This is a genomic window from Bradyrhizobium sp. 26S5 (assembly GCF_036923295.1).
GTDB lineage: Bacteria > Pseudomonadota > Alphaproteobacteria > Rhizobiales > Xanthobacteraceae > Bradyrhizobium > Bradyrhizobium septentrionale.
The window spans coordinates 398,350-454,387 of the sequence record NZ_CP145948.1; the positions used below are offsets into that span (position 1 = coordinate 398,350).

General features: G+C 64.9%; 53 protein-coding genes and 2 pseudogenes (2 of these 55 running past the window's edge). 29 read left to right on the forward strand and 26 right to left on the reverse strand.

All coding sequences use genetic code 11. The features are described from left to right. On the reverse strand, positions 1–160 hold the 5' portion of the coding sequence (locus V5279_RS01835; protein ID WP_338694578.1) for a polyprenyl synthetase family protein. The gene continues 761 nt to the left of window position 1, outside the view; only the first 160 of its 921 coding nucleotides appear in the window; it begins with the start codon at positions 158–160; its stop codon lies beyond the left edge, outside the window. Between the two features lie 199 nt (positions 161–359). Between V5279_RS01835 and mtgA the strand changes: the two genes are divergently transcribed. The 3 genes from mtgA (at position 360) to V5279_RS01850 (ending at position 2,203) form a co-directional block, all read left to right on the forward strand. Next, on the forward strand, positions 360–1,031 hold the full coding sequence (mtgA, locus tag V5279_RS01840) for a monofunctional biosynthetic peptidoglycan transglycosylase (protein WP_338694580.1): 672 nt from the start codon (positions 360–362) through the stop codon (positions 1,029–1,031). A 160-nt stretch (positions 1,032–1,191) separates the two neighbouring features. After that, the gene (rpmF, locus tag V5279_RS01845) at positions 1,192–1,377 is read left to right on the forward strand and encodes a 50S ribosomal protein L32 (RefSeq protein WP_021077536.1); all 186 of its coding nucleotides are present in this window, start codon (positions 1,192–1,194) and stop codon (positions 1,375–1,377) included. Positions 1,378–1,570: 193 nt separating this feature from the next. Next, the gene (locus tag V5279_RS01850; RefSeq protein WP_166301311.1) at positions 1,571–2,203 is read left to right on the forward strand and encodes a hypothetical protein; all 633 of its coding nucleotides are present in this window, start codon (positions 1,571–1,573) and stop codon (positions 2,201–2,203) included. 14 nt (positions 2,204–2,217) lie between these two features. On the opposite strand, the gene V5279_RS01855 is transcribed toward V5279_RS01850, so the two are convergent. After that, positions 2,218–2,502: a hypothetical protein gene (locus V5279_RS01855; RefSeq protein WP_338694602.1), complete on the reverse strand. Its 285-nt coding sequence runs from the start codon at positions 2,500–2,502 to the stop codon at positions 2,218–2,220. 219 nt (positions 2,503–2,721) lie between these two features. Between V5279_RS01855 and V5279_RS01860 the strand changes: the two genes are divergently transcribed. The 6 genes from V5279_RS01860 to V5279_RS01885 all read left to right on the forward strand — a co-directional run bounded on the left by V5279_RS01860 (position 2,722) and on the right by V5279_RS01885 (position 11,272). After that, positions 2,722–4,413 carry a bifunctional diguanylate cyclase/phosphodiesterase gene (locus tag V5279_RS01860; protein ID WP_338694604.1) on the forward strand — a complete coding sequence of 564 codons (1,692 nt, stop codon included), beginning with the start codon at positions 2,722–2,724 and terminating at the stop codon, positions 4,411–4,413. A 204-nt stretch (positions 4,414–4,617) separates the two neighbouring features. Further along, positions 4,618–5,511 carry an ABC transporter substrate-binding protein gene (locus V5279_RS01865; RefSeq protein ID WP_414645889.1) on the forward strand — a complete coding sequence of 298 codons (894 nt, stop codon included), beginning with the start codon at positions 4,618–4,620 and terminating at the stop codon, positions 5,509–5,511. A gap of 31 nt (positions 5,512–5,542) precedes the next feature. After that, a complete protein-coding gene (locus V5279_RS01870; RefSeq protein WP_338694606.1) occupies positions 5,543–7,153 on the forward strand; it encodes an amino acid ABC transporter permease/ATP-binding protein in 1,611 nt (536 codons plus the stop codon). Positions 7,154–7,193: 40 nt separating this feature from the next. Continuing rightward, entirely contained in the window at positions 7,194–8,435 is a 1,242-nt protein-coding gene (locus V5279_RS01875; protein WP_338694608.1) for an acetamidase/formamidase family protein, read from the forward strand. Positions 8,436–8,517: 82 nt separating this feature from the next. Then, positions 8,518–10,857 carry an acetamidase/formamidase family protein gene (locus tag V5279_RS01880; protein ID WP_338694610.1) on the forward strand — a complete coding sequence of 780 codons (2,340 nt, stop codon included), beginning with the start codon at positions 8,518–8,520 and terminating at the stop codon, positions 10,855–10,857. Positions 10,858–10,885: 28 nt separating this feature from the next. After that, positions 10,886–11,272, forward strand: a complete 387-nt coding sequence (locus tag V5279_RS01885; protein ID WP_338694612.1) for a RidA family protein — start codon at positions 10,886–10,888, stop codon at positions 11,270–11,272. Positions 11,273–11,378: 106 nt separating this feature from the next. Here V5279_RS01885 and phaR read toward each other — a convergent pair whose 3' ends face one another. Continuing rightward, on the reverse strand, positions 11,379–11,966 hold the full coding sequence (phaR, locus tag V5279_RS01890) for a polyhydroxyalkanoate synthesis repressor PhaR (RefSeq protein ID WP_166301327.1): 588 nt from the start codon (positions 11,964–11,966) through the stop codon (positions 11,379–11,381). 314 nt (positions 11,967–12,280) lie between these two features. On the opposite strand from phaR, the gene V5279_RS01895 reads away from it, so the two are divergent. From V5279_RS01895 to V5279_RS01905, 3 genes are all read left to right on the forward strand, one after another. Beyond that, positions 12,281–13,459, forward strand: a complete 1,179-nt coding sequence (locus V5279_RS01895; RefSeq protein ID WP_166301330.1) for an acetyl-CoA C-acetyltransferase — start codon at positions 12,281–12,283, stop codon at positions 13,457–13,459. 268 nt (positions 13,460–13,727) lie between these two features. Further along, positions 13,728–14,453 carry an acetoacetyl-CoA reductase gene (phbB, locus tag V5279_RS01900; protein WP_166301333.1) on the forward strand — a complete coding sequence of 242 codons (726 nt, stop codon included), beginning with the start codon at positions 13,728–13,730 and terminating at the stop codon, positions 14,451–14,453. A gap of 187 nt (positions 14,454–14,640) precedes the next feature. Further along, positions 14,641–15,513, forward strand: coding sequence for a DMT family transporter (locus V5279_RS01905; protein ID WP_338694618.1), 873 nt, complete (start codon positions 14,641–14,643; stop codon positions 15,511–15,513). 38 nt (positions 15,514–15,551) lie between these two features. On the opposite strand, the gene V5279_RS01910 is transcribed toward V5279_RS01905, so the two are convergent. Both V5279_RS01910 and gloB read right to left on the reverse strand, forming a co-directional pair. Next, on the reverse strand, positions 15,552–15,986 hold the full coding sequence (locus V5279_RS01910; protein WP_338694620.1) for a cupin domain-containing protein: 435 nt from the start codon (positions 15,984–15,986) through the stop codon (positions 15,552–15,554). 12 nt (positions 15,987–15,998) lie between these two features. Next, on the reverse strand, positions 15,999–16,766 hold the full coding sequence (gene gloB, locus V5279_RS01915) for a hydroxyacylglutathione hydrolase (protein ID WP_338694622.1): 768 nt from the start codon (positions 16,764–16,766) through the stop codon (positions 15,999–16,001). A 183-nt stretch (positions 16,767–16,949) separates the two neighbouring features. Here gloB and V5279_RS01920 point away from each other — a divergent pair, with 183 nt between their 5' ends. Further along, on the forward strand, positions 16,950–17,699 hold the full coding sequence (locus tag V5279_RS01920; RefSeq protein WP_338694624.1) for a class I SAM-dependent methyltransferase: 750 nt from the start codon (positions 16,950–16,952) through the stop codon (positions 17,697–17,699). A gap of 152 nt (positions 17,700–17,851) precedes the next feature. Here the strand turns inward: V5279_RS01920 and V5279_RS01925 are convergent, their stop codons facing one another. Both V5279_RS01925 and prmC read right to left on the reverse strand, forming a co-directional pair. Next, positions 17,852–18,601 carry a DUF4167 domain-containing protein gene (locus tag V5279_RS01925; protein ID WP_338694626.1) on the reverse strand — a complete coding sequence of 250 codons (750 nt, stop codon included), beginning with the start codon at positions 18,599–18,601 and terminating at the stop codon, positions 17,852–17,854. A gap of 469 nt (positions 18,602–19,070) precedes the next feature. Continuing rightward, positions 19,071–19,961 (reverse strand): peptide chain release factor N(5)-glutamine methyltransferase, encoded by an 891-nt coding sequence (gene prmC, locus V5279_RS01930; protein WP_338694628.1) that lies wholly within the window; start codon positions 19,959–19,961, stop codon positions 19,071–19,073. Between the two features lie 101 nt (positions 19,962–20,062). Here prmC and V5279_RS01935 point away from each other — a divergent pair, with 101 nt between their 5' ends. Beyond that, entirely contained in the window at positions 20,063–20,488 is a 426-nt protein-coding gene (locus tag V5279_RS01935) for an HIT family protein (protein ID WP_338694630.1), read from the forward strand. A gap of 10 nt (positions 20,489–20,498) precedes the next feature. Here V5279_RS01935 and V5279_RS01940 read toward each other — a convergent pair whose 3' ends face one another. The 4 genes from V5279_RS01940 to V5279_RS01955 all read right to left on the reverse strand — a co-directional run bounded on the left by V5279_RS01940 (position 20,499) and on the right by V5279_RS01955 (position 25,398). Further along, complete coding sequence (locus V5279_RS01940; protein WP_166212151.1) at positions 20,499–21,197, reverse strand: ABC transporter ATP-binding protein; 699 nt, start codon at positions 21,195–21,197, stop codon at positions 20,499–20,501. Beyond that, a complete protein-coding gene (locus tag V5279_RS01945; RefSeq protein ID WP_338694636.1) occupies positions 21,194–23,050 on the reverse strand; it encodes a branched-chain amino acid ABC transporter ATP-binding protein/permease in 1,857 nt (618 codons plus the stop codon). The genes V5279_RS01940 and V5279_RS01945 overlap by 4 nt, the downstream gene beginning before the upstream one ends. Before the next feature lie 14 nt (positions 23,051–23,064). Further along, a complete protein-coding gene (locus V5279_RS01950; RefSeq protein WP_029079556.1) occupies positions 23,065–23,940 on the reverse strand; it encodes a branched-chain amino acid ABC transporter permease in 876 nt (291 codons plus the stop codon). Positions 23,941–24,042: 102 nt separating this feature from the next. Further along, complete coding sequence (locus tag V5279_RS01955; protein WP_338694639.1) at positions 24,043–25,398, reverse strand: substrate-binding protein; 1,356 nt, start codon at positions 25,396–25,398, stop codon at positions 24,043–24,045. Between the two features lie 288 nt (positions 25,399–25,686). Between V5279_RS01955 and V5279_RS01960 the strand changes: the two genes are divergently transcribed. Both V5279_RS01960 and V5279_RS01965 read left to right on the forward strand, forming a co-directional pair. Beyond that, complete coding sequence (locus V5279_RS01960) at positions 25,687–26,127, forward strand: hypothetical protein (protein WP_338694641.1); 441 nt, start codon at positions 25,687–25,689, stop codon at positions 26,125–26,127. Between the two features lie 145 nt (positions 26,128–26,272). Continuing rightward, positions 26,273–26,740: a helix-turn-helix domain-containing protein gene (locus tag V5279_RS01965; protein ID WP_338694643.1), complete on the forward strand. Its 468-nt coding sequence runs from the start codon at positions 26,273–26,275 to the stop codon at positions 26,738–26,740. A 103-nt stretch (positions 26,741–26,843) separates the two neighbouring features. Here V5279_RS01965 and prfA read toward each other — a convergent pair whose 3' ends face one another. The 3 genes from prfA to V5279_RS01980 form a co-directional block, all read right to left on the reverse strand. After that, positions 26,844–27,923 (reverse strand): peptide chain release factor 1, encoded by a 1,080-nt coding sequence (gene prfA / locus V5279_RS01970; RefSeq protein WP_338694645.1) that lies wholly within the window; start codon positions 27,921–27,923, stop codon positions 26,844–26,846. Between the two features lie 57 nt (positions 27,924–27,980). Then, on the reverse strand, positions 27,981–30,248 hold the full coding sequence (ptsP, locus tag V5279_RS01975) for a phosphoenolpyruvate--protein phosphotransferase (protein WP_338694647.1): 2,268 nt from the start codon (positions 30,246–30,248) through the stop codon (positions 27,981–27,983). 479 nt (positions 30,249–30,727) lie between these two features. Continuing rightward, positions 30,728–31,984 carry an aspartate kinase gene (locus V5279_RS01980; protein WP_338694649.1) on the reverse strand — a complete coding sequence of 419 codons (1,257 nt, stop codon included), beginning with the start codon at positions 31,982–31,984 and terminating at the stop codon, positions 30,728–30,730. A 220-nt stretch (positions 31,985–32,204) separates the two neighbouring features. Between V5279_RS01980 and V5279_RS01985 the strand changes: the two genes are divergently transcribed. From V5279_RS01985 to V5279_RS01995, 3 genes are all read left to right on the forward strand, one after another. Next, positions 32,205–32,672, forward strand: a complete 468-nt coding sequence (locus V5279_RS01985) for a PH domain-containing protein (protein ID WP_166212122.1) — start codon at positions 32,205–32,207, stop codon at positions 32,670–32,672. A 14-nt stretch (positions 32,673–32,686) separates the two neighbouring features. Continuing rightward, on the forward strand, positions 32,687–33,439 hold the full coding sequence (gene ubiG / locus V5279_RS01990) for a bifunctional 2-polyprenyl-6-hydroxyphenol methylase/3-demethylubiquinol 3-O-methyltransferase UbiG (RefSeq protein ID WP_166301363.1): 753 nt from the start codon (positions 32,687–32,689) through the stop codon (positions 33,437–33,439). Between the two features lie 272 nt (positions 33,440–33,711). Then, entirely contained in the window at positions 33,712–34,611 is a 900-nt protein-coding gene (locus tag V5279_RS01995) for a DMT family transporter (RefSeq protein WP_166301366.1), read from the forward strand. Positions 34,612–34,675: 64 nt separating this feature from the next. Here the strand turns inward: V5279_RS01995 and V5279_RS02000 are convergent, their stop codons facing one another. From V5279_RS02000 to V5279_RS02020, 5 genes are read right to left on the reverse strand one after another with little or no spacing between them, the layout of a single operon-like run. After that, positions 34,676–35,104: an EamA family transporter gene (locus V5279_RS02000; protein WP_338694653.1), complete on the reverse strand. Its 429-nt coding sequence runs from the start codon at positions 35,102–35,104 to the stop codon at positions 34,676–34,678. Next, positions 35,101–35,580: a DUF1178 family protein gene (locus V5279_RS02005; protein WP_338694655.1), complete on the reverse strand. Its 480-nt coding sequence runs from the start codon at positions 35,578–35,580 to the stop codon at positions 35,101–35,103. The genes V5279_RS02000 and V5279_RS02005 overlap by 4 nt, the downstream gene beginning before the upstream one ends. After that, complete coding sequence (locus V5279_RS02010; RefSeq protein ID WP_338694657.1) at positions 35,577–36,455, reverse strand: carbon-nitrogen hydrolase family protein; 879 nt, start codon at positions 36,453–36,455, stop codon at positions 35,577–35,579. Before V5279_RS02010 ends, V5279_RS02005 begins: the two co-directional genes overlap by 4 nt. After that, positions 36,455–36,727: a glutaredoxin 3 gene (gene grxC / locus V5279_RS02015; protein WP_029079567.1), complete on the reverse strand. Its 273-nt coding sequence runs from the start codon at positions 36,725–36,727 to the stop codon at positions 36,455–36,457. Before grxC ends, V5279_RS02010 begins: the two co-directional genes overlap by 1 nt. A gap of 29 nt (positions 36,728–36,756) precedes the next feature. Further along, complete coding sequence (locus V5279_RS02020) at positions 36,757–37,566, reverse strand: ComF family protein (protein WP_338694659.1); 810 nt, start codon at positions 37,564–37,566, stop codon at positions 36,757–36,759. A 78-nt stretch (positions 37,567–37,644) separates the two neighbouring features. Here V5279_RS02020 and V5279_RS02025 point away from each other — a divergent pair, with 78 nt between their 5' ends. Continuing rightward, positions 37,645–38,490 (forward strand): methyltransferase domain-containing protein, encoded by an 846-nt coding sequence (locus tag V5279_RS02025; RefSeq protein WP_338694661.1) that lies wholly within the window; start codon positions 37,645–37,647, stop codon positions 38,488–38,490. Positions 38,491–38,614: 124 nt separating this feature from the next. On the opposite strand, the gene V5279_RS02030 is transcribed toward V5279_RS02025, so the two are convergent. The 4 genes and pseudogenes from V5279_RS02030 to V5279_RS02045 all read right to left on the reverse strand — a co-directional run bounded on the left by V5279_RS02030 (position 38,615) and on the right by V5279_RS02045 (position 42,557). Beyond that, positions 38,615–39,025, reverse strand: a complete 411-nt coding sequence (locus tag V5279_RS02030) for a (deoxy)nucleoside triphosphate pyrophosphohydrolase (RefSeq protein ID WP_029079570.1) — start codon at positions 39,023–39,025, stop codon at positions 38,615–38,617. A 192-nt stretch (positions 39,026–39,217) separates the two neighbouring features. Then, on the reverse strand, positions 39,218–40,459 hold the full coding sequence (argJ, locus tag V5279_RS02035) for a bifunctional glutamate N-acetyltransferase/amino-acid acetyltransferase ArgJ (protein ID WP_338694664.1): 1,242 nt from the start codon (positions 40,457–40,459) through the stop codon (positions 39,218–39,220). A gap of 225 nt (positions 40,460–40,684) precedes the next feature. Then, positions 40,685–41,460: pseudogene (locus V5279_RS02040) on the reverse strand (IS5 family transposase). A 167-nt stretch (positions 41,461–41,627) separates the two neighbouring features. Beyond that, the gene (locus V5279_RS02045; RefSeq protein WP_166212088.1) at positions 41,628–42,557 is read right to left on the reverse strand and encodes a peptidylprolyl isomerase; all 930 of its coding nucleotides are present in this window, start codon (positions 42,555–42,557) and stop codon (positions 41,628–41,630) included. Between the two features lie 367 nt (positions 42,558–42,924). On the opposite strand from V5279_RS02045, the pseudogene secA reads away from it, so the two are divergent. Beyond that, positions 42,925–45,788, forward strand: a pseudogene (secA, locus tag V5279_RS02050) (preprotein translocase subunit SecA). 48 nt (positions 45,789–45,836) lie between these two features. Here secA and V5279_RS02055 read toward each other — a convergent pair. From V5279_RS02055 to V5279_RS02065, 3 genes are all read right to left on the reverse strand, one after another. Continuing rightward, the gene (locus V5279_RS02055) at positions 45,837–46,253 is read right to left on the reverse strand and encodes a cupin domain-containing protein (RefSeq protein WP_338694671.1); all 417 of its coding nucleotides are present in this window, start codon (positions 46,251–46,253) and stop codon (positions 45,837–45,839) included. A 199-nt stretch (positions 46,254–46,452) separates the two neighbouring features. After that, complete coding sequence (locus tag V5279_RS02060; RefSeq protein WP_338694673.1) at positions 46,453–46,887, reverse strand: VOC family protein; 435 nt, start codon at positions 46,885–46,887, stop codon at positions 46,453–46,455. Between the two features lie 177 nt (positions 46,888–47,064). Then, positions 47,065–47,508 carry a MarR family winged helix-turn-helix transcriptional regulator gene (locus V5279_RS02065; RefSeq protein WP_016847408.1) on the reverse strand — a complete coding sequence of 148 codons (444 nt, stop codon included), beginning with the start codon at positions 47,506–47,508 and terminating at the stop codon, positions 47,065–47,067. A 178-nt stretch (positions 47,509–47,686) separates the two neighbouring features. Between V5279_RS02065 and V5279_RS02070 the strand changes: the two genes are divergently transcribed. The 8 genes from V5279_RS02070 to V5279_RS02105 form a co-directional block, all read left to right on the forward strand. After that, on the forward strand, positions 47,687–48,868 hold the full coding sequence (locus V5279_RS02070; RefSeq protein WP_338694681.1) for a substrate-binding domain-containing protein: 1,182 nt from the start codon (positions 47,687–47,689) through the stop codon (positions 48,866–48,868). Between the two features lie 90 nt (positions 48,869–48,958). Continuing rightward, positions 48,959–50,140, forward strand: a complete 1,182-nt coding sequence (locus V5279_RS02075) for a substrate-binding domain-containing protein (RefSeq protein ID WP_338694683.1) — start codon at positions 48,959–48,961, stop codon at positions 50,138–50,140. A 160-nt stretch (positions 50,141–50,300) separates the two neighbouring features. Further along, positions 50,301–51,815 (forward strand): amidase, encoded by a 1,515-nt coding sequence (locus tag V5279_RS02080; protein WP_338694685.1) that lies wholly within the window; start codon positions 50,301–50,303, stop codon positions 51,813–51,815. 42 nt (positions 51,816–51,857) lie between these two features. Continuing rightward, positions 51,858–52,715, forward strand: coding sequence for a branched-chain amino acid ABC transporter permease (locus tag V5279_RS02085; RefSeq protein WP_029079578.1), 858 nt, complete (start codon positions 51,858–51,860; stop codon positions 52,713–52,715). Between the two features lie 4 nt (positions 52,716–52,719). After that, positions 52,720–53,940: a substrate-binding protein gene (locus V5279_RS02090; RefSeq protein WP_338694688.1), complete on the forward strand. Its 1,221-nt coding sequence runs from the start codon at positions 52,720–52,722 to the stop codon at positions 53,938–53,940. Positions 53,941–53,947: 7 nt separating this feature from the next. After that, a complete protein-coding gene (locus V5279_RS02095) occupies positions 53,948–55,066 on the forward strand; it encodes a branched-chain amino acid ABC transporter permease (protein ID WP_338694690.1) in 1,119 nt (372 codons plus the stop codon). Continuing rightward, entirely contained in the window at positions 55,053–55,787 is a 735-nt protein-coding gene (locus V5279_RS02100) for an ABC transporter ATP-binding protein (protein ID WP_338694692.1), read from the forward strand. Before V5279_RS02095 ends, V5279_RS02100 begins: the two co-directional genes overlap by 14 nt. Next, positions 55,780–56,038 carry the beginning of an ABC transporter ATP-binding protein gene (locus V5279_RS02105; RefSeq protein ID WP_338694694.1) on the forward strand. Its footprint extends 443 nt past the window's final position, so only the first 259 of its 702 coding nucleotides appear in the window; it begins with the start codon at positions 55,780–55,782; its stop codon lies off the right edge, out of view. Before V5279_RS02100 ends, V5279_RS02105 begins: the two co-directional genes overlap by 8 nt.

Below are 56,038 nucleotides of genomic sequence, written 5' to 3' on the forward strand. Positions count from 1 at the left end.
CGCCACCGAGGCTCGAATAGCGCATCGCCTCGATCAGCCGCTTCGGGCGCACGATTTCGTCGGTTTCGGTCGCGTCGGACAAAAGTCTCGCGAGCAGGGCTTCGGTATCCTCCGCGGTCTGGTCCAGCCGCTTGGAAAACTCTGCAGTACCGGTCGTCATTAAGAATTGCTCCAGATCGATTTTCGGCCGGACAATCGTTGATGGCATCGGCTTCGTCAATTCCACCCTGCGACGGATTCGCGCCTTAAAAGTGCTGGAAAAACCGTGAATTATCCCACAGACGTCTGACAGCGCCGGCCGTTCCTGGCGGGCGGGGCCCAAATCCTTCCTGGAGAGGTTCTCCCCGGAAACCCTCGTTTTGCGCATCGTCCGAATTTTATTGCTGCTTTTGCTGGCTCTGCTGGTGCTGCCGTATCTGGTGACGCCGTTCTACCGCACCGGCCACCCGGTCTCGGCCCTGATGGCGTGGCGGACCCTGCGAGGGGCCCCGGTGACGCGGCATTGGATCGATTTCGGCGCCATGTCGCCGTATCTGCCGCGGTCCGTGGTCGGCGCGGAAGACGCCCATTTCTGCAAGCACCGGGGCGTCGACTGGGGCGCGCTGCGCGAGGTGATCGACGATGCCGGGGATGGTGAGGCGGCGCGCGGCGGCTCGACCATCACCCAGCAGGTGGCCAAGAACCTGTTCCTGTGGCCCGGCCGCAGCATGATCCGGAAGGGGTTGGAACTGCCGCTGGCGCTCTGGATCGATTTCGTGCTGCCCAAGCAGCGAATCCTCGAAATCTACCTCAACATCGCCGAAATGGGCCCATCCGGGCAGTTTGGCGCCGAGGCCGGGGCCCAATATGCCTTCGGCCGGTCGGCAGCCGGGCTGTCAACTCGCGAGGCCGCGCTTTTGGCTTCGATCCTGCCCAATCCGGTCAAACGGAGCGCCCGGAACCCGGGTCCGGGGGTGCGCAGGCTGTCCGGGACCTATATGGCGAGGGGCAATGCGGTGGAGCGCTGCTGGCGCGAAAATCGCGGCTCCTGAGGCTGATTTCGGGCGGATTTTACCGTGTCGGACCCTAGATTTACGCAGTGCCTTCCTCTATAAGCGCGGCCTTACCGGCATCGCAGCTGGCGCTTTGAAGCGCTGTGCGCTCGTCCCCATTTCGGACGATGCCTCCGCAACACCCCTAGAGGACACCGTTATGGCCGTTCCCAGAAGAAAAACCTCGCCGTCGCGCCGTGGCATGCGTCGTTCGGCTGACGCGATCAAGACCCCGACCTATGTCGAGGACAAGGACTCCGGCGAACTGCGCCGCCCGCACCACCTCGACCTGAAGACCGGCATGTACAAGGGCCGCCAGGTCCTGAAGGCCAAGAAAGAGTCCTGATCGGACATTCGGCTGTCGCGCCGCAGAGCATGATCCGGAAAAGCGTCTAGCGGTTTTCCGATAAGATCATGCTCCGAACAAAACGGCGCTGCGCCCGAATTCGGCCAACGAGGCCGGTCAAAACGGGCGCGTCCGCGGCGAAGCGTAGGCATCGCCGCATGCTGGTTCTCCCTGGAATAAGGCGCAAGCCCCGATGGTCGGTTTTCCGCTGCTGCTGGTTCCGCTCGCGGTCTACAACATCATCGCCTTCCTGATGCCTGGCGTGTCCTTCACGGACCCGCTGATCAGGCTGACATTGCTCTCGGGCGAGCAGTGGCAGATCACGCTCAGCGACATGCTGCTCGCCGCCGGCGTGCTGCTGTTGCTGCTCGAGGTCATCAAGGGCGCTCGGCCCGGCGCGAAATTTCTCACCGACCATCTGCTGTCGCTGATCGTGTTCGGCGCGGCCGCCGCCGAATTCGTGCTCTGGCCGAAATTCGGCAATTCGACCTATGGCCTGCTCACGCTGCTGGCGCTGGTCGATTTCATTTCCGGAATTGCGCTGCGCACCCGCCGCCGTGCGGTGGTCGCGGCACCGGCGCAGAGCGTCAGCAAGTCGCAGCCCGAGGTGCCGCAGCCCGCGCCTGTCGCGCAACCCGCCGCGCGGCCCGAGCCCGCACCTGTCGTTACGCCGGCGCCCGCCGCGCCGCCGCCGGCCGCAACCGTTCCTCCGGCGACGTCGGTTGCGGAATCCGTGCTGCTCGATCAGTCCGCGCCAAAGCCGACGGTGACCTCGCCGGATTTGCAGCCGGGCGGCCAGCCGCCGTCGGACGCGCCGCAGCGCTGATACTCTTCTGAAATCTAGATGATCTGCCGCGTACGCCGCGCGACGCTGCGGCGTTCGTCGATGTGCGGGCCGTAGGCGCTTTGCGCGTCGGCCAATGACCCACGCCGCAGCTCGCACGTCTGCGGTTCGTGGGCGGCGGTTGCGATCAGCTGGGCAACGAACGACGGATCGGCGTGGGGTAGCGGGATCTTGGGCGCCCAACGGGTGGTCGTGGCCAGCGGCACCAAGGCGGTGCAGGGGGCTGCAGGTTCGCCTGTAACCTCGCCGTCCAGGATTTCCGATTGATCGATATCAGGCATCGCACGCAGACCCGTTGACCGTCATACTTTGGGACGTTGCGTCCCTCCGCAACACCCCCGTGGCAAGGGTCATGCCCGCCATCCCCAGTTCGTTCCCCGGCAGTCGCAAACGTGGTTTCCAGATTATTTATCAACTTCTCCTAGCGTTGGATTCGCCGGAACCACTATCTTGAGGGCGTGCAGAATCACCGGGCGCCGTCCCAAATCGAGACATGTTCGATGCCACCTGTCCCGCCAGCTGCCAGCATCCTCGCCTCGCTCGGCCAGGCAACATTCGCCTGGGACCTGGCGAGCGACGCGATCGCCTGGAGCGACAATGCGGCGACGGTCTTTCCGGATATCCCCGTCGCGGCGCTCGCGAGCGGCGCCGAGCTCGCCAAGCTGATCGAGCCATTGCGTTCGGTTCGATCAGATGCGCTCGGCCAGGCCGCGACTGTGCGCAGCGGGGAGGGCGTTCCCTACCGGATCGAATATGGCGTGCGCGCCGTCACCTCGGCGCCGGTGATCTGGATCGAGGAGACCGGCTGCTGGTTTGCCGGCGCCGACGGCAGGCCGGCGCTGGTGCAGGGCGTCGTCCGCATCAACAATGAACGGCATGCCCGCGACGAGCAGCTCATGAAGCTGTCGCGGCACGATCCGCTGACCAACGAGCTCAACCGCACCTATCTGATCGCCTCGCTCGCCGAGACGATCGAGGAGTGCGCGCGCTTCCGCACCTCCTGCGCCTTCATGCTGATCGGCATCGATCACCTGGCGCGGGTCAATGATGCCTTCGGCTTCGATGTCGCGGACGCCGTCATCGCCGAGGTTGCGAAGCGGATCCGCGCCCGGCTGCGCAGCGGTGACATGCTCGGCCGCTTCTCCGGCAACAAGTTCGGCCTGATCCTGCGCAACTGCACCGTCGACGACACCAATGTCGCGGCCGAGCGCTTCCTCGCCGCGGTCCGCGACGAGGTGGTGCCGACCAAATCCGGCCCGGTGTCGGTGACCGTGTCGATCGGCGCCGTCACCATCCCGCGCCATGCGAAGTCGGCGGAGGAGGCGGTCAATCGCGCCCAGGAGACGCTGGACGCCGCCAAGAGCCGCCGCGCCGGATCGTTCGCGCTGTGGAAGCCGAATGTCGAGCGCGACGCCCAGCGCCGCGTCAACATCCGCGTCACCGACGAGATCGTCACCGCGCTGAACGAGCGCCGTATCGTGATCGGCTTCGAGCCGGTGGTCGATGCGCGTTCGCGGCAGGCTTCGTTCTACGAGTGCCTGGTCCGCATGGAGCAGGACGACGGCCGGGCGCTGCTCGCGCCTGACATCGTGCCGGTCGCCGAGCGGCTCGGCCTGATCCGGATGGTCGATCACCGCGTGCTGGAGCTCGCCGTCGCGGAGCTTGCCGCCGCGCCTGATGTCGAGCTCAGCCTGAACATCTCGCCCGACACCACGATGGACCCGGACTGGTGGGCCACCATCGAATCGCTGATGCGCGCGCATCCCGGCGTCGGCGAGCGGCTGATCGTCGAGATCACCGAGACGGTCGCGATCCAGGACATCGACGACGTCCGCGGCTTCGTCACGCGGCTGAAGAATTTCGGCAGCCGGATCGCGATCGACGATTTCGGCGCCGGCTACACCTCGTTCCGAAACTTGCGCAAGCTCGGCGTCGATATTGTCAAAATCGACGGCGCCTTCGTGCAGAACATCGTGCGCTCGGCCGACGACCGCGCCTTCGTGCAGACGCTGATCGATCTCGCGCGCCGTCTTGAGATCAAGACGGTTGCCGAATGGGTGCAGGACGAAGAGGCCGCTGTGATGCTGCGCGAGTGGGGCTGCGACTTCATCCAGGGCCGCCTGATCGGCCTCGCCTCGCCGGACCGGCCGTGGAACGCGCCGGCCGAGAAGGCCGTCCCTGCCGCGGGCTGACGCGCGATGATCGGCTGATCACCGCGCTCCCGCTCCGTTCTCGACAGGGGTTGCTCAAAATATGAGCGCGTCGTGCCCAAGGTTTGGCGGGAGTTCATCCAATTTATTGTGCGTTCCCAGACAAGTTTTCCAGCGGAGACCGCCGTTTACTTCTTCGAGGTTTGGACCGTGGCTTGCGCCATGACAACGTCGAAAGAGGATCGAATGGTCACGTTATCTTTTCCGCGCACGTACAAACTCATGCATATCGCGGCGCTGGGGGCACTGCTGGTTGTGGGCGTCGGTGCTCCAACCAGCGCTAGGGCAGCTGCGCCGGCCGCCTGTGCGGAGCTACAGGCAAAATATCCGGACTGGAAGGGCAAGACCCTCGTCAACGCTATCAATCCGCATACGCCAGGCTACGAGTCGATCGATCCGAAGGACCCGAGCAAATATGTCGGCTTCGATATTGATCTCGGCGAGGAGATTGGTGAATGCCTCGGCTTCAAGCTGACCTACAAGGCGGTTACCTTCGCCGCACTCCTGACCACGCTGGCCAGTGGTCAGGCCGACATTGTGATCTCTGACATCTACGCCACGGAAGAGCGTGCCAAGGCGGCCGACTTCATCACCTATTCGAAGGTGTTCGACGGCGTAGTGGTCGCCAAGGGCAATCCGAAGAAGATCTCCGGCATCAATACCTCGATGTGCGGCGCGGCAGCGGCCGAGAACACAGGCTACGTTGAAGTTCCGCTGATCCAGGCGCTCGTGCCGGAGTGCAAGAAGGAGGGCAAGCCTGAGCCGACCATTCAGCTCTACGACAACAACGCCAACTGCATTCAGGCGATCCTGGCCGGACGCGCCGACACTTATGTCAACGACGTCAACACCGTCGACAATGCGGTGAAGGCCTATCCGGACAAGCTCGAAAAAGCTGTCGCGGTGACAATCCCGTATAAGGTCGGCATCGGCGTGCCCAAGGACAAGCCGGCCTTCCGCGATGCCGTGAAGGCGGCGCTGACCGAGATCTACAAGTCGGGCGATCAGCTCGCGCTGCTGAAGAAGTGGAATCTCGATCCGGAGAACCTGATGGAGCCTGGTCTGCTGACGGTCAAGTAGGTTCAGCACTGGCAAAAGGACGCCATGCTCGATGGAGCTGTTCCTCCACTATTTGACCATGCCGTATATGATCGAGGGCATTCAGGCGACCTTGCAAGTCACTGCCCTCGGTCTACTCGGCGGCCTCGTCCTCGGTGTGATCCTGGCGTGGATGCAACTCAGCCGCTTCAAAGCGCTGGCGTCATTCGCCCGGGTCTACACCGTGATCTTTCGCGGCACGCCACTGATCCTGCAGATGGTGTTCGCCTATAACGCCCTGCCGCAGATCGGCATCAAGCTCCCTGCCATTCTCGCCGCCGGCCTCGCGCTGGCCTGCAACGAAGCTCCGTTCATCGCCGAGATGCTGCGCTCCGGCGTGCTCGGCGTCGATCGCGGCCAGGTGCTGGCCGGGCAGGCGCTCGGCATGACGCCCGGCGTCCTGATGCGCCGGATCATCGCGCCGCAGGCGATCCGCTCGATGATCCCCGCCTTCGGCAACGAGACCGTCAGCGCGCTGAAGAATTCGTCGCTGGCGTCGGTGATCGCCGTGCAGGAGCTGACGTTGCGTTCGACCCAGATGGCGTCGGCAACTTTCGATTTCTTCTCGATCTTCTTCGCCTCCGGCCTGATCTATCTGTTCCTCACTGCGGCGATCGCCGGCATCCAGTTGTTCCTCGAATGGCTGTTCGATCTCGACCGCGCGTCGAAGCAGATCAGGCTGATGCGGATGATGCCGTGGTATCGGGTGCAGGGGCTCGATGATCCGCTGACCGCGGCGGACGAGACGCCGCCTGAGATCCTGCCCGATGCCGGCGTCGCCGAATTGCCGCCGCCGCGCTCGCAGTCCGGGCGTATCGATCGCGCCAAACGCACCGAGACGCTGGCGCGAAACAACGTGGCCGTCGATATCGCTGCGCTGCGCAAGAGCTATGACAATCAGGTGGTGCTCGCCGGCGTCGATATCACGGTGCGGATCGGCGAGGTGATCGCGCTGCTCGGGCCGTCCGGCTCCGGCAAGAGCACGCTGCTCCGCTGCATCAACAATCTCGAGCTCTGGAACGACGGCAGCATCAAGGTCGGCGGTCGCCGGCTCGGCTTCAACGATCACGGCAAGGCGCTGTCGCCGCGACTGCTGGCGCAGGCGCGTGCCGAAGTCGGCGTCGGCATGGTGTTCCAGCAGTTCAACCTGTTCGGCCACCTCACCGCGAAGGAGAATATCGCGGGGCCGCTGCGCTGGGTGCATGGCATGTCGCGCCCCGATGCGGATCGCCGGGCGACCGAATTGCTCGCGCGCGTTGGCCTCAGCCACCGCGCCGATGCACTGCCGCGGCATCTCTCCGGTGGCCAGCAGCAGCGCGTCGCCATCGCCCGTGCGATCGCGCCAAATCCAAGCGTGCTGTTGCTCGATGAACCGACTTCCGCGCTCGACCCCGAACTCGTCAATGAGGTGCTTGAAGTCATCCGTCGCCTCGCGGTGGAAGACGGCCTCACCATGATCATTTCAACTCATCAACTGCGCTTCGCCAGTGAAGTCGCCGATCGCGTGGTGTTGCTGGCGGGCGGCGCGATCATCGAGGAGGGCCCGGCCAATGAGGTGCTGGGCAATCCGCGCAATCCGGTAGCGCAGCGTTTCCTCAATGCCATGGAGGCCGAAATCGCATGAACAGAAATCAGTCCGCTTCCATCCGCGTGAGGGCCTTTGCGTGAAACATCATCTGTTGTCGGTATCTGCGAAGACCGTGCATTGGGGCTATTTCAGCAAGGTCGTTGCGCCGGCGCTGACGCTGAAGTCTGGCGACCGCGCCACCATCGAGACGCTGACGCATCACGCCAATGACGATTACGAGCGCATGATCGAGGGCGATCCCGGCGCCGAGAGCGTGTTCAAATGGACGCGCGAGCACAAGGCGGTGGCGCGGCGCGGCTCGGGGCCTACCGAAGGCCCGTTCATCCGCGGCTCCGGCGAAGGCGTCGGCGTGCATCTGCTCACCGGCCCGGTGGCGATCGAAGGCGCCGAGCCAGGCGACGTGCTGGAGGTGCGCATTCTCGACGTGCGTCCAAGGCCGGCCTGCAAGGCCTGCCATGCCGGCAAATGCTTCGGCTCCAATGTCGCGGCCAACTGGGGCTTTCACTATCACGACTTGATCGAAGCGCCGAAGCCGCGCGAGGTGGTGACGATCTTCGAGCTCGACACGTTGGGCGAACCCTTCGCCAAGGCGGTCTACAATTATGTCTGGACGCCGCAGACCGATCCCGACGGCATCGTGCATTCGACCATCGACTATCCCGGCGTGCGCGTTGATCACGCCACCATCGTCAAGCGCGAGAATATTCTGAGCAATGTCCGTGTGCCCGCGCGGCTGCATTTCGGCACCATGGGCCTCGCGCCGTCAGAGCAGGATTTCGTGTCCTCGATCCCGCCGAGCTATACTGGCGGCAATATCGACGACTGGCGCGTCGGCAAGGGTGCCAAGATGTTCTATCCGGTCGCGGTGCCCGGTGCGTTCTTCTCGGTCGGTGATCCCCATGCCGCGCAGGGCGACAGCGAGCTTGGCGGCACGGCGATCGAGACCTCGCTCACCGGCGATTTCGAGTTCATCCTGCACAAGCATCGCGATCTCGCCGGCACACAGCTCGAAGGCCTGACGCATCCGATGCTGGAAACTCCCGACGCCTGGTCGGTCTACGGCTTCACCTATCCGAACTATCTCGCCGAGCTCGGCGTCAATGCGCAGCTCGAAATCGCCGATCATTCCAGCCTCGACCGCGCAATGCGCGACGCCTTCCGCAAGATGCGTCGCTTCCTGATGACGGTGCACAAGCTCAGCGAGGACGAGGCGATCTCGCTGATGTCGGTGGGCGCGGATTTCGGCGTGACGCAGGTGGTCGATGCCAATTGGGGCGTGCATGGGACCATCCGCAAGAACGTGTTCCGGTGTGACTGATCACGCGCCGGCCACAGGGCAGGACGCGACATCCTTTGGACTGGCATGGAGATTGCTTGGCTTCGGCTCCGAAGGTCGATGCATGAGGCCGCGTCCGTTCACGAGTGAATCCTACTCCGAAGGCGACCGCCCCGAGGCCTGGCGGGACGTCCTGGCGTCGGTCGGCTTGCAGCCGACGGCCGCCACAACCACTCATGCCGGCCATGCCACCGCGGTGCGGCGCAATTTTCAGGGCGTGACGCTGGCCAGGCTTTCGGCAGGGCCACAATCGGTGTCGTCGCGCACCGATGTTGTGGCCGATCATCCGCTGGTGCTCCTGCCGATCGAAGACGGGGTGGCACTGAAAACGGCGGCCGGTTATCAGATCGTCGCGGCGGGACATCTTCTGCTGCTGCCGCGCGCGGGAGACTGGAGCGTGTCGTTCCAGCGCGAGATGCGCGCGGTGGTGCTGTCGGTGGCTTCCGAACCGACGTATTGCCGCCGTGCCACGCCGCAAGACGGCGAGATGCGTGTGCTTCCACCCGGTGGCTTTGGCAGCGTATTTGCGCAGATGATGGAACTCGCCGCGCGCGATCTCGAAGCGCTGTCCGATGTCGAATGGACCGCGCTCGCGCGAAGTCTCGCCGATCTGCTGCCGACATTCATGTGTCAGCACAGCGATACAGCAAGCGATCTCGGCGGCAGCAGCGCCTCCAAGGCGGCGACGCTGCATCGCCTGTGCGAGACCGTTGAACGCTGCCTCGACGATCCCGATCTGACGCCGGCGAAAATCGCCGGCGCTGAGGGCATTTCCGAACGCTATCTGCAAAAACTGTTCGAGGGCGCCGGCACCAGTTTCACGCATTACCTGCGTGAACGCAGGCTGCAGCGCACCTGGGCCGATCTGTCCAACCCCGCGGAGGCGCATCACTCGATCTCCGAGATCGCCTTCCGCGTCGGCTTCAACGACTCCGCGCATTTCAGCCGCGCCTTTCGCCAGCGCTTCGGTCTATCGCCGCGCGAATTCCGCCAGCATGAAGCTGAGCGCCAAACCGCATCGACAGCCACAGCCGGCCAACGCGGCTGGCCCCAACAAGCCCTGGCGCAACTGCGCAGCCGGCATGTCGCGCTGGTGCGCAAGACCGCTGCACCCTATAACGCCCATGACGTGGAGATCGCGGACGCGCCGCGCCATCACCATCTCGCCGCGGACGCTTCGCGCGTGCATTGGGGCTATTTCAGCCATTCGTTGCCACCGCAGGTCGAGATCGGCTCCGGCGACACCATCACCATTGAGACGCTGACCCAGCATGCCTCCGACGATCCCGAGCGCATGATCAAGGGCGATCCAGGCGCCGAAAGTGTGTTCCACTGGACGCGCGATCGGAAGAACGTCGATCGTCGCGGCGCCGGCCCGCTCGATGCCTCGATCTATGGCCGCGGCGCCGGCGAGGGATTCGGCGTGCACATTTGCACCGGGCCGGTGGCCGTGAAGGACGCGGAGCCAGGCGACGTACTGGAAATCCGCATCCTCGACATCGTGCCGCGCGCGAGCCGCAATCCGGATTTCAAGGGGCGCGTGTTCGGCAGCAGCGTCGCGGCCTGGTGGGGCTATCACTACAAGGAATTCCTCGCCGAGCAGAACGCCCATGAGGCGGTGACGATCTACGAGATCGTCGACGACGATGACGCACCGCATGCACGTGCGCTGTATTCCTATCGCTGGGAGCCGCAGACCGATCCGTTCGGGACGCTGCACAAGACTTATGACTATCCGGGTATTCCGATCCCGCCATCATCAGTGCGGCGCCGGCACGATGTGCTCGACGGCATCCGCATCCCGCTACGTCCGCATTTCGGAGTCATCGCGCTGGCGCCGCGCGAGGCCGAACTTGTCGATTCCGTCCCGCCCGCATATTTCGGCGGCAATCTCGACAACTGGCGGCTCGGCAAGGGCTCGACGGTCTATCTGCCGGTGTCGGTGCCAGGCGCGCTGCTGTCGGTCGGCGATCCTCATGCTGCACAGGGTGACGGCGAACTCGGCGGCACCGCCATCGAATGTTCGATGACCGGCACATTCCAGGTCATCCTGCACAAGAAGAATGCGTTCACGAATCAGCCCTTCGCCGATCTCACCTATCCACTGATCGAGACAGAAGCCGACTGGGTGCTGATGGGCTTCAGTCATCCCAACTATCTCGCCGAATTCGGCGCCAACGGGCAGAGCGAGGTCTATGCCACCTCGTCGCTCGATCTCGCGATGAAGGATGCGTTTCGCAAGATGCGCCGCTTCCTGATGAACATCAAAGGCCTCACCGAGGACGAGGCGATCGCGCTGATGTCGGTAGCGGTGGACTTCGGCGTGACGCAGGTGGTGGACGGCAATTGGGGCGTCCATGCCATTCTCAGTAAGCGCGTCTTCGATCACGCGCCGCAAAACTAACGATCAAAGAGCAGGCGAGGAGACATCGTTGCAGTTTCACATGATATCCGGCGGCCCGAGGCCGGTCGCGCCGTTCAGCCACGCGGTCGAGACCGACGGCTTCGTCTTCGTCACCGGCCAGATGCCGGATACGCCGGCCGCACCCGGCGTATTGCCCGAGGGTATTGTGGCGCAGACCCGCGCGGTGATGGAGAATCTGCGCGTGGTGCTTGCGGGCCTGGATCTCGGCTTCGAGCATATCGTGATGTCGCGCATCTATCTGACGCGCTTCAAGGACGATTATGCGGCGATGAACGAGACCTATCGCAGCTACTTCCGGTCCGACCGCCTGCCGGCCCGCACCTGCGTCGGCGTGACCGGTCTGGCCTACGATGCGTTGATCGAAATCGATCTCGTCTGCCGCCGGCCTGCATAGACGCAGCGAACGCGGGCTGAAGAGAGGTCAGCGGCGCCTGACGCCGGGTTCGCCGCCATCAGATCCGCGGTGCGATGAGGCCGTCCGGCCGATCGGCGATAAGGACCTACTCGTCCTTCTTCGTCGGCTGCGACATGCGCTCGAGGCGTTCCTGCATGTCCTTCATCTGGCGGCGAAGGTCGTCGATGTTGCCGTTGTCGGGCGACGGTTCCGGCACCTTCTCGGCCTCGCCAGCGCGCTGCGGCACGAACGGCTTGAACATCGAGAAGGTCTGCTGAAACAGCTCCATGTTGCGGCGGACCTGTTCTTCCAGCGGAGCAAACGGCGTACCGCTCAGGGCGCCCGCGATCTGCTTGCGAAATCTCTCCTGTTCCCGGGTCAGCTGATCGATCGACTGCTCGAGATATCTCGGCACCACCATCTGCATGCTGTCGCCGTAGAAGCGGATCAGCTGGCGCAGGAACGTGGTCGGCAGCAGGTTCTGCCCGGCCTTGTTTTCCTGCTCGAAGATGATTTGCGCGAGCACGGAGCGGGTGATGTCGTCGCCGGTCTTGGCGTCATAGACGAGGAAATCCTCGCCCTCCTTCACCATCGCCGCGAGATCCTCGAGCGTCACATAGGTGCTCGTACCGGTATTATAGAGCCGCCGGTTCGCGTATTTCTTGATCGTGGTCGGTTGTTCAGATTTTGCCATGGGCTCTCACTTCAACACCGAAGAACCTGGAACCCGAACGGCATCGCCGCTGGGCTAAATGCAACGCATCGCAGCAAAGGTAAGCATTTTCAAAGCGGTTCGGCTACCGTTTTGTGCGGCACGGTTAATCTCAAAGCAAAGGGATTGCTCAGGAAAGTGCCAAGAGCGTCATTTTGAGTGCGTCGCGGCGCGATTTGCGTGACAGTTCGATTGACATGTCCCAACGAGGTTTACAGGATAGCCGTCAAGAGACAGGCCCGCCAGACCGGCCGCCCGCCGTCGAGAAACCCAGCTACAACCAATAGGAGATGTCCATGTCAGACGATGTCGTCATCGTCAGCGCCGCCCGCACCCCCGTCGGCAGCTTCAACGGCGCGTTCGCCACCACGCCGGCCCACGACCTCGGCGCGATCGCCATCAAGGCGGCGCTTGAGCGTGCCGGCGTCGAGGCCGGTCAGGTCTCCGAAGTCATCATGGGCCAGATCCTCACCGCCGCCCAAGGCCAGAACCCGGCCCGGCAGGCCTCGATCGCGGCCGGCATCCCGGTGGAAAGCCCGGCCTGGGGCGTCAACCAGCTCTGCGGCTCGGGCCTGCGCACGGTGGCGCTCGGCTACCAGGCGCTGCTGAACGGCGATTCCTCTGTTGTCGTCGCCGGCGGCCAGGAATCCATGAGCATGGCCCCGCACGCGCAATATCTGCGCGGCGGCGTCAAGATGGGCGGCCTCGAGCTGATCGACACCATGATCAAGGACGGGCTGTGGGATGCCTTCAACGGCTACCACATGGGCAACACCGCCGAGAACGTCGCCAAGCAGTACCAGATCACCCGCTCGCAACAGGACGAGTTCGCGGTCGGCTCGCAGAACAAGGCCGAGGCGGCGCAGAAAGCCGGCAGGTTCAAGGACGAGATCGTCCCGGTCACGATCAAGAGCCGCAAGGGCGATATCGTGGTCGACACCGACGAATATCCGCGTCATGGCGCCACGATCGATGCGATGGCCAAGCTCCGCGCGGCCTTCGAGAAGGACGGCACCGTCACCGCCGGCAACGCCTCGGGCATCAATGACGGCGCCGCCGCCGTCGTGCTGATGACCGCCAAGGAAGCCGCCAAGCAGGGCAAGAAGGTGCTCGCCCGCATCGTCTCGTGGGGCCAGGCCGGCGTCGATCCCAAGATCATGGGCACCGGGCCGATCCCGGCCTCGCGCACCGCGCTGAAGAGGGCCGGCTGGAACATCGCCGATCTCGACCTGATCGAGGCCAACGAGGCGTTCGCCGCGCAGGCCTGCGCCGTCAACAAGGACCTCGGCTGGGATCCCGCCAAGGTCAACGTCAATGGCGGCGCGATCGCGATCGGCCATCCGGTCGGCGCGTCCGGCGCGCGCGTGCTGGTGACGCTGCTGCACGAGATGCAGAAGCGCGACGCCAAGAAGGGCCTCGCGACGCTGTGCATCGGCGGCGGCATGGGCATCGCTATGTGCGTTGCACGCGACTGAACAAAAGGCAGCGAGGTCGGTTAGGTGATGAAAAGATCATCTGTCAACCGCGGCGCGAGCTGATAAACATGATGCCCGGCTTTGTGCCGGGCATTTTTGTTTCGAGAGCATGATCCGGAAAAGTGTGAAGCGGTTTTCCGAAAAGATCATGCTCAAAAAAGGGAGCTAAAGCGCGATGACAATTCAACCTAATCTCATCGCGCTTTGTTGAGTGAGTGCGAAGGCCGGGGCGATCCGGTTATAAAAGACGGCCAAGGAGGAGACGGACATGGCACGTGTTGCATTGGTGACGGGCGGAACGCGGGGCATTGGAGCTGCGATCAGCAAGGCGCTGAAAGCGGCGGGCTACAAGGTGGCGGCGAGCTACGCCGGCAATGACGCCGCGGCGGAGAAGTTCAAGGCGGAGAGCGGCATTCCCGTCTACAAGTGGGATGTCTCATCGTTCGACGCTTGCGCGGCCGGCGTGAAGCAGGTCGAGGCCGATCTCGGCCCGGTCGACGTGCTCGTCAACAATGCCGGCATCACCAAGGATACCGCATTCCACAAGATGACGCTGGAGCAGTGGAATGCCGTTATCAACACCAACCTCGGCTCGCTGTTCAACATGACGCGCCAGGTGATCGAGGGCATGCGCGCGCGCAAGTTCGGCCGCGTCATCTCGATCTCCTCGATCAATGGCCAGAAGGGCCAGTTCGGTCAGGTCAACTACTCCGCGGCAAAGGCCGGCGATATCGGCTTCACCAAGGCGCTGGCGCTGGAGAACGCCAAGGGCGGCATCACCGTCAACGTGATCTGCCCGGGCTATATCAACACCGAGATGGTGCAGGCGGTGCCGAAGGACGTGCTCGAGAAGAGCGTCATCCCGCAGATCCCGGTCAACCGGCTCGGCGAACCCGAGGAGATCGCGCGCGCCGTGGTGTTCCTCGCCGCCGACGATGCCGGTTTCATCACCGGCTCGACGCTGACCATCAATGGCGGCCAGTATCACGCCTGACGCGACAAGCGTCGTCGCGTCGCAGGTGCTCTATCAATGAAGTCGTCATGCCCGGGCTTGTCCCGGGCATCCACGTCTTGTAACTCGCGGCCAGGAAGACGTGGATGGCCGGGACGTAGGCGAGCGGAAGCGACGCCGTCCTTCGGACGGCTATGCCCGGCCATGACGAAGAGACCTCCCGAGCAAGATGACGACCCGAACTGCCACCCTTGTCGGACTGACCGCCATTTTGATGTGGTCGCTGCTGTCGGTCATGACGGTTGCGACCGGCAAGATCCCGGCGTTCCAGCTCGCCGCCATGACCTTCGCGATCGGCGCCGCGGTTGCGTTGGCAAGCTTCCTGTTCCGTCCCGCAGCCTTCGGCGCCTTGAAGCAGCCGCTGCTTGCCTGGGTCGTCGGCGTTGGCGGGCTGTTCGGCTATCACGCGCTGTATTTCCTGGCGCTGCGTTTTGCGCCACCGGCCGAGGCAGGCCTGCTCAACTATCTCTGGCCACTGTTGATCGTGCTGTTCTCCTCGCTGCTGCCGGGCGAGCGGCTTGCGATCCATCACATCGTCGGCGCGCTGCTTGGGCTTGCCGGCACCGTGCTGCTCTTCGCGGGCAATACCGGCGCTTTCACAGCAGAGCAGATTCCAGGCTTCGCGGCGGCCTTTGTCGCGGCGTTCGTCTGGGCTGCCTATTCGGTGATGTCGCGCCGGCTCAAGGCGGTGCCGACAGATGCGGTGGCGGGCTTTTGCCTTGCGACCGCGGTGCTTGCCGCGCTCGTGCACATGATGGCGGAGACCACGGTGTGGCCGGCAACGCCGCTGCAATGGCTTGCCGTTGTGGCGCTCGGCATCGGCCCGGTGGGGGCTGCGTTCTTTGCCTGGGACATCGGCATGAAGCGCGGCGACATCCGCGTGCTCGGTGCTGCGTCCTACGCCACGCCGCTGCTCTCGACCGCGTTCTTGATCCTCGCGGGTTTTGCCAAACCGAGCGCCAACATCGCGATTGCCGCGATCCTGATCGCCGGCGGCGGTCTGATCGCGGCCAAGGACATGGTGCTGAGAAAAAGAATGTAGGATGGGTTTCGCTGCGCTCTACCCATCCTACAAATGCCTTACGACGCGGGCTCCCAGCCCTTCGGCGCCAGCTCGAATGTCGCGAACTCGAATGCCGGCGCGACGGTGCAGCCGACCAGCGTCCAGTCGCCGCTGCTTTCAGCGGCCTGCCAGGCGTTCGCCGGCACGATCGCCTGCGGTTGCTCGCCGCTGATGACGTCAGGCCCGAGCGTGATCGCATGCGGCGGCGCGCCGTCCTGCGCGATCCGCAGGGTCAGCGGCGCGCCGGCGTAATAGTGCCACATCTCGACTGCGTCGATGCGGTGCCAGTGCGAGCGTTCGCCGCGCGCCAGCAGGAAGTAGATTGCGGTCGAGCGGGCGCGTCCATTGGCGTCACAATTCTCGTCGCGAAACGTCTCGCGATAATGTCCGCCTTCCGGATGCGGCTTCAGGTCGAGCCGCGCGACGATGTCGGCAGCCGAGAACTTAGACATCAAGGTCGGCCATCACGACTTGTTCTTGCGCTCGCGAAGCTCGCCGAACACCTGGGCCGCCTCGGCGCCCTTCATGTGCAGCTTGGCCGCGACCACCGGCTCGTCGGCGCGCAGGAACACGTTGGCCTTCTTCTCGTCGCCGAGCAGCACGGGTATCGTCGGCTTGTTCTCGGCGCGCAGCCGCGTCACTTCCTCCGCACGCGCCTGCAAGGCTGCGTTGTCGGGCTCGATGGTGAGCGCGAACTTGACGTTCGATGCGGTGTATTCATGGCCGCAATACAGACGAAAATCGTCCGGCAGCGAGCGCAGCTTCAAAAGCGAATCCCACATCATCGGATAGCTGCCTTCGAAAACCCGCCCGCATCCGATCGAGAACAGTGTGTCGGCGGCGAACACCGCCTTCTCGCCGTCGAACACATAGGAGATATGGTCGAGCGTATGGCCAGGGGTCTCCACCACGCGCGCGAGCAGGCTGCCGACCTTGATCACGTCGGCATTGGCGGCGCGCAGGTCGACATTGGCGATCTTCGCCGACTTATCGTGCGGGGCGACGACGCGGCAGCCATATTTCTGCTTCAGCTCGGCGACGCCGCCGACATGGTCGCCATGGTGATGGGTGATCAGGATGTCGGTCAGCGTCCAGCCTTCGTGCTCCAGCGCCTTGATGATCGGGCCGGCCTCCGGCGCGTCGATCGACGCCGTTGCCCCGGTCGCGGGATCGTGGATCAGATACCCGAAATTGTCGGTGAGGCAGCTGAAGGTGCGAATCTCGGCGGTCATGATATCTCCACGAACAAACGGGACGGACAGGTCAGAGCATGATGTTTCGAAAAGCCGGTGCCCACGCTTTCGGATCATGCTTTTAACGCGTCCAGTATAGGGGTGAAATATGGCGTTAACGCTCCGGCGGCAACGCAAATTTCCGCGCTCCCCGGCACCAGGGGGCATGTTAGGCTAGCGGCCATGGACGTCATCGACCTGCGCGACTTCTATTCGCAGCGCCTCGGCATCGTGGCGCGGCAGCTGATCAACCGCGGCCTCCGCGCGCGCTGGCCGAATGCCGAAGGCCTGCGTGTGCTCGGCCTCGGCTATCCGACGCCCTATCTCGGCCTGTTCCGTGAGTCCTGCGAGCGCTGCATCGCCTTCATGCCGGCGGCCCAAGGCGTGCTGAAATGGCCGACCGGGCGGCCGGCGCTGGCGACCCTGATCGACGAATTCTCGATGCCGCTGCCGGATGCCGCGGTCGACCGCGTGCTGCTGGTGCATGCGCTGGAGATGTCTGATGATCCGGAGCGGCTGCTGCGCGAGGTGTGGCGGGTGCTGTCGCCGTCGGGGCGGCTGATCGCGATCATCCCGAACAGGCGCGGCGTCTGGACGCGCACCGACGCGACGCCGTTCGGCCATGGCCGGCCCTATTCGCGGGCGCAGATCACGCAGCTGTTGCGGCAGACCTGGTTCACGCCGACGGCGTGGGGCGAGGCGTTGTTCATGCCGCCGGTTCAGGGCAGCTGGTTTCTGCGCTCGGCGATGGCGTGGGAGCGGGTCGGCGCCGCGCTGTCGATGCCGTTCGCCGGCGTGCATATCGTGGAAGCGAGCAAGCAGGTCTATCGCGCGATCCCCGCCCGCCGCGAGCGCACGCAGCTGATCCCGTCATTGCGGCCGGTGCTGGTGCCGTCATCGACGGCGACGCGCAAATCCATTCACCCGGAATAGAGCGTTTTCGAGCGAAGTGGATGCCGGTTCGCGTGAAGAAAACGCGTCAAAACAAAAAGCTAGAGCTTCGGTTCTGATTGAATCAGAACCGAAGCTCCAGTGACGCGATTTATTCACCCTCCCCGCGAAGGGAGGGTGGGAGATCTTCAGGGTTATTCGTTGCCCGGATTGAAGTCGTCGCTCGGCGCGGGCTGCGCGGCAATGTCGGCGCGCGGGCCGTGCGGGCGGCGGCGGCGGCGCGGGAAGCGTTCGCTGCGTTCTGCGCCGCCATTGCCTTCATAGGCGCCATTGACCTGCGGCTGCGCGCCACCGGTGATGAACGAGGGCAGGCGATCGACGCCGCCGGCATCGGCCAGCACGGGCTGCGGCTGGTTCGGCGGCTGCGGCTGATATTGCGGCTGCGGACGATGCTCACGCTCGCGGTGCTCGCGTGGCTGCTGCTCACGCTCGCGCGGCGGCTGCTCGCGCTGGTACGGCGGCTGGCCGTTCTCGCGGATGAAGGGCTGTTGCTGCTGCGGCACGAAGCCCGGCTCCTGGCCGAAGCTCGAATAGCCGTCGCTGTCGTCGTCGCTGTCGTCGGTCGCGATCGGCTCGGCGTCGGGGCGCGGCGGCTGCTGATTCTGCCTAAACTGCTCCTGCGCCGCTGCGATGATCCGGTAGTAGTGCTCGGCGTGCTGGTAGTAGTTTTCTGCTGCCACCGGGTCGCCGGAGGAGCGCGCATCGCGCGCCAGCTGGACGTATTTCTCGGCCACGTGGGAGGCCGTGCCACGGATCTTGATGTCGGGTCCGTTCGATTCGTATACCCGTGTCAGGGGATTCTGGCCGCGCCGGTTATTGTTGTTGTTATTATTATTGTTGTTATTCCGGTTGCGCATCCGCTTGTTGTTCTGACCGTTTCTCATCTGTCGCCTTTTATTCCAGCCCTGAAGTTATTGCAGTCCACAGTCCGATTCACAGAGTCCGATTCGGCGCGCGCCTAGGCGCACGGAATCGCAATACCGTCCGAAGTGGCTTCGATCTCGCCGACCATCTCGTTCAGCAAAGTCGCGTTCAGCAAAGACGCGTTCCCCAACCGCCGCCAGCGGATCTCGCTAGCGACCAAATCATTGCGCCCGTTGAGACAGGCCCAGTTCTCGTGCGTAAGTCTTCAAGCGCAATAACAGGCTTTCGTTCGCTTGGCGGTCGAGAGCAGCACAGCTTTCAGCCATTGCGCTCAATGTGACCCGCGTTCCTGGAACCTTTCGATCGGCGGGCTCTGCTGAACCCTGGTCATCACCCGTAACGATTACGGGGCCAGCACCGATGTTGTGCCCGGAACGTAGTCGTTCCCGGGGGATATTCCAAGAGGTTTTTTTGCGTTCCAATAGGACTTTATCGGGGCAGCCGGCGGGCGGAAACGGCCCTCGGAACGCCCCCCAGATCGGCCCTGGGCGGCCCCGTTGGGGATAACCCGGACGCCGTCATCAGGGCTTCAACGTCGCCGCTCTGGCCCTGCCCAACCTCCACAACCAGAAGTCCGTTCGAGGCCAAAAGACCCGCAGATTGCGAAATCAGCGCGCGGTAGGCGTCGAGCCCGTCGGCACCGCCATCGAGCGCCGCGCGGGGATCATGCTCGCGCACCTCGATGTCGAGGCCGGCGATGTCGGCGGAGGGGATGTAGGGCGGATTGGACACGATCAGGTCGAACGCGCCGGTCAGCCCGCTGCCGTAGTCGCATTTGATCCATGTCGCGCGATCGGCAAGTCCGAGCTCGGCGGCGTTCCGGCCCGCCGTCTGCAATGCCTCCGCCGAGATGTCGGTGGCGAAGCCAAGCGCGTTGGGCAGTTCCGAGAGCAGCGCCAGCAGGATCGCGCCCGACCCGGTGCCGAGATCGGCGATCCGCAAGGCGCGGCCGGCGGTGCCGTCGGCGCGCAGCAATTCGAGCGCGCGCTCAACCACGGTCTCGGTGTCGGGCCGCGGCACCAGCGTCGCGGCGGAGAGCTGCAGCGGCAGTCCCCAAAATTCCTTGCTGCCGAGAATGCGCGCGACCGGCTCGCCGGCGAGGCGGCGTACTGCGAGGCTCTCGAGGCGATCCGATTCGTCAGGGGTCAGCGTGCGTTTCGCTCCGGTGACCATGCCGGTCAGATCGAGCCCCAGCGCGGCGCCGACCAAGAGACGCGCATCGAGTTCGTCGGCGTCGCTGCCGGCCGCCTTGAGGCGCGCGGCGAGTGCGCGCCGGGCGCTCTCGACGGTCTGGCTGCCATGTCCTGCTGATGCGCTCATCGCGCGTTGTTAGCCGATGGTCGATGCGGCGTCGATATCACTTGCACCCCGCACGGCCGGCGCGCACGGTCGACGCCTAAAACGATCCGGAACGCACCACCATGACGGGCTATGACGACCAGAACATCTTCGCCAGGATCCTGCGGGGCGAGGTGCCGAGTTTCAAGGTCCATGAAACCGACCGGACCTTTGCCTTTCTCGACATCATGCCGCGGTCGCCCGGACATACGCTGGTCATTCCGAAAGCGCCCGCGCGCGGAATCCTGGACATCGCGGAAGACGATCTTGCCGCCGTCGCGCGGTCGGCGAAGCGCATCGCCGTCGCCGCGATGAAGGCGTTCTCCGCCGACGGCATCATCATCCAGCAATTTAGCGAGCCCGCCAGCGGTCAGGTCGTTCTCCATTTGCATATGCACGTGATGCCGGTGAAGGCCGGCGTCGCGCTGCTGCCCGCGCAGACCCGCAAGGAGGAGATGGCTGTGCTCGCCGATCATGCCAAACGCATGATCGCGGCACTCGCGAGTTGAGCGGCGCGGGTTAGACCCCGAGATAGCGCTGCAGGACCTCGGGCTGCGCCTTGATCTCCTGCGCGGGCCCTTCATGGACGATGTGCCCATTGTTGATGATGTAAATGCGCTGCGCCAGCGCGAGCGTTGCGGCGAGGTTCTGCTCCACCAGCACGATGGTCTGTCCGGCCTCGGCCAGATCGCGGCACGCCTTCATCAGGTCGCGCACGATCACCGGCGCCAGTCCCTCGAACGGCTCGTCGAGCAGGATGATCTTCGGATCGCGCACCAAGGCGCGCGCAATCGCCAGCATCTGCTGCTCGCCGCCCGACAGGTCAGTGCCGCGATTGCTCCGCCGCTCCCGGAGCCGCGGGAACATCTCGTAGATGCGGTCGAGCGGCCAGCGCTGCGAGGCGGTCAGGCCGGCGATCACGAGGTTCTCCTCGACGCTCAGGCTGCCGAAGATGCGGCGCTCCTCATGGACCAGCTGCATGCCGGCCTGCGCGATCTTGTGGCTCTTCCTGCCGGATATCTCGACACCGTCGAACATCACCGAGCCGCGGCGCGGGGTCACCACGCCCATCAGGCTCTTCAACGTCGTGCTCTTGCCGGCGCCATTGCGGCCGAGCAGCGCCACCACCTCGTTGCGTTCGACCCGCATCGAGACGTCGAACAGGATGTGCGAATCCCCGTAATAGCTGTTCAGTCCATTGACCTCGAGCAGGCTCATGCGGCGAGCACTCCATGCACGCCGCCAAGATAGGCCTCCTGGACGGTCGAATTGTTCTTGATCTCTTCCGGCGTTCCTTCGACCAGCACGCGACCCTCCTGCAGCACGGTGACGCGCTCGGCGAGCTCGAACAGCGCATCCATGTCGTGATCGATGATGATCATGGTGCGGCCCTGGCTGATCGACTTCAGCAATTTCACGGTCTCGACGCGTTCGCGCGGGCTCATGCCGGCCAAGGGCTCGTCGAGCAGCAACAGGCTCGGCGATGTCGCCAGCGCCAGCCCGATCTCGAGCCGCCGCTTCTCGCCATAGGCGAGCTCCGACACCGGCGTATCGGGCCTCGAGGTCAGATTGACCAGCTCGAGCGTCTGCTGCACGCGCTCGGACAGGCCTGGGATACTGTCGATGCTGCGGAACAGATCGAGCTTGAACTTGCCGCGAAGCCCCGAAAGCGCCGCGATCACCAGGTTCTCGCGCACCGTCAGGCCGGCGAACAGCTGGTTGACCTGGTAGCTTTTGGTCAGGCCGAGCTGACAGACGTCGGTGACGTTCATCCCGGTGATGTCGCGGCCGCCAAATACGATGGTGCCCGAGGTCGGGTGGACCTCGCAGGTCAGCATCTTGAAGAAGGTCGATTTGCCGGCGCCGTTCGGGCCGATGATGCCGCGTAGCTCACCATGGTTGACGGTGAAGTCGATATCGCTGTTGGCGAGCAGGCCACCATAGCGCTTGGTCAGGCCCCGGGCCTCGAGGATCGGACCGGACGGATTGCTGTCCGTGCGAGGTGGGGCGGGGATCGGTGCGGCGGCGGCTGCGGCGTGCCGCTCGCTTGCCACAGCGACAGTCTCCGGCGCGCGCTCGTCCGGCTCGCTCGTGCGGCGCGGTCCGGTCACGAGCCGGTAGAGATCGGCGAGGCCGCCGATGATGCCGCGGCGCAGGAAGCAGACCAGCAGCACGAACACGATGCCGAGCACGAGCTTCCAGGCCGCGCCGAGCCCGAGCGCCGCCTGCAGGAAGTCCTGCAGCGACAGCCAGACCGCGGCGCCGACCAGCGGCCCGAACAGCGTGCCGCGGCCGCCGATCGCCGTCTGCATCACGAGCTGCCCAGAGGTGTCGAAAGTGAACGCGTCGGGCGGCATGAAGGCCTGCAGCACGCCGAGCAGACCGCCGGCAAAGCCGGCATAGGCGGCGGCGATCACGAAGGCGGTCAGCTTGTAGCCGTGGATGTTGTGGCCGACCGCGGTCGCGCGCAGCGGATTGTCCCTGATCGCGCTGAACACGGCGCCGACCGGCGAACGCACGATGCGCAGCGCGATCACGACGCCGATGAAGTAGCACAGCGCCAGGAACTGGTAGAGCGACCAGCCGGTGGTGAAGTGCAGCGTGGTGAAGCCGAAATTGAAGCTCGGGGTCGGCACGCCCGGCAGCCCGTTCTCGCCGCCGGTGAAGTCCGACAGCGGATTAAACTCGACGAAGAAGAACACCTCCGCGATCGCCACCGTGATCATGGCGAAGTAGATGCCGGTGCGGCGCAGCGCGATCAGGCCGATCAGATAGCCCGCCGCGGCGGCCGCGATCATGCCGATGACGAGCGCGAGGACAACGTTCGGGAAGCCGGCGCGGGTCAGCAGCCAGGCGGCGACGAAGCCGCCGGTGCCGTAAAAGGCCGACTGGCCGAACGACAGCAGGCCGGTGAAGCCGAACAGGATGTCGAAGCCGAGCCCGAACAGGCCCCAGACCAGGATCCGGTTCACCGTGTTGGGTGCGAAGCCGAGCCACGGTAGCACGAAGGGCGCGGCGATCAGGCCGGCGGCCGTCAGAAACTCGATCAGGTATGGGCGCTGTTTCAGCATTTAAAAATCCGTCGTCATTCGCGGCCCTGCGTGCCGAGCAGGCCGTGCGGTCTGAGCACGAGCACGAGCGTCATCGCCGCGAACAGCATGACGTAGGCGTAACCGGGGTTGAACATCGAGGTGATGCTGATGATCTCGCCGGCGATCAGCCCGCCGAGGATCGCACCTGGAAACGAGCCGACGCCGCCGATCACCACCACCACGAAGGTCTCGACCAGGATGTCGTCGCCGACGCCGGGCGTCAGCGACACCACGGGCGCGTTGATGATGCCGGCGAAGCCTGCGGCCATCGCGCCGATGCCGAACACGATCATGAAGACGCGGTAGACGTTGATGCCGAGCGAATCGACCATCACCGAATCCTCGATGCCGGCGCGCACGATCATGCCGAGCCGGGTGCGGTACAGGATCAGGAACAGCGCGCCGAGCGCGACCGCGACGATGCCGACGACGGCGAGCCGGTAGGTCGGGTAGAACAGGAAGCCCATCGAGGTGATGCCCTGCAGCAGCGCCGGCGGCGGCACCACCTGCGACTGGCTGGTGAAGATCAACCGCACGATCTCCACGAAACAGATGCCGAGGCCGAACGTGACCAGCAGCTGGTCCTCATGCGGGCGATGGTAGAAGTGGCGGATGATGATCCGCTCCATCGCGACGCCGAGCGCCATCACGAACAGCGATCCCGCGATCACGGCGAGAATGAACGAGCCGGTGTAGGAATAGGTCACGTATCCGGCGTAGCCGCCGATCATGAACATGGCGCCGTGGGCGAGATTGAGCACCCCGAGCGTGCCGTAGATGATCGTCAATCCGGAGCTGATCAGCGCAAGCAGCGCGCCGAGCGCCAGTCCGTTGAAAAGTTGCGAAACGAAATTTGGCCAGTTGATCATGGCGTGCGTTCAGTTGGCCCGGTTAATGGAGGAGCGTCTCGACACAAAGCGGCGCCGCGGATCGGGTCGCCCCGCCCACGGCGCCGAGTTGTCCCACGTTGATCAGGTGTAGTCGCCGAGATGGCAGCCGAACGCATCCGGCTTCTGCATCAAGCCGTCGCCGGCGACGATCTCGATCACCTCGTAATAGTCCTCCTTGTTCTTCATCTCCTTTTCCATCTTGCCGCGGACGATGAAGACGGGGCGGACGCATTGGTGATCTTCGGGGCGATAATGCACATCGCCGACCAGCGAAGGGACGGTCTCGCCCTTCTCGTAGGCCTTGATGACGTCGGGCGGATAGAAGCTGCCGGCTTCCTCGACCATGCGGGCCCAGTGCGCGAAGCTGACATAGGCGTTCTCGGCGCCCCATTCCGGCTTGTATCCGAACTTCTTCTCGAAGGTCTCGTTGAACATCTTGGCCAGCGGATACTTGTCCTCGATGGTCCACCAATAGTCGGTCGCGGCGTAGACGCCCTGCATCAGGCCGCCGGTCTCGCGGGCGATGAACGGCACCTGGTAGGGCACCACGAGCTTCATCTTGTCGAGCACGCCGAATTGCTTGGCCTGCTGCGTCGACAGCACGGCGTCGTGGCCCCAGTTGACGTTGATCAGCACGTCGGCGCCGGAATTCGCGACATTGAGCAGATATGACGAATAGTCGGGCGCGCCGAGCGGCGACACCTGGTTGGTGGTGGTGGTCCAGCCCGCCTCGGCGAGGCGGTCCTGCATCGACTTGGTCACCGTGTGGCCATAGGTGTAGTCGGGCGTCAGATAGGCGGCCTTCTTGTTCTTGCCGAACTGCTTGATCAGCACCGGCGCGATCGCAGCGGCAGCGGTCTGGCCATAGAAGTTCTGGCGGAAGCCGTAGCGCACGCAATCCTTGCCGGTGGTGTCGTTCGATCCGGAGATACCGCAAACGAAGATCACCTTCTCGCGCTGCGCCAGCTTGTTCAGCGCGACCGCGACCGCACTCGACGTGCCGCCGGTGATCATCACCGCCTTGTTCTCGGTGATGAAGCGCTGCTGCGCCTGCACGGCCTCGTTCGGCTTCGCCGCGGAATCCGCGACGCCGAACTTCAGTTCCTTGCCGAGCACGCCCTTTGAGGTCTTCGGCGAGATCTTCTTGATCAGTTCGTGACCGCTGTTGATGTGCTCGATCGCGAGCTGATAGCCCTTGAGCTCATCCTCGCCCTGCACCGCATAGGTGCCGGTGCGCGGGACCGAGATGCCGATGAAGGCCGAGGAGCCGGACGAGCCGGCGGGAAATGTCCCGATCGCCGGATGATCCTCGGCGAATGCCCGCGATGCGATCGAGGCCGGCAGCACGGTGCCGCCGATCAGGCCGGCACCGGCCTGCAGCAGGGTGCGACGCGAGACGTTCAGTGCTCTGCGCGGCAGGAAATCCTTGGTGCTCATCGCTCACTATCCTCCAATTGTATGATTTTTGGCGTGCATGCTCACTGGCCGCCGGATCGGATCGATCGGCGGCTGGATGCGCCGGCTGCGATGGAGCAGCCCGTCGCAGCTACAATTCCCCACCGGCATATTTAGTCAATGTCGCCTTTCGTCGAACCATATCGGTCTACGATGGAATTAATGTCGGAATACGATATATCTGGGTTTACCGCCCGGGTGCGGGTCCTGTAGTGAGAGGCGATGATCCACGAGCCTTCAAGTCGCACCGGAAATCCCGGAGAGCGCGCCGTGACCGAGGACGGCGGCGCTGAGCAGTCGAGCGGCCTGAGCATCCGCGCGATCAACGTTCTGAAGGAGTTGTCGGCCGAGCTGCTCGACGAAGTGCCGCCAAAGCTGGGCTGGACGCCGCCGGACGATCTGCTTCGCCTGCTCACGGCGCGCCATCTTGCGACCGCGCGAAACTGCGGACAGCAAACCATGCGTGAGATCATCGATTGGGCCGAGACGCGCGGGATATCGATCCCGGCGCCGCATCATACCGGCAAATCGCTGTCGGAGGTCTGGGGCGATCTGGTCGAGCGTGCCTCGGCCGGGCATCTGACCAAGAGCGAGATCACTGAGGCGCTGGAGAAGTCGATCCGCCGCCGGAGCCCACGGATTCCGGTCGCCTTCCAGATCGTGCTGCTGAAGATCTTGAGTTCGAGCTACGATCACTGGCCGCAGCCGTGATGCCGCCCGGCCGCGCTGCTCGACCGTCAAACCGTTGAAAACATGAGTGCAAAGGCGTGAGGTAGGATGGTCCGCCGGGCCCGGGCTTGATAGCGTCGCACGGCTCCTGCCGTCCGGCGGAGCGAGCCTGGAGCAGGACCAGCGAATGCCTCAATCGAAGCAGCGGCGCGCGCCGGCCGCGACCGCAAAGCGCAGCGCAGCGGCCGCGACGGTCGATTACCCGGCGCTGGCGCGGTTTCGCCACCAGCTGCGCAGCTTCCTTGCGTTCAGCGAACAGGCGGCCCAGCAAGCCGGGTTGACCCCGCAGCAGCATCAGGCGCTGCTCGCCATCAAGGGATTCTCCGGCGAAGAGCCAACCACGGTCGGCGATCTCGCCCGCTATTTGCTGATCCGACATCACACCGCGGTCGAGCTGGTCAACCGGATGACCAAGCTCGGGCTGCTGACGCGGGCGGTCGATGCCGCCGACGGCCGGCGTGTTCTGGTGACGCTGACGGCGCAGGGCGAGCGCAAGCTGCAAGCGCTGTCGAAAATTCACCTCGAGGAGCTGACCACGGCAGGTCCGGCGCTCGGCAAGATCCTGCGCCACTTCAGGCAGTCGCAAAAACGCTAGAGCTTCGGTCCTGACTGAATCAGAACCGAAGCTCCAGCTTCTTGTTTTGACGCGTTTTCTTCACGCGAACCGGTATCCACTTCGCTCGAAAACGCGCTGGCGCTTACGCCGCCGCGCCCTGCGCCGCGAGCTGCGCGGCCTGGTGCTCGGTGGTCAGCGCATCGATCAGCTCGCCGAGCGCCTCGCCCGCGATCACCTGCGGCAGCTTGTAGAGTGTCAGATTGATGCGGTGGTCGGTGACTCTCCCTTGCGGGAAGTTATAGGTGCGGATGCGCTCCGAGCGGTCGCCGGAGCCGACCTTCTCCTTGCGGTCGGCCGAGCGCGCGGCCTCGACACGCTGGCGCTCGGCGTCATAAATGCGCGAGCGCAGGATGTTCATCGCCGACGCCCGGTTTTTGTGCTGCGAGCGGCTGTCCTGCATCATCACCACGATGCCGGTCGGAAGATGGGTGATGCGGATCGCCGATTCGGTCTTGTTGACGTGCTGACCGCCGGCGCCGCCCGCGCGCATGGTCTCGATCCTCAGATCGTCGTTCTTGATGTCGACGTCGACGTCCTCGACCTCGGGCAGCACCGCGACGGTCGCAGCCGAGGTGTGGATGCGGCCCTGCGTCTCGGTGTCGGGCACGCGCTGCACGCGGTGCACGCCGGATTCGAATTTCAGCTTGGCGAACGCGCCGCGGCCCTGCACCTCGGCGATGATTTCCTTGTAGCCGCCGACGGTGCCTTCGCTCGCCGAGATCACCTCGACCTTCCAGCCCTGCAGGCCGGCGAAGCGCTCATACATCCGGAACAGGTCGCCGGCGAACAGCGAGGCCTCGTCGCCGCCGGTGCCGGCACGGATTTCCAGCACCACGTTGCGGTCATCCATCGCGTCCTTGGGCAACAGCGCGATCCGGATATTCTGCTCGAGGTCGCCGATGCGCGCCTGCAGCGTTTCCAGCTCGGCTTCCGCCATGCTGCGCATCTCGGCGTCAGTCCCCTCATCCGCCAGCATCGCCTCGGTATCGGCGAGTTCGGTGCGGGCGGCGCGATAGAGCTTCACTGCGTCGATCAGCGGATTGAGCTCGGCGAGCTCGCGCGTGATCTGCACATAGCGCTCGGAGTTGACCTGGCCGAGCAGCTCGGCTTCGAGCGAGGCGTGATGGGCGAGCAGGACGTCGAGTTTGGCTTCGGGTAGCATGGTGGTGTCTCGAATTGCGGGAGGCGAGAAAGTGCGGCGGCGGCGACGACAGCGTCGCTACAAGGCCAGCCCCTCGGTTTCCGCAAATTTCGTCAGCGCCGCGCGGATCGACACGCTGCCGACCGGAGCATCCAGCAGCGGATTGATCATCGCCTCCGCCTTCGTGGCGTCGAGGTCGAGGATCATCGCCTTGACCGGGCCATGCGCAGTTGCTGACAATGAAAGCGAACGGTAGCCGAGCGCGATCAGCGCCAGCGCGCCGATCGGTTTCGAGGCCATCTCGCCGCACAGCGAGGCGGCTTTCTTCGCAATTTTGGCCTTGCGCACGATGTCGCGCAGCGCGCGCAGGATCGGCGCCGACAGGATGTCGAAGCGTTCGGAGACCTTGGCATTGCCGCGGTCGACCGCAAACAGGAACTGGAACAGGTCGTTGGAGCCGACCGAGACGAAGTCGACCTTCTTCAGCAGCTCGTCGAGCTGGTAGAGCAGGGCCGGCACTTCCAACATGGTGCCGATATCGATGCGCTCGGGCAGCGAATGGCCATGCTGGCGCAGATAGGTCAGCTCGCGCTCGACGATTGCCTTGGCCTGGTCGAACTCGGCGATCTCGGAGATCATCGGGAACATGATCTTCAGCGCGCGGCCGCCGCCGGCGCGCAACAGCGCACGGATCTGGCCGCGCAGCAGGCCGGGGCGGTCGAGGCCGAGCCGGATCGCGCGCCAGCCGAGCGCGGGATTTTCCTCGACCACGGTCTCCATGTAGGGCAGCGCCTTGTCGCCGCCGATGTCGAGCGTGCGGAAGGTGACGGGCTTGCTGCCCGCAGCGTCGAGCACGGTGCGGTACAGCGCGAGCTGGTCGCTCGAGCGCGGCAGGCTCGGGCTCACCATGAACTGCAATTCGGTGCGGAACAGGCCGATGCCGGCGCTGCCGGTGTCGTCGATATGCGGCAGGTCGATGGTCAGGCCGGCATTGATCAGAAGCTCGATCGGCTGGCCGTCCTTGGTCACGCACGCCTTGTCGCGCAGCGCCGAATATTGCGCCTGCCGCCGCGCCCGGAAGCGGACGCGCTCGGCGTAGGCCGATTCGATTTCGGCGGAGGGACGGACATAGATCTCGCCGGAAATGCCGTCGACGATGATGGCATCACCCGGATCGGCGATGCCGGGCGCGTTCGGCACCTCGCCGACCGCGGGAATGCCGAGCGCGCGCGCCACGATCGAGACGTGGGAATTCGCGGTGCCTTCCTCCAGCACCAGGCCGCGCAGCCGCTTGCGGTCGTAGTCGAGCAGCGCCGCGGGACCCATCGCACGGGCGATCAGGATGGCGTTGTCGGGCAATTGCTCGCGCGACGGCGCATGGTCCTGGCCGACCAATTGGCGCATCAGGCGATGGCCGAGATCCTCGAGGTCGTGCAGCCGGTCGCGCAGATAGGGATCGGTCGAGCGCAGCATGCGGGCGCGGGTGTCGGACTGCACGCGTTCGACGGCGGCCTCCGCGGTGAGGCCGGTGGCGACCGCCTCATGCAGCTTGTGCGACCAGCCCTGGTCGTTGGCGAACATGCGGTAGGCTTCCAGCACCTCGCGGTGCTCGCCGCCCTCGGCGACGTCGCCGCGCTCCAGCATGCGGTCGAGATCGGCGCGCAGATTGGCGAGCGCGGTGTCGAGCCGCTTGACTTCCTTCGGCAGGTCCTCGGCGATGTAGTTGGTGATGACGACGCGCGGCTCGTGCAGCACGACATGGCCGAGTGCGATGCCGTCGGAGAGCACTGCGCCGGTCTTGTGCAGCGAGTGCCGCGCGGCGGGCTCGGCGCCGGGCTGGGCCAGCGCAGCAAGCTCACCGGAGGCGATCATCTCCGCCAGCACCATGGCGGTGGTCTGCAGTGCCTCGACCTCTTCCTCGACATAGGTGCGCTTGGCGCGGTTCTGCACCACCAGCACGCCGAGCGTGTTGCCGGCACGCAGGATCGGCACGCCGAGGAACGAGTGGTAGGCCTCTTCGCCGGTTTCCGGGCGGTAGGCGAAGGCCGGATGGCTTTGCGCGTCGGACAAATTGAGCGGCGTCGCCTCGCTGGCGACGAGGCCGACCAGGCCCTCATGCGCGCTCATCACGGTGCGGTGCACGGCGTCGCGGTTCAGACCTTCGGTGGCGTAGAGTTCGAGCGTGTTGTCGACGCGCAGCACGTAGCAGGAGCAGACCTCGGCCACCATGTTGGCCGCGATCAGCACCACGATCTTGTCGAGGCGTTCCTGGGCCGAGACTTGCTCCGCCATGGTTTCGCGGAGTCGTCTCAACAGGATGCGAGGGCCTCCCGACGCGCTCCGCATATGCTTCAGTCCCTCCCCACGAGGCCGGCGCACCGGGCCCGCCGGCCGCTGGCGCAAAACTCGTCAAAACCAACTATTTTAGTCATTCGGCGTCGCCGCTCGCGCCAGTTCCCGCCGATTCGAGATCGCTGAAACTGTGCCACAGTTTGCGACAGCCCACCTGACTGGCCGTATAGCCAATCGAGGCTCGCTTTGCCAAGCAAAACGCCTGCCAGCAGCAAATAACGTCTGCGTCAGCTCAATGCTGCGCCCGCTAAGAGAAATTCTAACTCCGGGATGGGGGTACTGGAGGGTATCCCGTGCTCTCTACCCCGTCGTTCCCCGGGGGCTCGCGAAGCGAGAGCCCGGAATCGATTTTCCCACGGAATCCGCGGCCCGATGGATTCCGGGCTCGTGCTCCGCACGCCCTCAGGTGCGCAATTGCGCACCGGGGAATGACAGCGGATGGAGCTCCGTCCGCCGTCAGTCCGCGGTAACCCCTACGCCTGATCCAGCCCGTACAGCGTGTGCAGCGTGCGCACCGCGAGTTCGGTGTAGGCGGCGTCGATCAGGACCGAGAACTTGATCTCGGAGGTGGTGATGGCGCGGATGTTGATGTTGCGCTCGGCCAGCGCCTTGAACGCCTTCGCCGCGACGCCGGCGTGGCTGCGCATGCCGCTGCCGATCACCGAGACCTTGGCGACGTCGGTCGCGGTGTCGAGCCTGATGTAGCCGATCTTGGCCTTGGCGGAGGTAATCGTGTCCTTGGCGCGATTATAGTCGGCGGCCGGCACGGTGAAGGTGAGGTCGGTGGCCTTGCCGTCCTCGGACACGTTCTGCACGATCATGTCGACATTGATGTTGGCATCCGCGAGCGGCCCGAAGATCGCCGCGGCCACGCCGGGCTTGTCCTCGATCTGGCGCACGGAAATCTGGGCTTCGTCCTTGGAGAAGGCGATGCCGGTGACGACGTGCATTTCCATGATTTCCTCCTCGCTGCAGATCAGCGTGCCCGGCGGCTGGTTGGCGTGCGGGTCGATATCCTCAGGCTTGTCGAAGCTGGAGCGCACGAAGATCGGCATGTTGTGCACCATGCCGAGTTCCACCGAGCGAACCTGCAGCACCTTGGCGCCTTGCGAGGCCAGCTCCAGCATGTCCTCGAACGCGATCTTGTCGAGCCGGCGCGCCTTCGGCACCACGCGGGGGTCGGTGGTGTAGACGCCGTCGACGTCGGTGTAGATGTCGCAGCGGTCGGCGCGCAGCGCGGCCGCGATCGCCACCGCCGAGGTGTCCGAACCGCCGCGGCCGAGCGTGGTGATGCGGCCGGTCTGCGGGTTGATGCCCTGAAAGCCGGCGATCACGGCGACCTCCTGGCGCTCCTTGAAGCGGGTGATGATCTCGGTGCCGTCGATATCGAGGATGCGCGCCGAAGCATGCGCGTCCGAGGTCTTGATCGGGATCTGCCAGCCCTGCCAGGAGCGCGCCTGGATGCCGATGCCCTGCAGCACGATCGCGAGCAGGCCCGAGGTGACCTGCTCGCCGGAGGCGACCACCGCGTCATATTCGCGCGCGTCGTGCATCGGCGAGGCCTCGGTGCACCAGCCGACCAGTTCGTTGGTCTTGCCGGACATCGCGGAGACGACGACGGCGACCTCGTGGCCCGCGTCGACCTCGCGCTTCACATGCTGCGCGACGTTGCGGATGCGATCGATATTGGCGACGGACGTACCGCCGAATTTCATCACGAGGCGGCCCATGACGACGCGTCTATTCCTTTAAGAGGATAAGTAGGTTAACCCACGCCGAAAACCGCAAGCGCGGGGACCGAAAGGCGCGTATACATAGCGCCGCGCCCGGGGGCAAGCCGCTTCCTGGGGGTCCCTTGAGGGTCTTTTGGGGTGTTTTTACCGGTTGCGGGCGGGCTGTTGCGCGAGGGTAACGCAAGGGTAGCGCGAGGGTAATTCGAAGGCGGATCGGATGGGGCGTTACATCGACGAAATCCTGCAGCCTGGCGAGAAGGTGCTGTATTCCACCAACGCGCACTGGATGTTCTATCTGCCGGCGATCGGGGCCTGGATCGTGGTGCTGGTGCTGCTGATCCTGTCGCGCATGACGGCGGTCGACGGCCTCACGCTGGCCTGCCTGGCGGCCGCCGCCGTGGTCGCGGTTGCGGCGCTGTACTGGACTGTCACGGCCTGGTTCCATCGCTGGACCACGGAAACCGACGTCACCAATTTCCGCGTGGTGCACAAGAGCGGCTTCATCAAGCGCCGCACCTTCGAGATGAGCCTCGACAAGGTCGAGAGCGTCGACGTCAACCAGAGCATCATGGGGCGGCTGCTCAATTATGGCGACGTCACCATTCGCGGCGTCGGCGAGGGCATCGAGACCATCAAGACCATCGCCTCGCCGCTATCGTTCCGCAATTCGATCACCGCGCGATAGGGGCGCGCGCAATCATGGCCACAACTCTCTCCAATGCCTCCGCCAACTCGGTCGATCCGGCCGAGGTCGCGAAGTTCTCGAAACTGTCGGATGAATGGTGGGATCCGCGCGGCAAGATGGCGCCGCTGCACAAGATCAATCCGCTGCGCCTGACCTATATCCGCGACGCCGCCTGCCGCAAGTTCGAACGCAACGCCAAGAGCCTGAACTGCCTGTCCGGTCTGCGCCTGCTCGACATCGGCTGCGGCGCCGGGTTGCTGTGCGAGCCGTTCACGCGGCTCGGCGCCCAGGTGATCGGGATCGATCCATCCGCCACCAATATATCAGCGGCCAAGCTGCACGCCGACAAGGGCCATCTGTCGATCGACTACCGCTGCACCACGATCGAGGACATGGACGTGCGCGAGCGCTTCGACATCGTGCTGGCGATGGAAGTCGTCGAGCATGTCGTCGATGTCGGCGCCTTCATCAAGCGCTGTGCGGCGATGCTCAAGCCCGGGGGGCTGATGGTCGTCTCCACCCTGAACCGCAACTGGAAGAGTTTTGCGCTGGCGATCGTCGGCGCTGAATACGTGCTGCGCTGGCTGCCGCGCGGCACCCATGAGTGGAGCAAGTTCGTCACCCCCGCCGAACTCGAACGTTATCTCGGCGACGTCAACCTCGCCGTCACCGAGCAGGCCGGCGTGGTCTACAACCCGATCGCCGACAAATGGAGCGTCTCGTCCGACATGGACGTAAACTACATGGTGGTGGCGGAGGAGGTGTGAGTTGCCTGTCACCTCGCCCCGCTTGCGGGGAGAGGTCGGATTGCGCTCGGCGATGCGAAGCATCGTCGGGAGCAATCCGGGTGAGGGGGACTCTCCGCGCGCTTTGCTCATCGAGTTTGCGGAAGTAGCCCCTCACCCCAGCCCTCTCCCCGCAAGGGCGGGGCGAGGGAGTTAAGGCGCAGCCCTGTCATGCGGCGCGTCAGTTGACCGCATGCGCTGCGCCGGGCACGCTACGCGCGTACTCCCGCCCCGGCACACTTCCCTTATCCCGCATGCTCACGATCGCCTCGCTCTGGATCCCCTTCACCATCGTCGCTGCGTTCGGGCAGGTGGCGCGCAATGCGATGCAGCGGCATCTGACCGGGCCGCTCGGTACCTGGGGCGCGACCAATATCCGCTTCCTGTTCGGCCTGCCGTTCTCGGTGGTCTTCTTCGCGCTGGCGGTGCTGCTGACCGGCGATGCCGTGCCGTGGCCGGCGTCGTCGTTCTGGCCGTGGCTGCTGTCCGGCGCGCTCAGCCAGATCGTCGGCACCGGCTTCATGCTGCTGGCGATGAACGACCGCTCCTTTGTGGTGACCACGGCCTACATGAAGACCGAGGCGATCCAGACCGCGATCTTCGGCTTCATCTTCCTCGGCGATCATCTCACGACGCCTAAGGTGATCGCGATCGTGATCGCCACCGTCGGCGTCGTCATCACCGCTCTGCGGCCCGGCGGGCAGAAGAGTTTTGCCGATCTGCGGCCGACGGTGCTCGGCCTCGGCGCCGCCGCGGTGTTCGCGATCTCGGCGGTGAGTTTTCGCGGCGCGATCATTGCCGTGCCTGGCGTCTCGTTTGTGACGGCGGCCTCCTACACGCTGATGTGGAGCCTGTTCGTGCAGACGCTGATCCTGTCGGTCTATCTGTTGCTGCGCGCACCCGACGTGCTGCGAAAAATCCTTAGGCTGTGGCGGCCCTCGATGTTCGCGGGCTTCATGGGTGCGTTCTCCTCGCAATTCTGGTTCTTGGCGTTCGCGCTGACGGCGGCCGCCAATGTGCGCACGCTGGCGCTGATCGAGGTGCTGTTCGCGCAGGGCGTGGCGTATTTCTCGCTCAAGCAGCCGTTCTCGCTGCGTGAGGTGTTCGGCATTGTCCTGATCGTGATCGGCGTCGCGCTGCTGATCGCGGCGTAGACTCTTGTTTGACGCGTTTTCTTCACGCGAACCGGTAAGCCACTTCGCTCGAAAACACTATGGATCAGCCTTTGACGGCAACCAGCACCGCGCCGGCCGAGATCAGCGCGATCCCGAGCCAGCCATAGGCCGAAGGGCGCTCGCCGAGGAAGACGGCGCCGAACAGCGCCACCAGCACCACGCTGAGCTTGTCGATCGGCGCCACCAGCGTCGCCGGGCCGAGCTTGAGCGCGCGGAAATAGCAGATCCATGACGCGCCGGTGCCGAGCCCGGACAGCAGCAGGAACAGCCAGCTTTTGGCCGAGATCGGTCCGGCCTGGTTGAACTGCCCGGTCGCGAACAGGATCGCCGACAGCGTGATCAGCACGATCACAGTGCGGATCAGCGTGGCAAGATCGGAATTGATGCCTTCGACGCCGACCTTGGCGAAGATCGCGGTCAGCGCCGCGAAGATGGCCGAGAAAAACGCCCAGACCTGCCAGGTCGAGGTCAATTCCTGTCTTCCGGCAGCGTCGGCAGCGGCGAGACCTCGACGCCCTCGTCGATCAGCGCGCGCGCCTCTTCGGGCGAGGCTTCGCCATAGATCGGCCGATGCTCGATATCGCCGTAATGCATCTTGCGCGCCTCGTTGGGGAAGCGCTCGCCGACATTGTCGGCGTTCTTGACGATGTGGTCGCGCAGCTCCTTCAGCTTGGCGCGCAATTCGCGCTCCTGCGCCATCATCAGCGACGTCGATTCGCTGGCGGGTGCCTCGGCGGGGGCAGGCGACGCTGCGGGTGCTGGCTGAGCCTTCTCGCGGCCCTTCTTGCCGATGATCTGCGGCGCCATGATCGCGCGCTCGACTTTGCTCGACCCGCAGGCCGGGCAATCGATCAAATGACGCCGCTCCTGCGATTCATAGGCCGAGGAGCTTTGGAACCAGCTCTCGAACTGATGGCCGTGCTCGCAGCGCAGCGTGTAGCGGATCATGCCGAACCCCGGACCAGGTGCAGATGTTCCGGGCCCGCCTTGGGGTCGGCGATGCCGAAACGCCTGCCGTGCTGCAGCGAGGGGATGGTCTTTCGCGCGGTCTCGACCTTGGCGGGATCGATCTCGGCCAGGAACACGCCCGGCTCGACGCCGCCCTCGGCGAGGATCTCGCCCCAGGGGTCGATGATCAGCGAATGCCCGAAGGTCTCGCGCTTGTTCTCATGCAGGCCGGCCTGCGCCGCGGCGAACACGAAGCATCCGGTCTCGATGGCACGGGCGCGCAGCAGCGTGTGCCAATGCGCCTCGCCGGTCTTGCGGGTGAAGGCGGAGGGCACCGTGAGGAAGGAGGCGCCGGCCTCGGCCAGCGCGCGGTAGAGCGCCGGGAAACGCACGTCGTAGCAGATCGTCAGCCCGATCCGGCCCCACGGCAGGTCGGAGATCACCGCGGTCTCGCCCGGCTGGTAATTGGCCGATTCGCGATAGCTCTCGCCGCCCGGCAGATCGATATCGAACATGTGGATCTTGTCGTAGCTCGCGAGCAGATTGCCCTCAGGCCCGATCAGGAACGAGCGGTTGACCGCCTTCTCCGGCGAGTAGCGCAGCGCCAGCGAGCCGATATGGAGATGGATCTTCAATTCGGCGGCGAGCGCGCGATAGGCCTTTAGCGACTTGTCGTCCTCTTCGCTGGCCAGATGCTCGAACAGCGCCTTGCGGTTCAGCTGCATCATGTTGCTGACCTCAGGCGTCAGCACGTAGTTGGCGCCCTGCGCCGCCGCCTCGCGGATCAGCCGCGTGCCTTGCTCCAGGCTCGGCTCCGGCAGCAGCCCGGTGCGCATCTGCACCATGGCGGCGGTGAAATTGGTGCTGTCGGCCATCAGGCGCCGCCTCCGTTGCTGAGCAGGCCGTCGAGCTTGCCCTCGCGGTCGAGCGCATAGAGCTCGTCGCAGCCGCCGACATGGGTCTTGCCGATGAAGATCTGCGGGAAGGTCGTGCCGGCTCCGGCCCGGTTGTACATCTCGTCGCGGTAGGCCGGGTTGCTGGCGACGCTCAATTCGGTGAACGCGGCGTTCTTGCGCGTCAAAAGCGATTTGGCCGCGGTGCAATAACCGCAACCCGGACGGGTGTAGATTTCGATGTCGGCGGTCATGGTGCGCTCGGTTGAACCAGAATACGAGATTATATGGGAGCGCGGTGGGTATCGACAACCCGGGCGAACACCAGCACGTCGACCTGCGACGCCTTGGCCCGCAGCAGCGCCCGCGCGCAGGCATCGACTGTCGCGCCCGAGGTGAGGACGTCGTCGACCAGGATCACGCGGCGGCCCTGGATGTCAGCCTTGCGTTCGGCGGCGACCCCGAATGCGCCCTGCACATTGCTGGCGCGGTCCTTGCGCGACAGCCCGATCTGCTGCTCGGTGGCGCGGATGCGCCGCAGCGCCTCGGAGACCATTTTGACGCCGCTCTGGCGCGCGATCACCTTGGCGAGCGCGCCGGACTGGTTGTAGCGCCGGCTCCAGCCGCGCCGCCAGTGCAGGGGAACCGGCACCAGCATATCGGCCTCCTCCAGCAATTCCTTCCCCGCACGCGCCATCCAGCGGCCCATTGTCGGCGCCAGATCGGTGCGATCCTGGTATTTCAACGCGTGCACCAGCGTGCGCGCGACGTCGTCATAGCGCACCGCGGCGCGGGCGCGCTGGTAGGACGGCGGATTGGCGATCGCCTCCATCGATAGCAATTCAGGCCCGGGATCATAGACGAAGGGAATGCCGAGCCGCGGGCAGAACGGCTGTGCGATGAACGACAATTTGGCCCAGCACGCCGCGCAGACGCCCTCGCCATGAACCGGCTCGCGGCAGGACACGCACAATGTCGGCAGCGCGATGTCGAGCGCAAGCCGCGCGGTGCGCAGCCACGCGCCCCCGACCGCACCGAGCGCGCGCTGGATGTGACCGGCAATGGAGCGTGGGGGTGATGCCTCGGCGTCCATGGAAGGCGAGGCTAGCGTTTGAGCCGCGCGGGCTCAAGGCGCATTGCCTGCGGCGGCCGTCCGGCGTAACGAGCGGGCATGGCACCGACCCCGGCAACTGCCCCCATTTTGTTCGATCGCGCCTTGCTCGGCGCGCGGCTTGCGCGCGCGCGGCGCGAGGGGGCGGCGACATTTCTGCTCGAGCGCGCCACGGAGGACATGGCGGACCGCTTGCAGGCAGTGTCGCGAAGCTTTTGCTCAGGTGTCGACGTCTGGACGCCGGGCGACGGGCTCGCGGACGCCTTGCGCGGGCGGGTCGCCTCGGTCGATACGATCGGCTTTGCTGAGGCGGAGTCGCTCGGCCTGCCGCCGGAGTCGCGCGATCTCGCGGTCTCCGTGCTGGCCTTCCAGTTCGTCAACGACCTGCCTGGTGTGCTGGCGCAGATCCGGCGCGCGCTGAAGCCGGACGGGCTCCTGCTCGCCGCGATGCTCGGCGGCGACACGCTGACTGAGCTCAGGCAGAGTTTTGCGGCGGCGGAAGCCGAATGCGAGGGCGGCGTGTCGCCGCGCGTCGCGCCATTTGCCGATCTGCGCGACATCGGCGCGCTGTTGCAGCGGGCCGGCTTCGCGCTGCCGGTCACCGACGTCGACCGCGTCGTGGTGCGCTACGCCAGCGCGTTCGCGTTGATGGCCGATTTGCGGCGCATGGGCGCCACCAACGTGCTGCGCGAGCGCCGTCATACCCCGACCCGCCGCGCCACCATGCTGCGCATGGCGCAAATCTACGGCGAACGCTTCGCCGATCCCGACGGCCGCATCCGCGCCACCTTCGACATCGTCTGGCTCTCCGGCTGGGCGCCGCATGACAGCCAGCCGAAGCCGTTGCGGCCCGGCTCGGCGAAGGCGAGTCTGGAGGCGGCGGTGAAGGGCACGAAGCGAGAGTAGTCGTATCCCGGGCGCGGTGCGGCGCGCAGCGCTGCTCCACAGAACCGGGACCCATCTCGCCACATGGACCCCGGACCAGCAGCGCATCACTACGTGCTGCGCAGCATCCGGGGAACGGCCACTTTTACAGCAACAAATCGATCAGATGCGGCAGCAGCGGGATGTCCGCGGGCGGCATCGGGTAGTCGCGCAGCTTGTTGGCGCGTACCCAGGCGAGGTTCTGGCCCTCGCGCGCCACGACCATGCCCTCCCAGCGCCGGCAGATGTAGAGCGGCATCAGCAGATGGAAGGTCTCGTAGGCATGGCTGGCGAAAGTCAGCGGCGCGAGGCACGGCTCGCTCACCGTGATGCCGATCTCCTCGTGCAGCTCGCGGATCAGCGTCTGCTCCGGCCGCTCGCCGGGCTCGATCTTGCCGCCCGGGAATTCCCACAGGCCCGCCAGCGCCTTGCCTTCGGGGCGTTGCGCCAGCAGCACGCGCTTGTCGGCATCGACCAGCGCGCAGGCGACGACGAGGGTCAGCTTGATGTCAGCCATGCGGGGCCAAGGTCCAGATGCGGTGTTGGCGGAGATTCTGTCATTGCGAGCGAAGCGAAGCAATCCATCTCTCTGCACGCGCGGACAGATGGATTGCTTCCGCCTTCGCGAAAGCTACGGCGGACAGTTCGTCGCTTCAGCACAAAATTGCTTTGCAAGCTTGTCGCGAGCCCCTCGCGATGACGGCGATGTTTACGACCTGTAATCGCCGTTGATCGCGACGTATTCCTTGGTGAGGTCGCAGGTCAGCACGCGGTCTCTAGCCTTGCCGAGGCCGAGCGCGACCTTGATCTGGATCTTCGGCGCCTTCATCGCCTCCGACATCTCTTTCTCATCATAGGACGGATCGCGTGCGCCGCTCTTGGCGACGCGGATGCCGTTGAAGGAGATCGAGAGCTTGTCGCGGTTGGCGGGCTCGCCGGCCTTGCCGACCGCCATCACCACGCGGCCCCAATTGGCGTCCTCGCCGGCGATCGCGGTCTTCACCAGCGGCGAATTGGCGATCGACATCGCGATCTTGCGCGCCGACGGTTTTGTCGTCGCGCCCACGACCACGACCTCGACCAGCTTGCGCGCGCCTTCGCCGTCGCGCGCCACCTGCTCGGACAAATTGGCGAGGACCTGCTGGAACGCCTTGGTGAAGGCCTTCAGGCGCGGGTCGCTGGCGCGCGAGATTTTTGGCGCGCCGTTGGCAGCCGCGGCGCCGGTTGCAAATGCCAGCAGCGTGTCCGAGGTCGAGGTATCGCCGTCGATGGTCAGCGCATTGAAGGTGTCCTCGACGCCGGTCTTGAGCAGCGATTGCAGCACTGAGGCCGACAGCGGCGCGTCGGTGAAGATGAACGACAGCATGGTCGCCATGTCGGGCATGATCATGCCGGCGCCCTTGGCCATGCCGTTGATCGTCACCTTGGCCTTGCCGAGCTTCACGGTCGCGGTGGCGACCTTCGGGAAGGTGTCGGTGGTCATGATCGCCTTGGCGGCGTCCATCCAGCGATCGGCCGTCGCGGCCTCCGTGAGCTGCGCCAGCACGCCGTCGAACTTGGTGGCGTCGAGCGGCTCGCCGATCACGCCGGTCGAGGCAAGGAACACCTCCGACGTCGAACAGCCGACCGCCTTCGCCGCGATCTGCGCGGTCAGCGTGGTGGACGCCTTGCCGGTCTTGCCGGTGAAGGCGTTGGCGTTGCCGGAATTGACCACCAGCGCGCGTGCATTCCCGCCCTTCAGCTTGGCACGGCACCATTCGACCGGCGCCGACGGGCATTTCGACTTGGTGAAGACGCCGGCCACCGTGGTGCCCTTGTCCAGCAGCGCGAGCAGCACGTCGGTACGCCCCTTGTAGCGGATGCCGGCGGCAGCGGTCGCAAGCCGCACACCCGCGATCACGGGCATCTCGGGAACGTCTGGTGGGGCGAGGGGGGAGACGGCGGTGGACATCGGCAAGCTTCCGGCTACGGGGAGGGAAGCGCTGCATAACATCTCGCCGTGAGAAGCGGGAGAGGGCTCGGGCGCGAACGCATAACGGCGTCGTCCCGGCGAAAGCCGGGACCCATAGCCACCGTCATCAATTGTTCAAGAAACTGCTGCCACGGCAACAAAGGCTCCGCCGCGGATTATGGGTCCCGGCCCCCGTGCGCAATTGCGCACTAGGTGGTGTGGACACTAGCGCATCCATAGAACGATGGCTGCGAGAGTGACGACGGCCCGGTAGTTCCGGGCCGTTTTTTCGAAGCGGGTTGCGACGCGGCGGAACTGCTTGAGCTTTGAGAAGCAGCATTCGACGAGATGACGCTGGGCATAGAAATGCTTGTCGAGTGGATATTTGAGCGCGCGTGACGGGTTGTTGGGGATCACGGCGAGCGCGCCTTTGGCGGCGATGGCTTGGCGCAAGTGATCGGCGTCATAGGCCGTATCGGCCATGACGACCTCGGCGGATAAGCCTTCGATCAATGCGGCGGCTTGCGGTGCATCGCCCTTCTGACCTGCGGTAAGCGTGAACCGCACCGGACATCCCAAGCCTCGAACGGCCATATGTATCTTGGTGCTCAGGCCGCCGCGCGAGCGGCCGATCGCTTGATCTTCCGCTTGATCTTCAGACCCCCCTTTTTGGCGCCGGCGGCGTGCTGATGCGCCCGAACAATGGTGGAATCGACGATCAGATATTCGAAGTCCGGATCATCGGACATCGCCTCGAAGATCCGCCACCAAACACCCTTGATGCTCCATCGACTGAAGCGCCGGAACACGCTGTTCCAGTCCCCAAACACCTCCGGAAGATCGCGCCAGGGAGACCCCGTACGCACGATCCACAGCACACCTTCCACGAACATCCGGTTGTCGCGCCCGGTGGAGCCCTTCTGATCGGGGCGCCCTATGATCAGCGGCGCTATCCGCTCCCACGCCGCGTCGCTCAATACCAAACGGTCCATCACACCCAAGGCGGCCTCCCCAAAAGCAGCCTTGAATCTGATTTGCTCCTAAAAGGGAATCCTTAGAGTCCACACCACCTAGGCCGGGACGACGCGATCAGCCGAGTGCATCCCAAAACGCAAATGGCCGGGACATGCCCGGCCATCGCACATTGAAACTGTCGGCTTAGCGAAGCTTACTTCTTCGCCGGCGCCATCTTGTTGTCGGCTGGCTTCGGCGCGTCCTTGGCCGCATCCGCGGGCGGGGTCGCCGCGTCGGCCGGCTTGTCCAGGCGCTCGACCTTGGCGGCCTCGCGCAGCTTGGCGACGTAGTCGGCCTGGGCCTTGCGGGTCACATAGGTCTCGATCTGGGCCTTCACCTGCTCGAAGTCGGGCGCCTTGCGGCTGCGCTTTTCCTCGACCTTGATGATGTGCCAGCCGAACTGCGACTTGACCGGATCGGAGATCTTGCCCGGCTCGAGCGAGAAGGCGACCGCGGAGAATTCCGGCACCATCTGCTCCTTGGTGAAGAAGCCGAGGTCGCCGCCGTCGGAGGCGCCGGGGTCCTTGGACTTCTTCTTGGCGAGCTCGGCGAAGTCGGCGCCCTTGTCGAGCTCGGCCTTGATCGCCTTGGCCTCGTCCTCGGTCTCGACCAGGATGTGGCGGGCGCGCACCTCCTGCTCGCCGGTGATCTGCTTGGCGGCCTCGTCATAGACCTTCTTCATGGCGTCGTCGGTAGTCGCCGCCTTGCCCTCGCTGGCAAGCAGGCTGTCCATCAACAGGCGGTTGCGGGTAAAGGCGAGGCGCTTCTTGAAGTCGTCATTGTTCTCGATCTTCTTGTCCTCGGCGGCCTTGGACACGATCTTCATGTCGATCAGGAACGACAGCACGTTGTCCTTCTTGGTCGCGGGGTCCATCTGGGCCAGGCTCGGGCCGAGTTCCTCCTCGGCGAGCGCCACGTCGCTGGCATGGATCTCGGAACCGTTCACCTTCGCCAGCACCGGGTCGGATTCCGCGGCGCGGACCGGAAGGCCGGCAGCCAGCACTGCGACAAGACAGCCCGTGGCGGCCAGGGTGGCGAGGCCGAGGCGCAGGCCGGTTTTGGTTTCCGGAGGCGAGGTGGTCATGCAAAATCCTTGTCTCAAAGGGGGGAGCTCGAGCGGGGCGGACACTCGCCCAATCGTGTTACATTGGCAACGCGAAAGTCTTGTCAAAATGATGAATTCCTTGACATCTTGCCAGCGTTGACAACCCCCCAAGCGGGCCATATCTCTGGCCAACCGTGTCGGCGGTGAGAGCGCTTATTTTGCTGCGTTTTTCGCCGTTGAACCCAGGATGGCCTGTTTCCCACTCAATTGGCGGAGGAGCCCCGGGTCGGGGCTCGAACCGGAGCGCGTCACGGTGAGTTGATAGGCGATCTGGCGGACCATCTCAGGCTGTAATCCAAGACCTAAATTCGAGACCTAACTCAAGACCGAAGAACAGGAATTTCGCATGATCGGCGCGCTCGCCCGCAAGTTTTTCGGCTCATCCAACGACCGTCGGGTCAAGGGGTATCAGTCCCGCGTCAACGCCATCAACGCGCTCGAGCCCGAGTTGGTCAAACTCACCGACGATGAGCTCAAGGCCCGCACCGCCGAATTCAAGCAGCAGCTCGCCGGCGGCAAGACGCTCGACGACCTCCTGGTTCCGGCCTTCGCCACGGTGCGCGAGGCGGCCAAGCGGACGCTCGGCCAGCGCCATTTCGACGTTCAGCTGATCGGCGGCATGGTGCTGCACGAGGGCGACATCGCCGAGATGAAGACCGGCGAAGGCAAGACGCTGGTCGCGACGCTCGCGGTCTATCTCAACGCGCTCGCCGGCAAGGGCGTCCATGTCGTCACCGTCAACGACTACCTCGCCCGCCGCGACTCCGGCTGGATGGGCCAGATCTACTCGTTCCTGGGGCTGACCACCGGCGTGATCGTGCACGGCCTCGACGACGCCGAGCGCAAGGCGGCCTATGCCTGCGACATCACCTACGGCACCAACAACGAATATGGCTTCGACTATCTGCGCGACAACATGAAGTACCGCCTGGAGGACATGGTCCAGCGCGAGCACTTCTACGCGATCGTCGACGAAGTCGACTCCATCCTGATCGACGAGGCGCGCACGCCGCTGATCATCTCCGGTCCGCTCGACGACCGCTCGGATTTCTACAATACCATCGACACCTTCATGCCGCTGCTGACCAAGGTTGCCGATTTCGAGGTCGACGAGAAGCAGCGCACGGTGACGCTGACCGAAGGCGGCATGGAGAAGCTCGAGAACTTGCTGCGCGACGCCGGCCAGCTCAAGGGCGAGTCGCTGTACGACGTCGAGAACGTCTCCGTCGTGCATCACGTCAACCAGGCGCTGCGCGCACATACGCTGTTCACCCGCGACAAGGACTACATCGTCCGCGACGACGAGGTCGTCATCATCGACGAGTTCACCGGCCGCATGATGCAGGGCCGCCGCTATTCGGAAGGCCTGCACCAGGCGCTGGAGGCCAAGGAGCACGTCACGGTCCAGCCCGAGAACCAGACGCTGGCCTCGATCACCTTCCAGAACTATTTCCGGATGTACCAGAAGCTGTCCGGCATGACCGGCACGGCGCTGACCGAAGCCGACGAACTGTTCGACATCTACAAGCTCGAGGTCGTCGAGATCCCGACCAACCTGCCGGTGGCGCGTCTCGACGAGGACGACGAGGTCTACCGCACCCAGAACGAGAAATACGCCGCGATCCTTGCCGAGATCGAGCGCGCCAACAAGCGGCTGCAGCCGGTGCTGGTCGGCACGGCGTCGATCGAGAAATCGGAAGTGCTGGCCGAGTATCTCAAGAAGCACGGCTACAAGCAGATCGACTTCGGCGCCGAATCCGGCATGGAGAAGCTTTACGCCGCGGCCCGCGCCGGCAAGCCGGCAAAGCTGTTCGCGGTGCTGAACGCGCGCTTCCACGAGCAGGAAGCCTATATCGTCGCGGAAGCCGGCGTGCCGGGCGCGATCACGATCGCGACCAACATGGCCGGCCGCGGCACCGACATCAAGCTCGGCGGCTCGCTCGATATGCGGATCCAGCAGGAGACCGGAGGAATCACCGACGAGGCCGAGAAGGCCAAGAAGATCGAGCTGATCAAGGCCGACATCGAGCGCTTCCGCGAACTCGTGCTGAAGGCGGAAGAGGATTTCGAGGTCGAGCCCGCCAAAGGCAACAAGGCCGCCAAAACCGTGAAGAAGCCGGGCGGCCTCTACATCATCGGCTCCGAGCGTCACGAATCCCGGCGCATCGACAACCAGCTGCGCGGCCGTTCCGGCCGTCAGGGCGATCCCGGCCGCTCGAAATTCTTCCTGTCGCTCGAAGACGATCTGATGCGCATCTTCGGCTCCGACCGGCTCGACAGCATGCTGCAGCGGCTCGGCCTGCAGGAAGGCGAAGCGATCATCCATCCCTGGATCAACAAGGCGCTCGAGAAGGCGCAGCAGAAGGTCGAGGCGCGCAACTTCGACATCCGCAAGAACCTCTTGAAGTTCGACAATGTCCAGAACGACCAGCGCAAGGTGATCTTCGACCAGCGCGTCGACCTGATGAAGGACGACAGCGTGGTCGAGACGGTGACCGACATGCGCCACGCCTTCGTCGAGGACGTGGTCACCAAGCATATCCCCGAGCACGCCTATGCCGAGCAGTGGGACACCGCGGGCCTCAAGGAAGAGCTCAAGCGCGTGCTCGATGTCGACCTGCCGTCGACGAATGGGCCAAGGAAGAGGGCATCGCCGACGAGGAGCTGCTCAACCGCATCGAGAACCATGTCGACGAGCGCATGGCGGCCAAGGTCGCGCAATGGGGCCCCGACGTGATGCGCTACGTCGAGAAGACCATCCTGTTGCAGACGCTGGACCATCTCTGGCGCGAGCACCTGATCATGCTCGACCATCTGCGCCAGGTGATCGGCCTGCGCGGCTACGGTCAGCGCGATCCGTTGCAGGAGTACAAGACCGAGGCCTTCAACCTGTTCCAGGAGATGAGCGCGCATCTGCGCGAGGCGGTCACCGCGCAATTGATGCGGGTCGAGATCGTCCCGCCGGAGGAGCCGCCGCAGCCGCTGCCGCCGATGGAAGCGCACAAGCTCGATCCCAACACCGGCGAGGACGAGTTTGCCCAGGCCCGCCTGACGGAGGCCACCTACGCCCAGGCCTCGCTGGCGCCGGCAATGTCCGCCGCCGACCGCGATCCGAACAACCCCACAAGCTGGGGCAAGGTCGGCCGCAACGAGGACTGCCCCTGCGGCAGCGGCAAGAAGTACAAGCACTGCCACGGGCGGTACGCGTAAGAAGCGACTTCAGTGGGTTGGGCGTATATGGCGGACGCGCGCAGCCCGTCACGCCTGCTGTTCGCCCGATGGCCGTTGAACGATGCTATTTCGAGTGTCGTAAAGCGGCTTGCCCTTGTCGACAATATGAACGGTCAGCAGCTTGATCGTCTTGTCACCGACGACCTTGAAAGCGCCGTGTGGTGTATCCCTCACATTCAAGCCGACGGCGCCAGTCGGGAGGGGCACCTGCTTTCCATCAGGCAATTCGATGGTGCCACCTTCGAGGAAGTAATAGGATTCCTCACCGTGATGGATGTGAAGCGTTGGGGTGTCACCGGGCTTGAACTCGCTGATGCTCGTGACGACTTCCATGTTCGTCCCGGTCAGGTCGCCTCGCTTCAGCTCTTTTCGAAACGGTGAGTCCTGCGCACTCGCCGAAGTGACCAGCATTGCAGCCAAAGCAATTCCGATGATCGCTTTCATGGAAATCGTGCCTCCCTGGAAATAGCGCTAAGTATCGCCACCCAGCTTCTTGGAAATTGCGCATGCCGGCAAGGTGGTTGGCTTGGCAAGGTACATTCCGCACCGCAAACGCGTCCGCTTCCACCGTAGAACCCGGTGCACCCAGCAGCCCCAGACGACGTGGCGGGCACGCTGCCCGCCCGTCGCAGGCGCATCGCCGTCAGCCCGCGTAGGCCCGGTCGAGGTCGGCGATCACGATCTTCTGCATCTTCAGCATCGCCTGCATGACGCGGTCGGCCCTGATGCGGTCGGGATCGCTGAGGTAGCGGCTCAGCGCTGACGGGATCACTTGCCAGGACAGGCCGAAGCGGTCCTTGAGCCAGCCGCAGCGTGATTCCTGGCCGCCGTCGGTGAGCTTCTCCCAGAAATAATCCACCTGCTGCTGGGTCTCGACGCTGAGGAAGAACGACACCGCCTCGTTGAACTTGTGCTGCGGCCCGCCATTGAGCGCGTAGAACCGCTGCCCTTCGAGCTCAAAACTCGCCATGAAATCGCTGACGGTCTCGATCTCAGCGTTCGGAAACACCGATTTGTAGAACGCGACCGCATCGCGGACGTTGTTGTCGAGCCAGAGGAACGGCGTGATCGAAGGCATGACGGGGTGTCCTCGCTATCTGTGGATCGGATGGACCTCAAGCGCTCGGGCGCGAAGGCCGCGCCGCGGGCGCGCCCAAAGGACGCAGCACATGGCCGCGTCCCGACATTTGCAGCCGGTCTTTTTTGAGGGTTCGACAGCGGCGCGCCCGGCCGGTGCATCAGGCCCGGCGCGGCGTCAGTTGGCGCTGCCGATCAGGCTTTCCAGCAGGCGCTTGAGCTCGGTGGTCGACTTGTCGCCATAGCTCTCGACGATGTGCTCTTCCTGGCTCACCGCGAGCGAGTTCAGCCGCCGGCACAGCGCCTTGCCACGGTCGGAGACGAACATCAGCACCTTGCGGCGATCCTTGGGATCCTGGACGCGATAGACCAGGGCGTCCGACACCATGCGGTCGATCATCTTGGTCAGCGTCGGATGGTTGAGCAGCACGGCGTCGGCGAGCTCGCCCATCGAGTGGCCGTTGCCGTCGGACAGAACTTTCAGGATGCGCCATTGCTCGACCGGCACGCCTTCCTTGGCGAGCCGCGTCTCCAACTGCCGGTTGATCTCCCGGTTGGCCTGCGCCAGCAGGTAGGCGAGATGTTCGGTGATCGGGGAATTTTCTTTCGGCGGTTTAGCCACGGCGTGAGACCTGGTTCCTGACCCGGTGAATGAATGTCCGGCAACGCATGCCGTTTCTATATGCACTTCAATTGTTGAATATTCAATATTTTCCCCTAGAATATTCCCCCAACCAAGGGGCGGATGCCGCGACCGCCCGCTGGCTGCGTTGCGTACTGCTTCCCAGACAGGAGTTGGCGTGCTCTCGACGGTCTCTTTCCAGGCGTATGGCGGCATGCCCGTCGCGCCGCCGCACCTGTTTCGCAGCCCGTCATCCAGCGCGGCCGATCTTGCTTTGACCGTTCGGCCAGGCTCCTCGCGCCGGCGCGGCACCGACGGCAAGCTCAGAATCGGCAATTTCATCACCTTCTCGGGCGCGCCCGGGATCTGGGGACCGATCTCGGCCAACAGCGTCATGCTGGCGATCGCCGAGATCAACAAGCGCGGCGGCATCCGCGGCCGCGAGGTCGAATTGTCGATGTACGACGCCGGCGGTCCGATCGAGGACGTGGTGCGCCGCGCCGAGCGCGCGATCGCCTTCGACGAGATCGACGTCATCATGGGCTCGCATATCAGCGCCGTCCGCCTCGCGCTGCGCAAGGTCACACGCGGCCGCATCCCCTATGTCTACACGCCGGTCTATGAGGGCGGCGAGCGGACGCACGGCGTGATGGCGATCGGCGAGACGCCGCGCGCCGAAAGCCGGCCCGCGATCCACTGGCTCACCGAGGTCAAGAAGGCGCAGCGCTGGTACCTGATCGGCAGCGACTATGTCTGGCCCTGGCAGTCGCATCGCGCGGTGAAGCGTTACATCAAGGAAGCCGGCGGCCAGGTGGTCGGCGAGGAATTCGTTCCGCTCGGCGAGGACAATCACGAGCCGCATCTGGCGCGGATCCGCGCCGCGAGGCCCGACGTCGTGCTGATCACGCTGATCGGGACCGACAGCATCACCTTCAACCGCGCCTTTGCCGACGCCGGGCTTGCCGCCACGACGCTGCGCTATGCGGGCGCGATGGACGAGACCGTGATGCTCGGCATCGGCCCCGACGCGACCGAGAACCTGTTCTGCGCCTCCGGTTATTTCGGCTGCGTCGATTCGCGCGCCAATGACGACTTCCGGACCAGCTACCGTGCGATGTTCGGGGCGCACGCGCCGCCGATCGGCTCGGTCGGGCAGTCCAATTACGAGGGCATGCGCTTCCTCGAGGCGGCGGCCAGCCGCGCCCGCTCGCTGTCGCTGGGGCCCTTGCTCGCTGCGGGGCGCAACGTCGTCTACAGCGGCGCACGCGGCACCGTCACCATTCGCGACGGCCGCGCCGAAATGCCGATCTATCTTGCCGAAGCCGACGGTCTCGACTTCAATGTGATCAAGACGATCTAAAATGGTACCGTCGCCGGTGAGGGCGATGCCGCGCTCGCCGCGGCGGGTCGGTGCCAGACAGGAGCAGGTGTGCATTCGAGGCTCAACGTCATGGCAAGAACCTTGAATTACAGGGGTGGAGGCCTCCCGTTCCCGCCATCCCTGCTGTTCAGGAACCTGGCGTCGGCGTCCGATCGGGTATTTTCGCCGATGGATCGCGGTGGTTTCGGTCCGCGCGGTGCGCGGAACCGGCTGCGGATCGGCGGCTTCGTCTGCTGCACCGGCTCGCCCGGGATGTGGGGTCCAGCTGCCACCTCGATCGCGCAGCTTGCGGTCGCCGACATCAACCGGCGCGGCGGCATCCTCGGCCGCGAGATCGAGTTCTCGGTCTACGACGCCGGCGGGCCGCTCGACGACGTGCTCGACCGCGCCGAGCAGGCGATCGCGTCCGACGAAGTCGATCTCATCATGGGCTTGCACACCAGTGCGGTGCGCGTCGCGTTGCGCGACCTCATCACTCGCAGCCGAATCCCCTACATCTACACGCCGGTCTATGAAGGCGGCGAGCGGACGCCGGGCGTCATCGCGATCGGCGAGACGCCGCGCTGGCAGAGCCGGCCGTCGATCCACTGGCTGGCCGAGGCGAAGCGCGCCTCGCGCTGGTACCTGATCGGCAGCGATTATGTCTGGCCGTGGCAATCGCATCGCGCGGTGAAGCGCTACATCAAGGAGACCGGCGGCGAGGTTGTCGGCGAGGAGTTCGTGCCGGTCGGCGAGGACAATCACGAGGCGCATCTGGCGCGCATCCGTGCGGCGAAGCCCGATGTGGTGCTGATCTCGCTGATCGGCACCGACAGCGTGACCTTCAACCGCGCCTTCGCCGATGCCGGGCTCGCCGCCACCACGTTGCGCTTTGCCACCTGTTTCGACGAAACGGCGCTGCTCGGCATCGGCGCCGACAAGACCGAGAACCTGTTCTGCGCCTCCGGCTATTTCCCCGGCGTCGGCTCGCAGGCCGGCGACGATTTCAGGGACCGCTATCGCGCGATGTTCGGTCCGTTCGCGCCGCCGGTCGGGTCGTGCAGCGAGTCCGCCTATGAAGGATTCTGCCTGCTCGAGGCGGCCGCCAGCCGCGCCGGCACGCTGGAGATGCGGCCGCTGCTCGCGGCAGCTGACAACCTCGTCTATCGCGGCCCGCGCGGGCCCGTGACGGTTCGCAGTGGCCATGCCAGGATGCCGATGTATCTTGCCGAAGCCGACGGCCTCGACTTCAGGGTGGTCAGGGCGATCTGAGGCGGGGTGCGGCAGCCTCGTCAGACAGTTTTGCGAAATAATACTTGAAAAGGAAAATATTTCCGTTTTGAATACAGCGACGGGGTGAGCAGTTCGCGTGCCAACGCGACGCTGCTGCCCTTGGATCAATTCCAAAGATCAAAAGCTTCAGGAGAGCGCCGTGACCGTCGTCCTTCCCACGCCAACGCAACTTCGTGCCGTCGCCGAGCAGTGTGGCCTGTCCCTGACCGATGAGGACGTGGCCTCGTTCCGCGGCCTGATGCAGGGCTCGATCGACGCCTACAACGTCGTGGCCGCGATGCCGGACGAACTGCCGGTGGTGAAATATCCGCGCACGCCGGGCTATCGCCCGAGCCCGGAGGAAAACCCGCGCAACGCCTGGTACCGCAAGTCGACCGTGAAGGGCGCGAGTTCCGGCAAGCTCAAGGGCAAGACGGTGGCGCTGAAGGACAATATCATGCTGGCCGGAGTGCCGATGACCAACGGTTCGTCGACGCTGGAAGGCTATATGCCCGATTTCGACGCCACCATCGTCACGCGCATGCTCGACGCCGGCGCCGAGATCGCCGGCAAGGTGCACTGCGAACATTTCTGCCTGTCCGGCGGCAGCCACACCGGCTCCTACGGGCCGGTGCACAATCCGCACAAGATGGGCTATTCGGCCGGCGGCTCGTCGTCGGGTTCCGGCGTCGTGGTCGCGCTCGGCGAGGTCGACATGGCGATCGGCGGCGACCAGGGCGGCTCGATCCGCATGCCGTCCTCGTTCTGCGGCACCTACGGCATGAAGCCGACCTGGGGCCTCGTGCCCTATACCGGCATCATGCCGATCGAGATCTACGTCGACCACACCGGCCCGATGACCGCGACTGTGGAAGACAATGCGCTGCTACTGGAAGTGATCGCTGGCGACGACGGCTACGACCCGCGCATCAAGGCGCCGAAGGTCGAGCAATACAGCAAGGCGCTCGGGGCCGGCGTCAAGGGCATGAAGATCGGCATCCTGAAGGAAGGCTTTGAGCAGCCGACCGCTGAGGCCGCGGTCAACGAAAGTGTCCGCGAGGCGGCCAAGCGCTTCAAGGATCTCGGCGCGTCGGTCGAGACCGTGTCGATCCCGATGCACATGGCCGGCGGCGCGATCTGGACTCCGATCGGCACCGAAGGCCTGACCCAGACCATGATGTTCGGCGACGGCTATGGCCTCAGCCGCTCCGACCTTTATTCGACCTCGCTGATGGATTTCCATCGCGGCTGGCGCCGTCAGGCGGATTCCCTGTCCGAGACCACGAAGCTGTTCATGATGCTCGGCACCTACATCAACAACAATTTCGGTCCGCGCTTCTACGGCAAGGCGCTCAACATCTCCCGCCGGCTGGCCGCGGCCTACGACAAGGCCTTCAAGGACTACGATCTGCTGCTGATGCCGACCACGCCGATGAAGGCGACGAAGTTGCCCGAGGCCACTGCCAGCCGCGAGGAATATGTCGCCCGCGCGCTCGAGATGATCTCCAACACCGCGCCGTTCGACATCACCCATCACCCGGCGATGTCGCTGCCCTGCGGCATGGTCGACGGGCTGCCGGTCGGCCTGATGCTGGTCGGCCGGATGTTCGAGGAGCAGACCATCTACCGCGCCGCGCACGCCTTCGAGCAGGCCGGCGACTGGAAGAAGATGTGAGGCACCGCTTGTCGCAGACGCACAGGGTACGGATCGGACGCCATGGCCACTAGCTTCGCCGCGGCGTTCGAGATCATCAGCTTCGGCGCGATCATCGTCCTGGTCGTGCTCGGGCTCGGCATCATCGCCAGCATGATGGGCATCTTCAACTTCGCGCAGGGCGAATTCGTCCTGCTCGGAGCCTATGTGACCTATCTGGCCTACGCCCACGGGGCGCCGGTCTGGGCCGGCATGATCGCCGCGCCCTTCGTGGTCGGTGCGCTCGGCTTCGTGCTGGAGGCGCTGATCATCCGGCGGTTCTATGCGGCGCCGATCGTGGCGATGCTTGGCACCTATGCGCTTGGTCTGATCATCCGCGAAAGCGTGCGCGGCCTGATCGGCGGCTTCTATCTCACGGTGCCGGAGCCGATCGGCGGTTCGATCGACCTCGGCTCGATCCACATCTCGGCCTGGCGCTTCACCATCATTGTGATCACGCTCCTGGTGATGGGCGGCTGCTATCTCTTGCTGGCGCGCACCAGCTTCGGGCTGCGGGTCCGCGCCACGTTGGAGAACCCGGCGCTGGCGCGCGCCTCGGGCATCTCGACGCCCCTGATCTACGGCGCGACCTTCGCGTTCGGCGCGGCGCTGGCCGGGCTTGCCGGCGCGCTGATCGTGCCGGTGTTCAGCCTCTTTGCCGATCTCGGCATACGATTCCTGATCCAGGGTTTCGTCGCCGTGATGGTCGGCGGGGTCGGCTCCTTCATCGGTCCGGTCGCCGGCGCCGGTCTGATCGGCACGCTCAGCGCGGCGCTGCCATGGGTGATGTCGCCCGTCGTCGCCGACGTCCTCGTCTTCGTGCTCGCGATTGCCTTCATCAAATTCCGGCCGCAGGGCCTCATTGCTGGAAAAGGGGTTTAGACAGATGTCCATCGACCGCACCAATCTCACGCGCCGCCGCTTCATGAGCAACTTTGCCTTCGCGACCGGCGCGCTCGCAACCGGCGTCGGCGGCTGGGTGGTCAGGCCCGACTGGGCCAACGCCGCCGACGGCCCGATCAAGGTCGGCATCGCGACCGATTTGACCGGCCCGATCGCCTATGCCGGCAACGCCGACGCCAACGTCGCCAAGATGGTGATCAAGGAGATCAACGCCGGCGGCGGCCTGCTTGGCCGGCCGCTCGAGCTCTATATCGAGGACACCGCCTCGAACGAATCGGTCGCGGTCGGCAATGTCCGCAAGCTGATCCAGCGCGACAAGGTCGACATGGTGCTGGGCGGCATCACCTCGTCGATGCGCAACGCGATCAAGGATCCGATCGTGGCGCGCGGCAAGACGCTCTACATCTATCCGCAGCTCTACGAGGGCAAGGAGTGCACGCCCTATCTGTTCTGCACCGGGCCGACGCCGGCGCAGCAATGCGACGAGTTCATTCCCTGGCTGATCAAGAACGGCGGCAAGAAGTTCGCGCTGCCGAGCGCCAACTACGTCTGGCCGCATACGCTGAACGTCTACGCCCGCAAGGTGATCGAACAGAACGGCGGCGAGGTCGTGTTCGAGGAATACTACCCGCTCGACCAGGTCGACTTCTCGTCGACCGTCAACCGCATCGTCTCCAACAAGGTCGACGTCGTCTTCAACACCGTGATCCCGCCGGGCGTCGGCCCGTTCTTCAAGCAGCTCTATGAAGCCGGCTTCCTGAAGAATGGCGGGCGGCTCGCCTGCGTCTACTATGACGAGAACACGCTCAACATCAATCAGGCCAACGAGATCGAGGGGCTGGCGAGTTGCCTCGACTATTTCAAGGTGCTGACCAAGGACGATCCGTTCAACGCCAGGCTCCAGGCGGCCTATGATAAGGAGTTTCCCGGCAACATCCTGTTCGCCGCCGGCAGCGCCGCGACCGGAACCTATCGCGGCCTCAAGCTGTGGGAAGCGGCGGTCAAGGAAGCCGGCAAGGTCGACCGCGATTCGGTCGCGGCCGCCCTCGACCACGCCAAGATCGCCGAAGGGCCCGGCGGCCCCGCCGAGATGGTTCCCGGCAAGCGTCACTGCAAGATGAAAATGTACACGGCTGTTGCCAAAGGCGGGAACTATGAGATCGTGGCGCGCAGCAACGGTCTCGTTGATCCCAAGGAATGCTGAGCGATCGATGAGTAGAGCAAAGCAGGCCGTCGCACGCCTCGGCGAGGAGCCAGATGTCGTGACGGGTGAGGGTGCACCGGCCGCAGGCGCGCCGCCGGGACAGGCATCGGCAGGATGGAAGGTCCTGCCGATCGTGGAAGGGCTGGTGCTTTTGATCGCACTGGTCCTGCCGTGGGTGCTTCAGGATTATCTCACGGTGTTCGCCACCCGCGTGGTGATCCTTGCGCTGTTCGCGCTGTCGTTCGACCTGGTGTGGGGCTATGCCGGCATCATGAGCTTCGGCCAGGCGCTGTTCTTTGGTGCCGCCGGCTACGGCGTGGCGCTGATGGCGCGCGACCTCAACGTCACGTCGATCCTGCTGATCCTGCCGGCGGGCGCGCTGATTGGGCTCACCGCGTCGCTGCTGCTCGGCGGCTTCCTCCTGCTCGGACGCTATCCCTCGAGCGTGATCTTCGTCTCGCTCGGCACTCTGACCGGCTCCTATGCCGCGGACCGGCTGGCGCGCGGCTGGTACTATCTCGGCGGCCAGAACGGCATCCCGTCGATCCCGCCGCTCACACTCGGCAGCTACGAGTTCGAGGAGGGGCCGGTCTACTACTACATGGTGCTCGGCATCTTGGTCGTCGTCTACCTGCTCAGCCGCTTCCTGGTCCGTTCGCAATTCGGGCTGGCGCTGGCGGGCCTGCGCGAGAACGAGCAGCGCATCGCCTTCTTCGGCTACAAGGCGCAGCACCTGAAGGCGATCATCTTCGCGGTCGGCGGCACCATCGCCGGTCTGGCCGGCAGCCTCTATGCCTTCCACGAGGGGTTCGTCTGGCCCAACATGCTGGGCGTCGTGTTCTCGACCCAGGTCGTGCTTTACGTCTTGTTCGGTGGCTCCGGCACGCTGATCGGCGCCGTGATCGGCACCGTGATCATCGAGGGCGTCAGCTTCTGGCTGTCGGACAATTACCGCGACGTCTGGCCGATCATCCTCGGCGTGCTGCTACTGCTCGTGATCATGTTCCGTCCGCTCGGGCTGATCTCCTTCGTGCTCGGCGAGCGCGAGCGGGTCGGCAGTTTCGGCAAAGGGCCAAGCAAGGGACCAAACAAGGCGCCAAAGGAGACCGGCAATGCCGCTCCTTGAGGCGTCAGGCATCAGCAAGGTGTACGGCAAGCTCACCGCGCTCGACGGCGCAGGCTTGACCGTCGGCGAGAACGAGTTTCACGGCCTGATCGGCCCCAACGGCTCGGGCAAGAGCACGCTGATGAAATGCGTCGCCGGCGCCGAGGTGCCGACCACGGGCAAGGTCTCCTTCATCAACGCCGACATCACGTCGTTCACGCCGACCGAGCGCGCCCGCGCCGGCATGAGCCTGAAATTCCAGATCACCTCGGTGCTGCCGACGCTGACGCTGTACGACAACATCCTGCTGGCGCTGCAGGCGCAGTCCTCGCTGTTCGATCTGGTGCTCTCGCGCACCCGCAAGAGCCTGCACGATCAGGTGATGACGATGCTGACCCAGTTCCGCCTCGCCGATCGCGCCCATGACGCCGCCGCGGCGCTGTCGCACGGCCAGCAGCAATGGCTGGAGATCGCGATGGCGCTCGCCGGCAAGCCGCGGCTGCTGCTGCTGGATGAGCCGACCGGCGGCATGAGCCTCGAGGAGCGCCGCGTCACCGGCGAGCTGTTGCAGCCGATCAAGCAGCATTGCTCGCTCGTCATCGTCGAACACGACCTCGATTTCATCCGCGACATCTGCGACCGCCTCACCGTGCTCGACCAGGGCAAGGTGCTGGCGTGCGGCACCGTCGCGGAAATCCAGGCCAACAAGAGCGTCCAGGAGATTTATCTTCGCCGTGCCTGACCAATCCTTCCTCGATATCAGGCATCTCGATGCCGGTTATGGCCGCAGCCAGGTCCTGTTCGATGTCAACATCGGCATTCCCTGGCGCGGCGGCGTCGCCGTGCTCGGCCGCAACGGCGCCGGCAAGACCACGCTGATGAAGACCATCGTCGGCGAGCTCGCGAGCTCGCAGGGCGAACTGTTCTTCGACGGCCGCGACATCACGCGGCGCCGCACCGAGGAGCGGGTGCGCTCCGGCATCGGCTATGTGC

Excerpts from the sequence above, each read along its gene's own strand:
- rpmF (WP_021077536.1), top strand. The coding sequence starts at position 1,192 with ATGGCCGTTCCCAGAAGAAAAACCTCGCCGTCGCGCCGTGGCATGCGT.
- V5279_RS01850 (WP_166301311.1), top strand. The coding sequence starts at position 1,571 with ATGGTCGGTTTTCCGCTGCTGCTGGTTCCGCTCGCGGTCTACAACATC.
- V5279_RS01855 (WP_338694602.1), bottom strand. The coding sequence starts at position 2,502 with ATGCCTGATATCGATCAATCGGAAATCCTGGACGGCGAGGTTACAGGC.
- V5279_RS01860 (WP_338694604.1), top strand. The coding sequence starts at position 2,722 with ATGCCACCTGTCCCGCCAGCTGCCAGCATCCTCGCCTCGCTCGGCCAG.
- V5279_RS01865 (WP_414645889.1), top strand. The coding sequence starts at position 4,618 with ATGGTCACGTTATCTTTTCCGCGCACGTACAAACTCATGCATATCGCG.
- V5279_RS01870 (WP_338694606.1), top strand. The coding sequence starts at position 5,543 with ATGGAGCTGTTCCTCCACTATTTGACCATGCCGTATATGATCGAGGGC.
- V5279_RS01880 (WP_338694610.1), top strand. The coding sequence starts at position 8,518 with ATGAGGCCGCGTCCGTTCACGAGTGAATCCTACTCCGAAGGCGACCGC.
- phaR (WP_166301327.1), bottom strand. The coding sequence starts at position 11,966 with ATGGCAAAATCTGAACAACCGACCACGATCAAGAAATACGCGAACCGG.
- V5279_RS01895 (WP_166301330.1), top strand. The coding sequence starts at position 12,281 with ATGTCAGACGATGTCGTCATCGTCAGCGCCGCCCGCACCCCCGTCGGC.
- phbB (WP_166301333.1), top strand. The coding sequence starts at position 13,728 with ATGGCACGTGTTGCATTGGTGACGGGCGGAACGCGGGGCATTGGAGCT.
- V5279_RS01905 (WP_338694618.1), top strand. The coding sequence starts at position 14,641 with ATGACGACCCGAACTGCCACCCTTGTCGGACTGACCGCCATTTTGATG.
- V5279_RS01910 (WP_338694620.1), bottom strand. The coding sequence starts at position 15,986 with ATGTCTAAGTTCTCGGCTGCCGACATCGTCGCGCGGCTCGACCTGAAG.
- gloB (WP_338694622.1), bottom strand. The coding sequence starts at position 16,766 with ATGACCGCCGAGATTCGCACCTTCAGCTGCCTCACCGACAATTTCGGG.
- V5279_RS01920 (WP_338694624.1), top strand. The coding sequence starts at position 16,950 with ATGGACGTCATCGACCTGCGCGACTTCTATTCGCAGCGCCTCGGCATC.
- V5279_RS01925 (WP_338694626.1), bottom strand. The coding sequence starts at position 18,601 with ATGAGAAACGGTCAGAACAACAAGCGGATGCGCAACCGGAATAACAAC.
- prmC (WP_338694628.1), bottom strand. The coding sequence starts at position 19,961 with ATGAGCGCATCAGCAGGACATGGCAGCCAGACCGTCGAGAGCGCCCGG.
- V5279_RS01935 (WP_338694630.1), top strand. The coding sequence starts at position 20,063 with ATGACGGGCTATGACGACCAGAACATCTTCGCCAGGATCCTGCGGGGC.
- V5279_RS01940 (WP_166212151.1), bottom strand. The coding sequence starts at position 21,197 with ATGAGCCTGCTCGAGGTCAATGGACTGAACAGCTATTACGGGGATTCG.
- V5279_RS01945 (WP_338694636.1), bottom strand. The coding sequence starts at position 23,050 with ATGCTGAAACAGCGCCCATACCTGATCGAGTTTCTGACGGCCGCCGGC.
- V5279_RS01950 (WP_029079556.1), bottom strand. The coding sequence starts at position 23,940 with ATGATCAACTGGCCAAATTTCGTTTCGCAACTTTTCAACGGACTGGCG.
- V5279_RS01955 (WP_338694639.1), bottom strand. The coding sequence starts at position 25,398 with ATGAGCACCAAGGATTTCCTGCCGCGCAGAGCACTGAACGTCTCGCGT.
- V5279_RS01965 (WP_338694643.1), top strand. The coding sequence starts at position 26,273 with ATGCCTCAATCGAAGCAGCGGCGCGCGCCGGCCGCGACCGCAAAGCGC.
- prfA (WP_338694645.1), bottom strand. The coding sequence starts at position 27,923 with ATGCTACCCGAAGCCAAACTCGACGTCCTGCTCGCCCATCACGCCTCG.
- ptsP (WP_338694647.1), bottom strand. The coding sequence starts at position 30,248 with ATGCGGAGCGCGTCGGGAGGCCCTCGCATCCTGTTGAGACGACTCCGC.
- V5279_RS01980 (WP_338694649.1), bottom strand. The coding sequence starts at position 31,984 with ATGGGCCGCCTCGTGATGAAATTCGGCGGTACGTCCGTCGCCAATATC.
- V5279_RS01985 (WP_166212122.1), top strand. The coding sequence starts at position 32,205 with ATGGGGCGTTACATCGACGAAATCCTGCAGCCTGGCGAGAAGGTGCTG.
- ubiG (WP_166301363.1), top strand. The coding sequence starts at position 32,687 with ATGGCCACAACTCTCTCCAATGCCTCCGCCAACTCGGTCGATCCGGCC.
- V5279_RS01995 (WP_166301366.1), top strand. The coding sequence starts at position 33,712 with ATGCTCACGATCGCCTCGCTCTGGATCCCCTTCACCATCGTCGCTGCG.
- V5279_RS02005 (WP_338694655.1), bottom strand. The coding sequence starts at position 35,580 with ATGATCCGCTACACGCTGCGCTGCGAGCACGGCCATCAGTTCGAGAGC.
- V5279_RS02010 (WP_338694657.1), bottom strand. The coding sequence starts at position 36,455 with ATGGCCGACAGCACCAATTTCACCGCCGCCATGGTGCAGATGCGCACC.
- grxC (WP_029079567.1), bottom strand. The coding sequence starts at position 36,727 with ATGACCGCCGACATCGAAATCTACACCCGTCCGGGTTGCGGTTATTGC.
- V5279_RS02020 (WP_338694659.1), bottom strand. The coding sequence starts at position 37,566 with ATGGACGCCGAGGCATCACCCCCACGCTCCATTGCCGGTCACATCCAG.
- V5279_RS02025 (WP_338694661.1), top strand. The coding sequence starts at position 37,645 with ATGGCACCGACCCCGGCAACTGCCCCCATTTTGTTCGATCGCGCCTTG.
- V5279_RS02030 (WP_029079570.1), bottom strand. The coding sequence starts at position 39,025 with ATGGCTGACATCAAGCTGACCCTCGTCGTCGCCTGCGCGCTGGTCGAT.
- argJ (WP_338694664.1), bottom strand. The coding sequence starts at position 40,459 with ATGTCCACCGCCGTCTCCCCCCTCGCCCCACCAGACGTTCCCGAGATG.
- V5279_RS02045 (WP_166212088.1), bottom strand. The coding sequence starts at position 42,557 with ATGACCACCTCGCCTCCGGAAACCAAAACCGGCCTGCGCCTCGGCCTC.
- V5279_RS02055 (WP_338694671.1), bottom strand. The coding sequence starts at position 46,253 with ATGAAAGCGATCATCGGAATTGCTTTGGCTGCAATGCTGGTCACTTCG.
- V5279_RS02060 (WP_338694673.1), bottom strand. The coding sequence starts at position 46,887 with ATGCCTTCGATCACGCCGTTCCTCTGGCTCGACAACAACGTCCGCGAT.
- V5279_RS02075 (WP_338694683.1), top strand. The coding sequence starts at position 48,959 with ATGGCAAGAACCTTGAATTACAGGGGTGGAGGCCTCCCGTTCCCGCCA.
- V5279_RS02085 (WP_029079578.1), top strand. The coding sequence starts at position 51,858 with ATGGCCACTAGCTTCGCCGCGGCGTTCGAGATCATCAGCTTCGGCGCG.
- V5279_RS02090 (WP_338694688.1), top strand. The coding sequence starts at position 52,720 with ATGTCCATCGACCGCACCAATCTCACGCGCCGCCGCTTCATGAGCAAC.
- V5279_RS02095 (WP_338694690.1), top strand. The coding sequence starts at position 53,948 with ATGAGTAGAGCAAAGCAGGCCGTCGCACGCCTCGGCGAGGAGCCAGAT.
- V5279_RS02100 (WP_338694692.1), top strand. The coding sequence starts at position 55,053 with ATGCCGCTCCTTGAGGCGTCAGGCATCAGCAAGGTGTACGGCAAGCTC.